We start from the raw sequence: 54204 nt of genomic DNA on the forward strand, positions 1-54204 counted from the left end.
AGAACCCCTCGACCTGGCCGCGCAGCGGCAAAAGCAGGCCGTGCAGGCCGGACGCCGCCAGCAGGAATGCGGTGCCGCGCAGCAGCGAGAGGATCGGTCGGTAGGTTGCGAACATGGGCTGATCCGGCTGGAGATTTCAGAGCGCAGCTCTGGCAGTCGCTTTCAGGCTTTTCCGGGGCAGGCAGCCGCGCCGTCAGGCTTATCCGCGGCGAAACAGTGCCTCGGCGGCGGATTTGGTGGCGCCCTTGGCTGCCCGTTCGGCTTCCAATCTGGCGATCTCCTCGCGCAGCAGGGCAATGCGCGCGGACAACTCGTCGACGGATAGCAACGAGAGATCCTGGCCGATCTCGTGCGGGCGCGGCTTCTTCCTGGGTTCGTCGTCGAAGATCGCCATCGTCGCTTCTCCCTCGCTTGGCCATTTGCCTGATTTGGCAATCAGCATACATAGGGCAAGGGCGCCGATGCAAACGACCGGTTAGCAACCGGCACAAGGAGACGGGACACCATGGCAAGCGGACAGAAGATTCCGGCAAAGATGACGGCCGTCGCGATCTCGCAGCCCGGCGGTCCCAGGGTGCTGAAGCCGGAGACGCGTGACGTGCCCGCGCCCGGCCCCGGCGAGATCCTCATTCGCGTGCGCGCCGCCGGCGTCAACCGGCCGGACGTGCAGCAACGCAAGGGCGCCTATCCGCCGCCGCCGGGCGCCTCGGACCTGCCGGGTCTCGAGGCGGCGGGCGAAGTCGCGGCGCTCGGCGACGAAATATCGCGCTGGCGCATCGGCGACCGGGTCTGCGCGCTGACACCGGGCGGCGGCTATGCCGAATATGTCAAGGTCCATGCCGGCAGCGTGCTGCCGATCCCGGCCGGCTTCACCTATTCCGAGGCCGCCGCCGTGCCGGAGAATTATTTCACCGTCTGGCACAATGTGTTCGAGCGCGGCGGGTTGAAGAAAGGCGAGACGCTGCTCGTCCATGGCGGCTCGTCCGGTATCGGCACCACCGCTATACAGCTGGCCTCGGCGTTCGGCGCCTATGTCGTCACCACTGCCGGCAACAAGGAAAAGTGCGACGCCTGCCTGAGGCTCGGCGCCGACCGGGCGATCAACTACCGCGAGCAGGATTTCGTCGCGGAGGTCAAGGACGCAACCGGCGGCAAAGGCGCCGACGTTATCCTCGACATGGTGGGCGGCGACTATGTCGCGCGCAATTATGAGGCAGCCGCCATCGAGGGCCGCATCGTCCAGATCGCCGTGCAGGCCGGGGCCGTCGCCAGCGCCGACTTCGCAAAGCTCATGGTCAAGCGCCTTGTCCATACCGGCTCGACACTTCGGCCCCGCACCGTCGAGTTCAAGGCGAGCATCGCGACCGCTCTCGAGGCCCAGGTCTGGCCGCTGCTCGGCACCCGCAAGGTCGCTCCGGTCATGGACATGATCTTCCCGCTGACGGAAGCCTGGCGGGCGCATGAGCGGATGGAGGAGGGCGAGCATATCGGCAAGATCGTGCTCGACGTCGGCTAGGCCGGAGTCGATATTCAGTGAGGCCGGCCTGACCTGAATCTCGATCCATCCTGCATCGCTTGCGACAGGTTCAACAATGCTTAATGCTGCATTGCACAAAATGCATTGCCGCCATGCAAAAGCGTCCGTTCAATTCGTAGGCAAGGGTGCCTATTTACGCGGCATCGAAACAATTGATCCACGAATGGAGGACTGAAATGAACCCGATCCGCGCTTTCCGCAACTGGCGCCTGTACAACGAGACCGTGCGTGAGCTGAACCGCCTCAACGCCCGTCAGCTTAACGACCTCGGCATCAACCGCGCCGACATCGAGAAGATCGCCCGCCAGGCTCTTTGATTTCAAGCGCGACCCGGCCGCAAGGCTGGACCGCGGCCTCGAAGCCAGAGCCGTCGCAGACGCTTGCTCGTCTCCGGTTCCGAACCCGCTGGACCCTGTCCAGCGGGTTTTGTCTTTTGGAGCCTACAGCGCGTCGCGATCTTTCAGGTTCGCTCCCTGCGCTTTTAGGCTTCTGATTTTACGCTTGCCGTTCTCCCGAAACCGCTGCGCACCCTCGGGGTCAAGCCCGTGGGCATGCTTTTGGGCGAGATGCATTGGGCCGCTCCTCCCAAAAACATTGCGAAATCGTGAGGGAGCGTTTATACAGGCCGCGAATTTCCCATTTTGGTGGCTGTAAAACCACCGCCCGCGCGGGAACGCGGGCGAACGAGAAGGATTTTTGATATGGCCAATACGCTGCTGATGCCCAAGGCGACCGCCGTCTGGCTGGTCGACAACACCGCGCTCTCCTTCGAGCAGATCGCGCAGTTCTGCGGGCTGCATCCGCTGGAGGTCAAGGCGATCGCGGACGGCGAGTCGGCGCAGGGCATCAAGGGCATGGACCCGATCATGACCGGCCAGCTCACCCGCGACGAGATCGCGCGTGGCGAGAAGGACCCGAACCACCGGCTGAAACTGTCCGATCCCAAGGTGCGGGTGCCGGAATCGAAGCGCAAGGGTCCGCGCTACACGCCGCTGTCGAAGCGTCAAGATCGGCCGAACGCCATCCTGTGGCTGGTGCGCAACCATCCTGAGCTCAAGGACGCGCAGATCGCGCGGCTGGTCGGCACCACCAAGTCGACGATCGAGCAGATCCGCGAGCGCCGGCACTGGAACTCGGCCAACCTGCAGCCGATGGATCCGGTGACGCTGGGCCTCACCTCGCAGATCGATCTCGACATGGAAGTCAACCGCGCCTCGCGCGGTCGCGAGCAGGCACAGCCGGTCGCCGGCGACACGCTGCTGCCGGCGGCGCTGACCGAAAGGCTGACGCCCGCTCCGGAGAAGCCGAAGGACGAGGATCAGGAACTGGACGCCAGCGCCGTCTTCGCCAAGCTTTCGGCGTTGAAGTCGAAGGACAAGAAAGAAGACGACGGCGAGGAGTAAGCTTCTCGAAGTGCAACAAAAAAGCCCGCTTCGAGCGGGCTTTTTTGTTGGACAGTCGCTTGGGAAGGATCATTTCCGCGCCGCGCGGTCGGGCGCCATGCCGTAGTCCTCGCTGCGCTCCACGGCGCGATAGAAGTCGGCGAGCTGCTTGCCGCGCTCCGGCTTGTAGATACGGCCGGCAATCACCACCGAGGCGATGCGGTCGATGCGGAAGGCGCGAAAATCGTCGCGCATCTCGCACCAGGCGACCAGGGTCCACACCTTGCCCCAGAACCACAGGCCGAGGGGCCGGATGTCGCGCGCCGTGCCTCGACCGGCTTCGTCCGAATAGTCGATGGTCAGCACCTGGCGCTTCTCGATGGCGCGCTCGATCAAGTCGATCGCTTCGCGCGCGGCATCGCTCACCACCCACATCGGGGTGTGAATCTCGGTGCGGGCGATGCGGTCCTTCTCGGTGTCGGGCAGCACGGCGCCGATCTTGACCAGCGCCTCGTCGGCTGCCCTTGCCATCGCCGCGCCGCCGAAGGCGCGCACCATGCGGGCGCCGGCTACCAGCGCCACGATCTCGTCACGCGTGAACATCAGCGGCGGAAGGTCGAAGCCCTCTCTCATCATGTAGCCGACACCCGCCTCGCCGTCGATCGGCACGCCGGTCGACTGCAAGTCGGCTATGTCGCGATAGATGGTCCGTTCGGAAACCTCAAGCCACGTGCCGAGCTTCTGCGCGGTGACCAACCGGCCACCGCGCAAATGCTGGACGATCTGAAAAAGCCTGTCAGCGCGGCGCATCGTTTGACCCCTTGGTTTTCGGTTCTATGCATGCCGCGGTCCCAAAACCGGTACCCGCAGGTTCCAGGCCGCCTCAATAACGCAAACCTCCTGACAACATACTGTCAGGAGGTTGCGATGAAACCAACCGGGAACAGCGGCGTCCGTCCTGAAATCCAGCGTCTCAATCAACATTACAGCTAGGCGCCGCATAGCCGCTGTCCAAGTCGTGCGCCCAGAATTTTCAGTTCTTGCGCACGCGGCCATCGTAGAGGTCCGGCCAACCGATGTCCTTGCGGATATCCGCCGGCAAAGTGTTCAGGAAACGCTGGGTGCGGATCTCGTTCCGCACGGTGCGGATCTTGCCGACATAGTTCTGCATGCTGCGCAGGATGGTAAAACCGTTCATGACCAGGCTCCTCTTTTCGATGAGAAGAGTATCTCACACTCCTGCTGACAGCAGTCTGTCAGGAGGTTGGCAGGTTGCCGGAGCCGGCGCCGGAAAGATCGGCGCAGCGTTGAGCAACCGGCTGTTTGTCAGGAGAATGCGGCTGGCCGAAGCGCCAAGAACGGCTTTGACAGCCGCCGGCGATGCTGGTCAAAGGCGGCATGACCAAACTCCTCGCCCTTGTCATCATCGGCATCATGCTGATCCAGATCATCAAGCCGCTCGGCTGGCCGGGGCTGAAGCGCCGCAGCGATTTCTGGAAGCTGGCGCTGCTTGCCATGGCCGCGATCTCGCTGGCGGCCGCGCTTGGGCACTGGGCCTGAGGTCTGTCGATATTGGTCGCGGACGGCTTGCGAATGATGGCCTCCTTCGCTTGCGGTGAATGAAGCCCGTCATTCGCAACAGTCAGGTCGGTCCTTGCCCTTGGCCTGGTATTCGTCGTGCAGGCGCACCCAGTCCATCAGGCCGTGATAGGGTCCGTTCTCGTTGCGGCCCTTCGGCGTCATGTCGAGGTAGTGATAGGCGCCGATCAGAGGGTCGCCGCCGCGGGCGCGCGACATGAAGGTGAGGAAGATGTCGCCGTTTTCGTCGCGATAGAAGACGCTGGTGCCGGGCAGGTCCTTCGATCGCAGCGGGCGCTTCTCGAAATTGTAGACGGTGTCGCCGGCCGCGATCTGCCTGTCGGTGAAGGAGACCTGCATGTCGAAGTTGAAGTCCGATGCGTAGGACGAGACCCAGTCGAATTTCCAGCCCATGCGCTGCTTGTAGGGCAGAATCTCGGCCAACGGCGCCCGCGAGACGACGACGAGCGACACGTCGTGGTGTTTGAGATGCCTGTTGGCCCCGTCGATATGATCGGCGAGGAACGAGCAGCCCTCGCAGCGATGGGCGGAGCCGGGCGTCATCATGAAATGGTAGACGATCAGCTGGCTCCTGCCGGCGAACAGTTCGGCGAGGCGCTTCGGGCCCTGCTCGCTTTCGAAGACATAGTCCTTGCGGAGTTTGAGCCAGGGCAGTTGCCGCCGCTCGGCGGCGACGCAGTCACGAAACCGCGTCAGCTCCTTCTCGCGCTCGAGGTGCCTTCTGTGCGCCTCGAACCAGTCGTCTCGCGAAATCACGGCATTGCGATGCATGACTATCTCCTGTCCTCTCCTGCCAAGGACGTTCGACATCCGCGCGATCCGACATGGCCGGCGCTGTTTCGATGCATCAGGTAGGAATTCGGCCGGCAAAAAACAAAACCCGGCCTAAGCGCGTCGCGCCGGAATGGCCTCGGGCAACGCGCTTTAGGTTACTTGTCTTGATGCATGTCGTTCTCCCAAAACTGCTGCGTACCTTCGGGTCAAGCCCGTGGGCATGCTTTTGGGCGACATGCAATGGGCCGGGCTTCAGCGCTTCGGGGAGCCAGGTATCAGGCGGCTTTCTCCAACGCCGGCCGCCATTTCCCGAGCGCGGCCAGATGGTTCATATGGGCGCGATGGATGAAGGCGGCCTGGCCGGCGGCGACGTTCGATGCCTTGCCGCTCCAGGCCTTCTGCGCGGCCGCCTGCAGGGCACGGCCATAGGAGAAGGAAAGCTTCCACGGATGCGGGCCGATGACGTTGATGGCGTTGAGGTTGGCCGTCGCTTCCTCGTCGTCCTGGCCGCCGGAAAGGAAGGCAATGCCTGGCACCGCCACGGGCACGGTTTCGCGGAACAGCTTTATCGTCTTCTCGGCAACCTGCTCGGGACTGTCCTTCTGGCCCGACTTCTTGCCGGAGATGACCATATTCGGCTTGAGGATGGTGCCTTCCAGCACCACGCGCGCGGCATACAGCTCGCCGTAGAGCTTCAGCAAAGTCGCCTTGCTCACCTCGTAGCAGGTGTCGATCGAGTGGGCGCCGTCCATCAGCACTTCCGGTTCGACGATCGGCACGATGCCGGCCTCCTGGCAGAGCGCCGCATAGCGGGCAAGTGCGTGCGCGTTGGAGCCGATCGAGGTGGCTGAAGGCACTTCCTTGGCGATATCGATGTCGATCACCGCGCGCCATTTGGCGAAACGGGCGCCGAGCTTGTAGTACTCCGCCAGTCGCTCGCGCAGGCCGTCGAGACCCTCGGTGATGGTGTCGCCGGGAAAGCCGGCGAGAGGCTTGGCGCCCAAATCGACCTTGATGCCCGGGATGGCGCCGGAGGCCTTGATGATGTCGACCAGCGGCGTGCCGTCGGCGGCCTTCTGGCGGATGGTCTCGTCATAGAGGATGACGCCGGAGATGTACTTGGTCATCGCCTCCTTGGCGCGGAACATCATCTCGCGATAGTCGCGCCGGCTGTCGGCGGTCGATTCGACGCCGATGACGTCGAAACGCTTCTTGATGGTGCCGGAGCTCTCATCGGCGGCCAAAAGGCCCTTGCCATCGGCCACGATCGCGGCGGCAATGTCTTCGAGACGTTCGCTCATGGTGCTCTCCTTGACGGTTATGTTCCGCGCCTAGCAGAACACTACCGCCAAAGGAATGACGCCGGAAAGCTCGAATCGATTGAAAGTCTTTGAGACGCGGACGGCTCGCCGACTGTTGATCGTGTGATGGCTCCGGCCGGATTTCTGCAACGCCAAGTCCGTCTGGCGGCAGACGCTCAGCGCTTCAGCACCTCGACGCCGGGCAGCGGCTTGCCTTCCATCCACTCCAGAAAGGCGCCGCCGGCGGTCGAGACATAGGTGAAGTCATCGGCGACGCCGGCATGATTGAGCGCGGCCACCGTATCGCCGCCACCAGCGACCGAAACCAGCTTGCCTTCCTTGGTGCGGGCTGCCGCGTGCTTTGCAGCCGCGACCGTGGCGTGGTCGAAGGGCTCGATCTCGAAGGCGCCGAGCGGACCGTTCCACACTAGCGTCGCGGCGCGGTCGATCCAGTCGGTGACGGTCTTCACCGTCTTCTCGCCGACATCGAGGATCATGCCGTCTGCCGGCACGGCCTCGATAGCGACGGTTTCGCTCGCAGCACCGGCCTTGAACTCCCTCGCGACGACGCCGTCGGCGGGCAGGATGATGGCGCAGCCGGCTTCGGCCGCCTCGATCATGATCTGCTTGGCGGTGGAGGCCAAGTCATGCTCGCAGAGCGACTTGCCGACATCGGTGCCGCGCGCGGCAAGGAAGGTGTTGGCCATGCCGCCGCCGATGACCAGCGCATCGACCTTCTTCACCAGGTTCATCAGAAGATCGATCTTGGTCGAGACCTTGGCGCCGCCGACGATGGCCACCACCGGCCGCACCGGATCGCCGAGGCCCTTTTCCAGCGCATCGAGCTCGGCCTGCATGGCGCGGCCGGCATAGGCCGGCAGCCGGTGCGCCAGGCCCTCGGTCGACGCGTGCGCGCGGTGCGCGGCGGAAAAGGCGTCGTTGACATAGATGTCGCCATTGGCGGCGAGCTTTTCGGTAAAGGCCGGCTCGTTCTTCTCCTCGGCCTTGTAGAAGCGGGTGTTCTCCAGAAGCAGGATGTCGCCGTCCTTCATGGCGGCAACGGCGCTTGCCGCCTTGTCGCCGATGCAATCGGCGGCAAAGCCCACCGGACGGCCGAGCACGTCAGCGGTGGCGCGGGCGATAGGCTCCAGCGAGAATTCGGCCGACGGGCCGTCTTTCGGACGGCCGAAATGCGCGAGCAGGATGACCTTGGCGCCCTTGCCGGAAAGCTCGGAAATCGTCGGCGCGATGCGCTCGATGCGCGTGGCATCTGTCACCTCGCCGTCGGCAACAGGCACGTTGAGGTCGACGCGCACCAGGACGCGCTTGCCGCTGACGGCATCGATATCGTCGAGTGTCTTGAAGCCGGCCATGGTCGTTCCCTTTTAGCGAAAAAACGCGGCGACCTTACCCGGCACCGGGGACGATGCAAGGGCTGCGTTGAAGCACGCGCGCAAAAATGATGTCTTTGTGTGACGTCATCCTTCGGTCGCGGCTTTTTGCGCCGCGGGCTCGGACGCCGCCGTTTCGCCTGGTTCGCTTTCGGCGGCTTGCGTTTGAGCGGGCTTGCGCCAGTTACGGAAGAAGGCAACGACGCGGTCGGCGATCTCGCCGGCGCTCAGGAAAACCGGCACACGCGCCACCGGCGCGGTTGGCTCGAAGGACAGACCAAGGCCAGTGATGCGGCCCTTCTCGTCGACGTCGCGCACGATCAGCTCGATCGGGCCGATCATCACCCGGTCGGCATATTCGGCGTGGCCGCCGAGCCGCTCGGTGACCAGCGCTCCGACCGTGAGCTTCTGTTCGACCTCGGTGAGGCCTGGCGCGTAGGCGGCTTCCAGCTCTCCCGCCGGGCGGGCCGGATCGACGGCGAAGGCGCCGAAGAAATCGGCATCCTCGGGGTCGACCACGGCGCGGCTGGCGAACAGCTTGTCGAGCAGGCGCGGATAGCGGTCCGGCACGAAGATGTAGACCTGGTCGCCAGCGGTCAGTCTGCCCATGTCCTGGAAACGCATCGAGCGGCCGTCGCGCAGCACCAGCGAGGGCCTCGCCCAGCGCGGAATGCGCTCGCCGCGCGCCACCGGACTGCCCGGTGCCACGCGATAGGCGAGCAGCTCGTGATGCGCCGAGCCCGGCAACTCGAGCTCGACCTTGTCGAGCGGCCCGAGCCGCGCAGGGACGATGAGGCCCAGGCGGCGTGCCAGCGGGCCGACGGTCCAGCCTTGCACCACCAGCGACACGAGCACGATGATGAAGGCGACGTTGAAGATCAGCCGGCCGTTGGCGAGGCCGCCGAGCAGCGGCGTGATGGCAAGCAGGATCGAGACGGCGCCGCGCAGGCCGACCCAGGAGACGAAGGCCACCTCGGGACGCGGCAGGCGGAACGGGATCAGGCAGAGCCAGACGGCTAAAGGCCGGGCCACGAAGATCAGGAACAGGCCGAGCATGACCGCCGGCGCCAGGATCGCCGGAAATTGCGAAGGCGTGGCAAACAGGCCGAGGATCAGGAACATGATGATTTGCGCCAGCCACGACATGCCGTCCTGGAAGCGCTTGAGGATGGTGACTGCGCGGATGTCTGAATTGCCGGCGACGAGGCCTGCGAGATAGACGGCCAGGAAACCCGAGCCGCCGACGGCGCCGGCGGCCGCGAACACCATCAGCGAAAGCGTCAGCACGAAGATCGGCAGCAGGCCGTGGTCGAGGTTCAGCCGCTCGACAAGGCGAACGATGCCAAGGCCGCCGAGCACGCCGATGACGGCGCCAAGTCCCATATTGATGAGGAAGCCGATCGCCAAATTGGTGGCGAGAACGTTCGCCTCCGGGTTGGCATGCGCGGCGATGATCCCGACCAAAGTGATGGTCAGGAAAATGGCGATCGGGTCGTTGGTGCCGGATTCGACCTCGAGCGTCGAACGAACGCGCTCGCGCAGATGGATCTCGCCGGCACGCAGCAGGAAGAACACCGCCGCCGCGTCGGTCGAGGCGACGGCGGCGCCGAGCAGCGAGGATTCAAGCCAGCTGAGGTTCAGCAGATAAAAGGCGGCGACGCTGAAAATGCCCGTGGTCAGAATGACGCCGACGGTGGCTAGCGACAGCGCCGGTCCGGCTGCCTGGCGCAAGGCGTTGAGCGGCGTGCCGAAACCGGAATCGAACAGAATGATCGCCAGCGCAAGTGAGCCGGCAAAATAAGCCAGCCGCGCATTGTCGAATTCGATGCCGAGGCCATCGACACCGGTGACGAGGCCGATGCAAAGGAAAAGGAGCAGCAGAGGTGCGCCGAAGCGGAAGGCGATCAGGCTCGAAAAGGCGGCGGCGACAACAAGCGCTGTGCCGACCAGCGTCACGAGATAGATCGCATGCTCCATCCGCCGTTGCCCCTCAAATCCGCGTCCCTCCCGCTTTACGGCAGAGTGGGGCGAAGACATGACCAGTGCAAGGCGGCAGCGTGGTTTTTTGCCCCATGCCGCTGATGTCGAACGAAAAACGCCCGGCCGAAGCCGGGCGTTTCACACGATCAAAGGAAGCCTGCGATCAGGCGATGGTCTTGCCGAAGGCGACGGCGGTGTCGCCCATGCGGTTGGAAAAGCCCCATTCGTTGTCGTACCAGGACAGCACCGAGACGAAGTTGCCGTCCATGACCTTGGTCTGGTCGAGCGCCGCGATCGAGGAGTGCGGATCATGGTTGAAGTCGATCGAGACATTCGGGTGATGGGTGACCGAAAGGATGCCTTTCAGCTTGCCCTTGGAGGCGGCGATGAGCGCCTCGTTGATCTCCTGCGGGGTGGTCGAGCGCTTGGCGATGAACTTGAAGTCGACGACCGAGACGTTCGGGGTCGGCACGCGGATCGAAATGCCGTCGAGCTTGCCCTTGAGGTCGGGCAGCACCAGGCCGATCGCCTTGGCGGCACCCGTCGAGGTCGGAATCTGCGACAGCGCCGCCGCGCGGGCGCGATAGAGGTCCTTGTGCATGGTGTCCAGCGTCGGCTGGTCGCCGGTATAGGAGTGGATCGTCGTCATCATGCCCTTCTCGATGCCGACGGTCTCGTGCAGCACGGCGGCCAGCGGCGCCAAGCAGTTGGTGGTGCAGGACGCGTTCGAGATGACGACGTGGTCCTTGGTCAGCTTGTCATGGTTGATGCCGTAGACAACCGTGAGATCGGCGCCGTCGGACGGGGCCGAGACGATGACGCGCTTGGCGCCGGCGGCCAGATGCGCGGCCGCCTTGTCGCGGGCAGTGAAGATGCCGGTGCATTCGAGCGCGATGTCGATGCCGAGCTCCTTCCAGGGCAGCTGGGTCGGATCCTTGATGGCGGTGACCTTGAACTTCTCCTTGCCGACGGAGATCTGGTCGCCGTCGACCGTCACTTCATGCGGGAAGCGGCCATGCACGCTGTCATAGCGGAGCAGATGCGCGTTGGTCTCGACCGGGCCGAGGTCGTTGACGGCGACCACGTCGATGTCCTTGCGGCCGGACTCGTGGATCGCGCGCAGGACGTTGCGGCCGATGCGGCCAAATCCGTTGATGGCAACTCTGACGGTCATTTTTCTCTCCCTAGGGCTGGAAGGCAGATGGAGTCCGCAGCTTCATAACGGCGGGCGGGCAAAGAATCCAGCCACAGAAGTTCAGGTTTAAATCGATTAGGCTGGTCCAGCCGGCGCAACCCGTTGAATGATTTCGCGGACTGGGGTCTTCCTGCTTCTATATGTCGCTCAAAACCGCTGTGCGCTTTTGAGCGACATGCGATGGCTCACTTGCCGTGCAGGCGCGTTTCCACAGCCTTTGCCGCGGCCTCGGCGGTGATGCCGAAATGCGGGTAGAGCTGTTCGATCGAGCCGGAGGCCCCGAAGCCGGTCATGCCGACGAAGATGCCGTCGGTGCCGATCAGGTGGTCCCAGCCTTGGCGGATACCGGCCTCGATGGCGACTTTCACCTTGGCATTGCCGATGGTCTTCTTGCGGTAGTCCTCGCTTTGCCGGTCGAACAGCTCGAAGCAGGGCACCGAGACGACGCGGGTCGGGTGACCATGTTTTTCGAGCAGCTCGCGGGCGCCGAGGGCAACCTCTACCTCCGAGCCCGTGGCGAAGATCGTCACCGCCGCTTCGCCGTTTGCCGCGGCGAGCTCATAGGCCCCGGAGGCGCAGAGGTTCTCTTCGCTGAATTCGGTGCGAACGGTCGGCAGGTTCTGACGGGTCAGCGCCAGCGTCGACGGCGTCTTTTCGGATTTCAGCGCCAATTGCCAGCATTCCGCCGTCTCGACAGCGTCCGCCGGGCGGAACACGTTGTGGTTCGGGATGGCGCGCAGCGCCGCCAGATGTTCGACCGGCTGGTGGGTGGGGCCATCCTCGCCGAGGCCGATCGAGTCATGCGTCATGACGAAGATCGAGCGGATGCCCATCAGCGAGGCAAGGCGCATCGAGGGGCGCGCATAGTCGGAGAAGCACAGGAAGGTGCCGCCATAGGCGATAAGCCCGCCATGCAGCGTCAAGCCATTGATCGCCGCCGCCATGCCGTGCTCGCGGATGCCGTAATGGATATAGCGCTGGCCGTAATCGTCCGACGTGATGTTCTTGGTCTGGCTGGTCTTGGTGTTGTTGGAGCCGGTGAGGTCGGCCGAGCCGCCGATGGTTTCGGGAACCGCGCCGTTGATCACTTCCAGCGCCATTTCCGAAGACTTGCGGGTGGCGACCTTCGGCTTGTCGGCCGAGAGCTTCCTCTTGTAGTCGGCGATGACGGAGTCGAAATTTCCCGGCAGCTTGCCGCCGAGGCGGCGCTCGAATTCGCCCTGCAGCTTGGCGTCGGCCTTGGCAAGGCGGCCGTCCCAATCAGCGCGCGCCTTAGCGCCGCTGGCGCCGACCGCGCGCCAGGCGTCGAGGATGTCGGCCGGTATCTCGAAGGGCGGCGACTCCCAATTGAAGAATTTGCGGGCGCCGGCGATTTCCTCGGCGCCGAGCGGCGAACCATGCGCCTTGTTGGTGCCGGCCTTGGTCGGGGCGCCGAAGCCGATGGTCGTCTTGCAGGCGATCATTGTCGGCTTGTCGGAATGGCGGGCGGCTTCGATGGCATAGGCGATCGCTTCCGGATCGGTGCCGTCGATGTGGCTGGCGTTCCAGCCGCTAGCCTGGAAGCGAGCGACCTGGTCGGTGTTGTCGGCGAGCGAGACCGGACCATCGATCGAGATGTTATTGTTATCCCAGAAGACGATGAGCTTGTTGAGCTTGAGGTGGCCGGCCAGCGCGATGGCTTCCTGGGAAACGCCTTCCATCAGGCACCCGTCGCCGGCCAGCACGTAGGTGTAGTGATTGACGAGGTCGTTGCCGAAGGCGGCGTTCATGATGCGCTCGCCAAGCGCGAAGCCGACCGAATTGGCGAGGCCCTGGCCGAGCGGACCGGTGGTGGTCTCGATGCCGGCGGCATGGCCGTATTCGGGATGACCCGCGGTCCTCGATCCGAGCTGCCGGAAATTCTTGATCTGGTCGATCGTCATGTCCTCGTAGCCGGTGAGGTAGAGGAGCGAGTAGAGCAGCATCGAGCCGTGGCCGGCCGACAGGATGAAGCGGTCGCGGTCGGCCCAATGCGGGGCCTTGGCGTCGAATTTCAGGAAGCGGGTGAACAGCACCGTGGCGATGTCGGCGCAACCCATCGGCAGGCCGGGGTGGCCGGAATTCGCCTTCTCGACGGCGTCCATGGAAAGGAAACGGATCGCATTGGCCATCCGATCATGTTGTTCACGCGAGGTCATGCTTCCTCCGGAAATAGGGGTTGGAGCCTTGGGAGAGCCCTTGGAAAGGATGCCGCGACACATAGCAGGCGCGGCCTTTTAGTCAACAAATCGGTCGAGTTTTGCCGGGGCTTGTGATGGGCCGCGCACGCTACATTAGCGTTAGCGGGGGACAGTCGCGAGAGCTTTATTGACGCGCGCTTCACCCGGCGCCTAATCTTTCCGAGATAACGCGTTCTGAACGCGAGCGATTCGGTGACGGGCAGGGCATAGGACGAAGCCATGACCGGGGAAGCGACCCTCAAAGAAGTCATCGCTAGGCTCGGCAAGGCCATGGAAGGGCTGGAAAACGCCGTGGCGGCGCGGCTCGAGCATGAGCGCGACTATACGGAAGCCGAGGCCGAGGTGCAGCGCATGAACGCCGACCGCTCGCGGCTGGCGCAGGAGCTCGACAATTCCGAGGCCCGCGCCGAACGGCTGGAAGACGCCAACAAGGAAGTGTCGCGCCGGCTGGTGACCGCCATGGAAACCATCCGCGCCGTGTTGGACAGGTAGGGCTCGACGGGTACGCCAATGGCACAGGTCACGGTTTCCATCGACGGCAAGCAGTATCGGATGGCTTGCGACGAGGGCCAGGAAGAGCATCTGATCGACCTCGCCGAGCGCTTCGACCGTTATGTCATGCATCTGAAGGATTCCTTCGGCGAGATCGGCGACCAGCGGCTGACCGTCATGGCCGGCATCATGGTCATGGACGAGCTCTCGGAACTCTCCAAGCGCGTCAAGGGCATGGAAAGCGAGGTGCTGACGCTGCGCAAGACGCGCGACGAGGCGCTGACCAAGGCCGACAAGAGCGACAGCGTGCTGACCACCGCGCTCGCGGCACTGGCGCAGCGCATGGAAGATCTGGCGACGACGCTGGCGGTGAAGAAGGCTTAAAGCGCGTCGCTGAAAAGGATTCAGGCGACGCGTTTTAAGTCTTTGTTTTGATGCATGTCGTTCTCCCAAAACCGCTGCGCACTTTTGGGCGACATGCATTAAGCCTCCCACAGGGACCCGATATCCGCCGCGGAAATTCCTGCTGTCTTTTCCAGGAAAAGACGAAATTTTTCCGCTCTCTCGATCACGCTTGCAGACACAAGCCTTTTGAACCGGACCGTGCGGCGGTATAGAAGGCTGAGCCACGCCGATGGGGTTGGCCCATGGCGGCGACACGTCACAGGGCAGAGGGAGCACGTCATGAGCCTTCGTATCAACGATATCGCGCCGGACTTCACGGCCGAGACCACGCAAGGGACGATCAATTTCCATCAGTGGATTGGTGACGGCTGGGCGGTGCTTTTCAGCCATCCGAAAGACTTCACGCCTGTCTGCACGACCGAGCTCGGCACGATGGCAGGGCTGGAAGGCGACTTCAAAGAGCGCAACGTCAAGATCATCGGCATTTCGGTCGATCCGGTATCGAGCCATGAGAAGTGGCATGCCGACATCAAGACCGCCACCGGCCAGACGGTGAACTATCCGCTGATCGGCGACAAGGACCTCAAGGTTGCCAAGCTTTACGAGATGCTGCCGGCCGGCGCCGGCGAGACCTCGGAAGGGCGCACACCGGCCGACAACGCCACCGTGCGTTCGGTCTACGTCATCGGCCCGGACAAGAAGATCAAGCTGGTGCTGACCTATCCGATGACCACGGGGCGTAACTTCGACGAGATCCTGCGTGTCATCGACTCCATCCAGTTGACGGCCAAGCACCAGGTGGCGACGCCGGCGAATTGGAAGCAGGGCGAGGATGTCATCATCACCGCCGCCGTCTCCAACGAGGACGCGATCAAGCGCTTCGGCGCCTACGAGACGGTGCTGCCGTATCTGAGGAAGACCAAGCAGCCTACTGCGTGAGACTTCCTTCTCCCCGTATAGTGACGGGGAGAAAGGGGGCGCGCCGCGGCTTTCGCCAATTGTAGGCGTTGCAGTGCATATAGAAACGGCGGCGCTAGATGCTGGCGCCCCGTTTTGTTTCGCGAAATGCCTTGAGGTTTACGCCGCCGGCTGCGCTTCGATGGTGCGCAGCGCCTGGCTCTGGCGCTTGGCGGCGGCCTTGACCGCGTCCTGCACCTTCTCGAAGGCGCGCACCTCGATCTGGCGCACGCGCTCGCGGCTGATGTCGAACTCCGCCGACAGCTCTTCCAGCGTCAGCGGCTCTTCGGCCAGACGGCGCGCCTCGAAGATGCGCCGCTCGCGATCGTTGAGCACCGACAGGGCGCCCGACAGCATGGCGCGCCGGCTTTCCAGCTCGTCCTGCTCGATCAGCATCTCTTCCTGGCTTTCGTGGTCGTCGACCAGCCAGTCCTGCCATTCGCCGGATTCACCCTCGCTCGCCCGGATCGGAGCGTTGAGCGAGGCGTCACCCGACAGGCGGCGGTTCATCGACACTACCTCAGCCTCGGAAACGTTGAGGCGGGTGGCGATCTCGGCGATCTGGTCGGGCTTCAAATCACCGTCGTCGAGCGCCTGGATTCTGCCCTTCACCTTGCGCAGGTTGAAGAACAGGCGCTTCTGATTGGCGGTGGTGCCCATTTTGACCAGGCTCCACGAACGCAGGATGTATTCCTGGATCGAGGCCTTGATCCACCACATGGCGTAGGTGGCGAGGCGGAAGCCGCGCTCCGGTTCGAATTTCTTCACGGCCTGCATGAGGCCGACATTGCCTTCCGAGATCACCTCGCCGATCGGCAGGCCGTAGCCGCGATAGCCCATGGCGATCTTGGCGACGAGCCGCAAATGGCTGGTGACGAGCTTATGCGCGGCGGAAGTGTCCTGATGCTCGACATAACGCTTGGCGAGCATGTACTCTTCCTGCGGCTGAAGCATCGGAAAGCGACGGATTTCTTCCAGGTAACGGGCGAGACCGCCTTCACCGGAAACGATACTGGGTAGTGACTGGGCCATGATTGCGCCCCCTCTCTATTGGAGTGATGCCCCCTTGACGCGGCGGGCATGTGACGCGAATGCCAATCGGCTCATCCGCGGCAACTGGTGTATATAGGAACAAAACCAGAAAGGACAGGCATTTGTTCAACACGAAACAGTGTGTCACGCTTAAGTGAACAACGCCAGTCAGGTTTTTGATGGCTGGTTTGAAGCGTCTTAATGGCGGTTCAGAACTTGCGAAAGCCCCACGAGTTCCTCCATGTCCCTCGGCATCGGCGCCTCGAACCTCATCGTTAGATGGGTGGTCGGGTGTCGGAATTCAAGGAGCCAGGCGTGCAGCGCCTGCCGGGAAAATGCCTTGACCTCGCTTTTCAGCGGTTCCGGCAGCCGGTTGGCCTTGGTGCGGAAGGCCTGGCCGTAGTCGGGATCGCCGATCACGGGGTGGCCGATATGCGCCATGTGGACCCGGATCTGGTGCGTGCGGCCGGTTTCGAGCCGGCATTCGACCAGGCTTGCGGTGGTGAATTCCTTCTGCCCCTCGCCGAAACGCTCGACGACGGTGAAATGGGTGACGGCATGCCGGGCATCGTCTCGGCCTTGGGGGACCACCGCGCGGCGGACGCGATCGGCGGCGCGGCCGAGCGGCGCGTCGACGGTGCCGGTCGGCCGCTGCGGAATGCCCCAGACCAGCGCCAGATAGGCGCGTTCGAGATCGCCGGTGCGACCGTGGTCGGCAAAGGCTTCCGACAGCGCCCTGTGGGCGCGGTCGGTCTTGGCCACCACCATGACGCCGCTGGTCTCCTTGTCGAGCCGATGGACGATGCCCGGCCGTTTGACGCCGCCGATGCCGGAGAGACTGTCGCCGCAGTGATGGATCAGCGCGTTGACCAACGTGCCGGTCCAGTTGCCGGCGCCGGGATGAACGACCAGTCCGGCAGGCTTGTTGACGACGATCAGCTCGTCGTCCTCGTAAAGGATGTCGAGAGGAATGTCCTCGCCTTGCGGCTCGGCCGGCTCCGGCTCCGGCATGGTGATTAAGACGCGCTCGCCCGTCGCCATCTTGCGCCTGACCTCCCCGACCGGCTTGCCGGCGATCGAGACCGCGCCCTGCCGGATCAGGGCTTGCACGCGGCTGCGCGAGATTTCCGGACCGAGCCGGGCGGCAAGCCATTGGTCGAGGCGCTGGCCAGCGGCATCGGCGCCGGCATCCAGCTCCACCGCTGCGTCCAACTCATCGCCCGGCAATTCATCCGGTGTCAAAATCGGGGCCCTATCAAAATCGGGGTCTCTTCGTTATGAGCGCTCATCGAAACCCGTTGCGGATTGTTTAGCCATGGCCCGGCCGATCGCCGATGAAGATGAGGAAAAGCCGCTCGACCCTGCGGCGGAAAAGGTGCGGAGGAAGCTTATCCGCTTCATGGTCGTCAATCTCGGCCTTCTGTTCCTCGCCCTTATGGTGGTGATCGGGGCCCTTGTCTACAAAGCCCGCAATGCGCCGATTGTTGGATCGACGCCTGCCGGCGATGTCCAGGCTCCGGCCGGCGCGCCGCTCAGCGGCGACATCGTGCTGCCGGTCGGCGCCAAGGTGGTCAGCCAGGCGCTGTCCGGCAATCGCCTGTCGATCGATGCCGAGCTTGCCGACGGCAGCCGCTCCATCTTCGTCTACGACATAGCCGAGCGCCGCATGATCGGCCAGTTCCCAATCCGTAACAAATGAGCCCGCAACAATGAGCGGCTTTGCCGATAACCGCAGCGTCGCGACGGTGGCGCTCGTCGTCGAAAATTACGACGAGGCGATCGCCTGGTATGTCGAGCGGCTCGGCTTCGTGCTGACGGACGACGTCGACCTCGGCGGCGGCAAGCGCTGGGTGACGGTCGCGCCGGCAAACGGGCAGGGTGCGCGGCTGCTCCTGGCGGAGGCTTCCGGCGAGGCGCAGGCGATCCGTATCGGCGACCAGACCGGTGGCCGGGTGTTTCTCTTCCTGGAAACGGACAACTTCGCGCGCGACCATCAGGCGATGCTTGCCAAGGGCGTCGAGTTCCGCGAGGCGCCGCGCCATGAGGCCTATGGGACGGTGGCGGTGTTTGCCGATCTCTACGGCAATCTCTGGGACCTGATCGAGCCAAAACGGCCCGGTTGACCACGGTCCTCTGGCAAAGTCTGCGAACAGTCCGAAACCCCAGTTGCTTTTTCGCGGCCTTCATCCTATGTAGCCGGTTCTTGAGCGCGCCCATCGTCTAGCGGTCAGGACACCGCCCTCTCACGGCGGTAACAGGGGTTCGATTCCCCTTGGGCGTACCATCTCTCAGACAGGACTTCGCCAGGCTGCCGGCGCTGAAACCTGCGTCCAGGTCTAAATGCCGGCTTGGGTCTTTTCACGGGATGCCTGCTCCAACAACCGCGACAGGTGCTGGAGGTGCATCGATTGGGCATCTTCGAGCAGCTGCAGAAAGTTGGACGCCTTGCCGCGCGGCAACCGGCGGCGCTTCAGCGCAGCGATACGCGCGCGCTGGCGTTTGATGTGCTGCTCGGCTTGCAGAACGTGCCGTTCCGCCATCTGGATATCGTCGGCCAGGGCCATGAGCCGTAAACGGGCGGACCGCCACAGCGGTTCCGCGAGGGGAGCCGTCGGCCAAAAAAGCGGTTGCTTTGACGGAAGTCGGTCCGGGCTTGAGCTGCCGACGAGGCATCGTTTCGGCGAACTCGGCGAAGGCATCGACAATTCCGGCGCCGCTCTTGGCGCTCAGGAACCTGACGCTCGACCGCGCGAGCTGGCCGATCCGTTCGGGGCTTGCGGGCCATGCGACGAGACGGGCTCTACGGCTCAATCATTCGATCTATTCCGGCAAGCCGAAAAGTGTTTGCGCGCCTGCTATTCCTCTGAGCGGATGACTGCCCATGGCGATCATCGGCTCGGTCGTTTCCGTCTCGAACGCCGTCGACGCAAGCACCGTCCGCCCTAACGGCTTGCACAGCCCTTCGATGCGGCTGACAAGGTTTACAGCCTTGCCGATCGCGGTGAAGTCCAACCTGCCGGCAGTGCCGATGTTCCCCCAAAGCATCTCGCCGACATGCAGGCCAATGCCGTATGCGAACTCAGGGCTGCCGTTGCGGCGCCGAGTTTGGTTGAGATGATCTATCCCGGCGCGCGTGGCCTTCACGGCGCGTACCGCCGCGTCACATGCGGCCCTCGCATCGCGCTCGCCAATCGGGAAAATCGCGAGGACGCCATCACCGATAAACTTGAGAACCTCGCCGCCAAATGCATGCACTGCGCCGGCGACGCAATCGAACCAGGCATCAAGTATCGATACGATCTCGCCTGCATCGTGAACTTCGGATAGATCGGTGAAACCTCGAAGGTCCGCGCACAGAAGCGCAGCCCGTATCGTCTCTCCCTTTACTCGACGAGAACGACCGTTGAGCACATGCGCTGCGCTGCGCTTTCCCAAATATGCTTCGAGCAATGCTCGTTTCGCAGACCGTTCCGCGAGTGCGGTCATCGGAGCCGCAGCAAACCGGGAGATTTGCCGCAGCAGCTCCGACTGCGCTTCATCCGGAGTATGATCGAACGCCCATACCAAAGTCGGGGCGACACCGACCGCTCCCTCGCCGAACACGATCGCTTGCGTCGTGCCAAGCCACTCGCGCAGCACGAGCCGGGGATCGGCATTCTGGCGGTCGGCGCCTATCCCCAAAGCCTCGACCACTTCACCGCCAGGCGCTCGCCAGAGCCAGATGCGGCGTGAAATGATCGGGTCGGGAGCATCCTGCGCCAGCGCGCCGGCAATGATCGGCAAGCCGTCTTCGATCAAATGCGTCGAGAGCTGCAATAGAAGTCGCCCACCATCGCCAATATGCGCGGCATCGTCCAGAAGGAATGAAAGCGAGCTTGCGAGAAGCATCGGTAGAGGGTCACTCGGTACCGGCTCATGCTTACGCCTCGAACATTTTCTTGCAACTCCCCACATTCGCTTCAATCATGCACGGCATTTCGATGCGGATGTGACCTGGGCGGATGTGACCTGGAGCGAGCGATGGCGGAATCGGTTTACACAGAGATTGAGGTCGCGGCGCCACAAGCGACCGTGTTCGCGCTTTTGACCGATCCGGAACAGATCGTGCGATGGATCGGGACCGAAGCGAATTTGGATGCAACGCCGGGCGGTCTGTTCCTCGTCAATGTCGGTGGTCGCCATATGGCGCGCGGTGAGTTCACCGAGGTGATCCCGGTCCACCGTCTTGCCTACAGTTTTGGCTGGGATGACAACGCGACCGTGCCGCCCGGCTCCAGTCATGTCGAGATCGACCTGATCGCGAGGGATGCGGGGACATTGATCCGTTTAACGCACAGCGGACTGCCGAACGCCGAGGAGCGTGACAGCCATCGAAAGGGATGGGAGCACTACCTCTCCAGGCTGAAGATCACTGCCGATGGGGGACATGCCGGTCCCGACGTGCCGATGAAGACTATGTGATTTTCATCAAGGGTCGCGGATGCCCGTCATCCGAAGCAGGCGCGGCAAGCGTCAACGAGGCCCTTTGAAACTGTCGTCGCCAAACCGGCCGCTTGGGAACTCAGCGACCCGCGTGCTGCCGCACCTTAAAGCGCGTCGCGATCCTTCGGATTCGCTCCGTACGCTTTAGGCTTTTGATTTTGCGCATGTCCTTGTCCCGAAACCGGTTCCCACTTTCGGGAGACATGCTTTAAGATTGGCCAAGCCGATACGCATGGCGTCCGCAGCTTGCCGGATGAGTGGCGCAACGCCGCGGATTGAATTAGCATTCGTTCATCAAGCTCCAGCCGCGATCCATCGCGATGCAGAAGCGGATGCAGGGGGCGCGAAGCCGGGGCGGCGACCTAATGCCGCGCGCCGATGCAAGCGCAGCCGGGCATCTGGAACGCGTCCGGCGGCAAGGCGCGGCGGGGCCGGGAGGAACCAATGCAAAAACTGCAATCGCAAGGCGTCCATCACATCACGCTGGTCGGCGCCGATCGTCGAACCTCGATCGATTTCTGGGAAGGCGTGCTCGGCATGCCCTTCATCTTCGAACAGCCCAATCTCGACAAGGCGAGCGAAAGCCATCTCTATTTCGATCCGGGCGATGGCCGGCTGATCACCGTCTTCACCGACGAGAGCCGCAGCCCGGTGAAGCGGCGCACGCCGACCGATATCGGCTGCGTTCACCACATCGCCTTCTCGGTGTCGCGGGTGACCTTCCTGCAAGCGGTCGCCCGGCTCGACGAGCGCGGCATCAAGCACAGCGGCGTCAAGGATCGCGGCTTCATGGATTCGATCTATTTCGAGGATCCGCTCGGCCTGCTGATCGAGCTTGCCTCCTACCGCTTCGAGCCGCCAGCCGGTTTCAGCCATGCCGACGTGCTGATGGCGGCGCACAAGATCCGCGTCGCGCGCGGCGACTACAATATCGCCGAGGTGCACCTTGCCGACGCCATCCAGGCGCTGATCGAGCGGTCGCGCGAGACATTGTCCGAGGACCGGGCGGCGAAGAATCCATACTGAACAGGTCAGAGGGAGGACCAAGATGGCAAAGGCATCCACAAAGGGAACGAAGAAGGCCGCGGTGAAGGCAAAGGCAACAACCGCCGCCAAGGTGTCGAACAAGGCAGCCAAGCCCTCGGCGAAGGCGACGGCCAGGGCCGCGCCCAAAGCGACGGCCAGGGCCGCGCCCAAAGCGACGGCCAGGGCCGCGCCCAAAGCGACAGCCAAGGCAGCGCCCAAAGCCAAGGCGAAGCCGGCCAAGAAACCCGCGGTGAAGCTCAGCATGCTGCGGCCGAGCGTCAACAACATGACGGTCCGGGTTTTCGCGCGCGCTGCCGGGCTCGATCATGCCGAGACCGACGCTTGGGGCCAGACACGCGCGCCCGAATTCCTGGCGCGCAATCCGGCGCACCTGACGCCGATGATCGAGGACAAGGGGCTGCCGCGCGGCGTGCTTTGGGAAAGCTGCGCCATCATGCAGTATCTCGCCAACAAGCACGGGCTGGAGAAATTCTATCCGAAAGCGCCGGCCAAGCGCGCGATGATCGACAGCGCAATGTTCTATCTGGTCGGTACGCTCTATCCCTATGTGGCTAGAGCCACCTATCCGGCGCTCGGCTTTCCGCAGTATGCCGGCGAGGTCGGCCATAGCGACGCCCATCCCGACAAGAAATCGGAGGCGCAGAAGGCGGCCGCCGCAGCGATCGCCGAGCCGCTGGAGGTGTTTCACAGCTTCTTCAGGGACGGCAAGCCGTTCATCGGCGGCAACAATCCGTCGATCGCCGACATCCGCCTGGCGGCGACGCTCGAGTTCCTGGCCGTCATCGACTACGCGCTACCCAAATGGGCGAAGGACTATATGGCCGCGATCGAGAAGAAGCTCGGCAAGGCCTATGCGGAGCCGGCTGGCGACGTGCGCGGCTATATTGCCCATGTGAAATCAAAGGCCGTGGCGTAGGTTACAGGCGAGATTAGGAATTCGTTAACCAAAGCCCTGTCTAGTGTCCCAGTTCTCGCCGCGACCACGGATGTACTGGCGCGATGGCGAGGCGAAGGAAAGGTCGGCTCAATGCCGGCCTTTTGCCTTTTCCGGCGGCCGGTCGGCATCGCGCCAACACGAATCCACTGGCGCCGGTCGATTGAAATCCTATTGTCATCCGGCCCGTTGATCGTACCATGCGTCAGGCGAGCGGGCTAAAATGGCGAGGACGCGCGATGAGGAACACAGCAAGATTTGCGGCCATCATTGGGACGATGGTAGCGATGTCTTTTTCGGCCGATGCCGCGTCGCTCAACACCATGAACGAGGTCGGCGACGCCCTGCAGGCCTGCTGGACACCGCCCGCAGATTCCGGAAATGCCACGGTCACCCTGAGCTTCAGCTTCAAGCGCGACGGCACGCTGATCGGCCCGCCGAAGCCGACGGCCATCAAGGTCAACGGTGATGACAAGGCGCGTCAGGCTTATGTCGACGCGGCGACCGCCGCCTTGCGCAATTGCCTGCCGCTCAGCTTCTCGCCCGCGCTCGCGAAAGGGATTCCGGGAAAAGTCTTTACGATGCAGTTCAATTCGCCGAAGAATAACGCCAAAGCGGTTCAGCAATAGAATTGCCGGAGCTGCCCAAATTACCTTGCTTAGTTCCTAAAGCGCGTCGCAATGAACCGAATTCAGGTGACGCGCTTTAAGTCTTCGTTTTGGTGCATGTCGTTCTCCCAAAACCGGCGCGCACTTTTGGGCGACATGCATTAACCGAAAACCGCTATGCTCTATGGGATCGCTCCACGCGCGAGCCGCATCACATTGCGGCCGGCCGGCGGCGGGCGTTCGCGTGCTTTTCCAGTTCGGGCATTTCGAAGACATAGTCGCTCCACGCCGATTCCGGAATTTGCCCGGCCAGATAGCATTCCAGCAGCAGATTTTGCTCAGGCGTCAGATGCCTCGGCGCCCGCTCATGATCCAGTCCGAGCGAATGGATCAGGTTCCTGGTCAGGCCAGAGACGGTGAAGTGAACAGACATCTTCAGTCTCCCTTGCGTTGCGCCGATAACGTCAAATGCTAGCCGAAAGTTTCATCAGCAGTCTGTGATCGCGGTCGCATTCGAGCCGGCCGAAGGCGCGGGACCGCTCAAACTGAGATGGAAAGCGATGTTTCTATTGTACGGCAGGCGGGGCTGCGCACCAGTCGGACAAGGGATCTACATCAGGCCCTAAAGTCGGCTTCAAAAGAGCGAAAGTGGGATCTAGTCGCAGACGACACGATAGCGCTTGCCGGGCCCGCTGACATTCCTGCATGCGAGCGCCTTCTCCGGCTGGGAGGGCGCATCGGGCGAGTCCGGCTGAAAGGACGGCCTTGTCGAAGCCGGCCTGAGATGCCTTCGGCTGGACGGGCTGGCCGGCGCGCTCGGCGGCAGAGGAAATACGTCGGACGCAATCTGCCGCGTGGCGGTTGTTCCTGGCGGGGCCTTGTCCCAAATGCGCCTGACGTCCATCCGGCTTGGAATGATAACCGTGCCGTCGTCGCTGCGCGTGCAACCGCTTGCCGCCAGCAGCGCCGGGCAGAGAACAAAAGTCAGCATTCGACCAAGCATCAGCAATACCCCCACCGATTTTATAGCCCGGCAGCGGTGGGTCCGCCAATGGACGGATTACCGCATCAGGCATGGGACCAGCGTCCTACCGAGGTGCGTCGCCCTGAAACGGAGTGAGGCGACGCGCTTTGGTTTTGTTTCGCGCATGTCGCTCGAAGCCGCCGCATGGTTTTGGGCGACACGCGCTAACGGCACCGGGCGTGTTCGGTCGCGAATCGGTAAGGTTAGCGGATCGTTAATGCTTGTCGGGCACATTCCGCCGACGAACTGGCGAGGTTCGGCCTTGGGGGTAGGAATGGCGGATTCGGACGGGACGGTCGGGGCGGGCGACGCGCGTGATTTTCAAAGGACGATTGCGGTCGGAAACGAGATATTCGCCGCAACGCAGCACGCGGCAGGGGCTTCGGAAGCGCTTACCAATCTTCGCCTGATGGTCGATTCGATGCCGATCGGCGTCATCGTCCTCAATGCCGATCTCAGGGCGGAGATCATCAACCGCGCCTTCTATGATTTCTGGCAGATCGATCCGCTTCGCGCCGCGGTCGGCTGCGGCTTCCGCGAGCTGATGGAAGCGAGCCGCGACGCCGACCCCTACGGGGCCGACCAAGCCACCTGGCAGCGCCACATCGCCGAGCGCGAGGCGGAAATCCGGGCGGGCGTTGCCGGCTCCAGGCAGCTGCCGCGCAATGACGGCCGCACGCTGGTCGCTTCCTTGGCTCCGCTTGCCGGCGGCAAGCGATTGATCTCCTATGTCGACATCGCCGACATGAAGCATCGCGAGACCGAGGCCGAGGATGCGCGCAAGAACCTCGCAACCGTGCTGGAGTCGCTGCCGGCCGGCGTCATCATCTATGACCGCGACGACCGGTTCGTCTTCGCCAATCGCAAGCTGCAGGATACGCTACCGGCTCTGAAGCCGGCCTGGCAGCCAGGCCGCACCTTTCGCGAGGCATTGGCGCTCGGCCATTCCGTGGGCTATTTCCGGTCGAGCGGCGACAGTGAGATCGACAGCCTCTACGGCGTCGATACCGAACGCTGGCTCGACGCGATGCTCAGGCGCTACCGTTTGCCCAATTCGTCCTACGAGCGCCTCAATCCCGACGGGCGCTGGTACCAGGTATACGACATGCGCACCGACGACGGCACGTTCATCGGCGTGCGCGTCGACATCACCGGCATCAAGACCCGCGAGAAGGCGCTGCGCGACTCGATGCAGCAGATCGATCTCTACCGGCATGTGATGGACGAACTGCCGGTGGCCGCCTTCATCAAGGCCGAGGATCTCTCGATCGAGTTCGTCAACAAGGCCTGGTGCGCGCTGACCGGCATTCCCAAGGAAGACGTCATCGGCAAGACGGACCGCCAGCTTTTCGGCGCCGAGGACGCTGAAAGCTATAGCCACGACGACACCGAGGTCGTCGCCACCGGCAAGGGGCGCGAGGTGGAGGAACCCGTCACTCATCGCGACGGCACGGTGCGGCAGCTGATGACGCGCAAGAGCCGCCTCGTCGCCATCGACGGGTCGGTGCATCTGGTCGGCTCCAGCACCGACATCACCGACGTCAAGGCGCGCGAGCGAGCGCTCAAGGAAAGCATGCGCGAGAACGAGGTGTTCCGCAGCCTCATCGACAACGTGCCCGTGTCGATCTACGCCAAGCGCTCGGATCTGAGGCAATTCTACGTCAACAAGGGCTGGTGCGACCTCACCGGCTTCAGCAAGGAAGAGGCGATCGGCAAGACCGATGTCGAGATATTCGGCGCCGACGGCGAGGCCTTCGTGGCGGGCGACCTCGCGGTGCTGCGTACCGGAGAGACGCAGGAGATCGAGGAGAAGGTGACGCTGCCCGACGGCAGCGTGCGCCACCAGTTCGCGCGCAAGGGCGCGATGATCGCGTCCGACGGCTCGCTCTATCTGATCGGGTCGACCACGGACATAACGGAACTGAAACAGCGCGAGGCGGAGCTCAGAGAGGCACGCCAGCGTGCCGTGCTCGCCGATCGTGCCAAGTCGGAGTTCCTGGCCAATATGAGCCACGAAATCCGCACGCCGATGAACGGCGTGCTCGGCATGGCCGAACTGCTCGCCAAATCGGACCTCGATTCGAAGCAAAAGACGTTCACCGACATCATCGTCAAATCCGGCAACGCCCTGCTCACCATCATCAACGACATCCTCGACTTCTCCAAGATCGACGCCGGCCAGCTCGTGCTGGACCCGGCGCCCTTCAATCTCGCCGAGGCGATCGAGGATGTGGCGACGCTGGTTTCGACGCGCGCCAAGGAGAAGGATCTCGAGCTCATCGTCCGCGTCCAGCCTGGGCTCGACGGGCAGTTCGTCGGCGATGTCGGCCGCCTCAGGCAGATCGTCACCAACCTGCTCGGCAACGCGGTGAAATTCACCGACGAGGGCCACGTGCTGGTCGACGTCACCGGCGAGCGGGTTCCGGCCGGCACCAGGCTCACCATCTCGATCACCGATACGGGCATCGGCATTCCCGAGGACAAGCTGAAGCTGGTGTTCGAGAAATTCAGCCAGGTCGACACCTCCTCGACAAGACGGCACGAGGGCACCGGCCTCGGCCTTGCCATCACCTCGCGGCTGGTCGAGCTGATGGGCGGCGAGATCGGCGTCGACAGCGCCGAGGGCAAGGGCTCGACCTTCTGGTTCACCGTGACGCTGCCGCGGGCCGCGCAAAGCGGGCAGCGGATCATGCCGGTCGACGTGACCGGCGCGCGCGTGCTGATCGTCGACGACAATGCCGTCAACCGGTCGATCCTCAGCGAGCAGATGGCCTCGTGGACCTTCGATTCCTGCGCGGCGGAAAGCGGCGCCGAGGGACTGAAGGTGCTGATTGCCGCCGCCGCCTACGGCGTGGCCGTCGATTGCGTCGTGCTCGACTACCAGATGCCGGGCATGACCGGCGCCGAAATGGCGCGCATCGTGCGCAACACCGCCGGCCTCGCCCACACACCGATCATCATGCTGACCTCGGTCGACCAGTCGCTCGCCAGCGCCGCCTACCGCGATCTCGGCATCGATGCGCAGCTCATCAAGCCGGCGCGCTCCTCCATCCTCTTGGAGACGCTGGTCGCCACCATCCAGCGCCATCGCCACAGCACGACGGCCATCCACGCGCCTTTGGCCGGCGGCGTCGGATCGGCACCCGGCGCGCCGCCGGCGTCGACGGCACAAGCGACGGCGTCGGATCGCGTGCTGCTGCAGCCACCACCGGCGCGGGCCCGTCCGCGCCCGGCCGGCGTGGAGAGCGGGCTCGACATACTCGTCGCCGAGGACAACGAGGTGAACCAGCTGGTGTTCACGCAGATCCTTGGCGAAACCGGTTATCATTTCGAGATCGTCGCCAACGGCCGCAAGGCGCTCGACGCTTTCGGCAAGCTCAACCCGCGCATGGTCCTCATGGATGTGTCGATGCCGGAGATGAGCGGTCTGGAGGCGACCGCGGCCATCCGCAAGCTTGAAGGGGAGACGGGCACACATGTGCCGATCGTCGGCGTCACCGCGCACGCGCTGAAAGGGGACCGCGAACGCTGCCTGGAAGCCGGCATGGATGATTACCTGCCGAAGCCGATAAGCCCGAAGGCGCTGCTCGAGAAGCTCGAAAGATGGCTCGGTCCCGGCGCCGAGGTCCGCCGCAGCGCCGGCTAGATCGGTTCATCGTTTCACGGAACCGCCGAACCGCTCTAACTCTTTGTTTTTACGCAATTCCGGGCGAAAAACCGCTCATACTTTTCCTGGAACTGCTCTAAAAGCAAATCCAGGAAAAATGCGCGGCGGCTGGACTTTTTCTACCCGGTCGACCGCCGGCGCGCTTCCGTCAGCGGGCCGTCTGATCGCTTGACGCGGACGTATGGTGTGATCGCACCATACCAAAGCGGAGGCCAAGCCAAGACAATAGCCCTTGTCGATTCCGCCCCTCGGTTACGGGCGGGAGCAGCGACCGCCGGCAAGGAACAGCGTCGACTCTACCCCAACGGACCTGTTTTCGGCGATGGCTATGCCATGATCCGCTCTGGCATTCGGCAACGCGCTCTCGTCCGGATTTTATTTCCCGGCGGCCGATATTTAGGCCGCCGGGATAATTTTTGTTTCAAAGGTCAGACAAGTTACTGATTCCGGCGGCAAACTCCGACTGGTCCGCGAAGCGAGCCGGAACTCCTCTTAAATTCGTCCAATCAGTCGTTACGCGGCTGACACGAAACTGTCATCCAACTGTAATAATCGAGGGCTATTGCGCTCACCGGGCGCCGTCAGAAGGCGGTGCCAAGAGACCATATTCCGAACAGGAGCAGGCCACATGAGACATTTCATCCGCTCGGCGGCCGTTGCGATTGCAATGGCTACGGCGTCCACGCTCACCTTGTCCGCCGCTTGGGCTGCGGACATCTCGGGTGCCGGCGCCACCTTCCCCTATCCGATCTATGCCAAGTGGGCCGACGCCTACAAAAAGGAAACCGGCATCGGCCTCAACTATCAGTCGATCGGTTCCGGCGGCGGCATCAAGCAGATCAAAGCCAAGACCGTGACCTTCGGCGCTTCCGATGCGCCGCTCGGCGGCGACGATCTCAAGTCGACCGGCCTTGCACAGTTCCCGATGGTGATGGGCGGCATCGTTCCAGTCGTCAACCTCGAAGGCGTCAAGCCGGGCGAGTTGGTTCTGGATGGCCCGACGCTGGCCGACATCTTCATGGGCAAGATCACCAACTGGAACGACGCGGCGATCAAGAAGCTCAACCCCAAGATCAAGCTGCCCGACCAGGCGATTGCGGTCGTCCACCGTTCCGACGGCTCGGGCACCACGTTCAACTTCACATACTATCTCGGCGACGTGAGCGCCGACTGGAAGGCAAAGGTCGGTGTCGACAAGGCAGTTGAGTGGCCGGTGGGCATCGGCGCCAAGGGCAATGAAGGCGTTGCCAACAACGTCTCGCAGACCGGCGGTGCCATCGGCTATGTCGAATACGCCTATGCCAAGCAGAACAAGCTCACCTATGCCGACATGGTCAACAAGGACGGCAAGAAGGTCGCGCCGACCGGGAAGGCGTTCTCGGCCGCCGCGGCCAACGCCGACTGGAGCTCGCAGCCGGGCTATGGCGTCATCCTCGCCAACCAGCCGGGCGCGGAGTCATGGCCGATGACAGCAGCGACCTGGATCCTGGTCTACCAGAAGCCCGACGACGCGGCGGCCACGACCGAAGCGCTCAAGTTCTTCGCCTGGTCTTATGCCAAGGGCGACAAGATGGCCGCCGAGCTCGACTACGTTCCGATGCCCGACAAGGTCGTGAAGAGCGTCGAGGAAATGTGGGGCAAGGACATCGTCGACAGCAACGGCAAGCCGCTCTACTCGGGGATGTAATTACCGGAATCGAGGAGGGCGCTTCCGGCGCCCTCCTGTCTACCTTTTGAAATGCGAGGGGCTCGATGAGTGCCGTTTCCGAAGCCGTGACATCGTCTGCCATGCGGACCAGAGAAGCGACGGTGCGGCGCTTTGCGCTGACCGACACGATCTTCCGGACGGCCACGCGTCTTGCCGCGATCCTCGTCCTGGTTATCCTCGGCGGCGTCGCGATTTCATTGTTTGCCGGCTCATGGGAAGCGCTGTCGAAGTTCGGCGTATCCTTTCTGACTACGGAGGCGTGGAACCCGGTCACCGAAAATTTCGGCGCCCTTGCGCCAATCTACGGCACCATCGTCACGTCGGCGATCGCCATCATCATTGCCGTACCGATCGGCATCGGCATCGCCGTCTTCCTGACCGAGCTTTGCCCGCGCCCGCTCAGGCGTCCGATCGGAATCGCAGTCGAGCTGCTCGCCGGCATTCCCTCGATCATCTACGGCATCTGGGGCCTGTTCGTGTTCGCGCCGTTCCTGCAGACGACGGTGCAGCCCTTCATCATCGACATTTTTCACGGCATACCGGGGCTCTCCAGCCTGTTTGCCGGCCCGCCCTACGGCATCGGCCTTTTGACGTCGTCGCTCATCCTTGCCATCATGGTGCTGCCGTTCATCACCTCGATCACCAAGGACGTGTTCGACACGGTGCCTGCGGTGCTCAAGGAATCGGCTTACGGCATCGGCTGCACGACCTGGGAAGTGACGCGGCGCGTGGTCATCCCCTACACGCGCGTCGGCATCATGGGCGGCGTCATGCTCGGCCTCGGCCGCGCACTCGGCGAGACGATGGCCGTCACCTTCGTCATCGGCAACGCGCATCGCATCAGCGCCTCGCTGTTTGCGCCAGGCACGACGATCTCGGCGACCATCGCCAACGAATTCACCGAGGCGGACGGCGAGCTTTATACGTCCTCGCTGGTGGCGCTCGGCCTGATCCTGTTCATCATCACCTTCATCATCCTCGCCATCGCGCGCTACATGCTGTTGCGCATCGATAGCCGCACGGGAGCATGACCGATGTCGGTAGCCATGTCGCTTCACCAGAGACGCAAGCGCAAGAACGGCGTGATGATGGCGCTGTGCGTCATCGCCGCGGGCATCGGCCTTGCCTGGCTGGCGCTGATCCTCGGTGCGCTGATCTACAAAGGCCTGTCCGGCGTTTCGCTGGTGGTCTTTACCGAGATGACGCCACCGCCCGGCGATGCCGGCGGCCTGCTCAACGCCATCTACGGCAGCATCATCATGACCATCATCGGCATCGTCGTCGGCACGCCGATCGGTGTGCTCGCCGGGACCTATATGGCGGAGTACGGGCGCTTCTCGCGGCTCACCACGGTGGTGCGTTTCATCAACGACATTCTGCTGTCGGCGCCGTCCATCATCGTCGGCCTGTTCGTCTATGAGCTGATGGTGCGGCCGATGGGCCATTTCTCGGCGATCGCCGGCGCGGTCGCGCTGTCCATCCTTGTGATCCCCGTCGTGGTGCGCACCACCGAGGACATGCTCAACCTGGTGCCCAACGCCTTGCGCGAAGCCGGCACCGCCATCGGCGCGCCGCGCTGGGTGGTGATCCGTTCGGTCGCCTATCGCGCGGCGCTTTCCGGCATCGTCACCGGCATATTGCTGGCGATCGCCCGCATTTCCGGCGAGACGGCGCCCCTGCTCTTCACCGCGCTTAACAACCAGTTCTGGTCGAGCAATCTCAACGCTCCGATGGCCAGTCTTCCGGTGACCATCTTCCAGTTCGCCCTAAGTCCCTATGAGGAATGGCAGCAGCTGGCCTGGACGGGCGCGCTCATAATCACCCTGACGGTTCTCGGGCTGAGCATCTTCGCCCGCAGCCTTACCGGACGCAGAGAGGACAGATGAAACCTATGTTGTCCACCGACCTTAACGTAGCCGACACGGCCGTCGAGAAGGCCAAGATCGAGGTCAAGAACCTCAACTTCTACTATGGCCAGTCGAAGGCGCTGAAGGACATCAACCTGTCGCTGCCCGAGCGCAGCGTCACCGCCTTCATCGGGCCGTCGGGCTGCGGGAAGTCGACGCTGCTGCGCGTGCTGAACCGCATCTACGAGCTTTACCCGAAGCAGAGCGCGGAAGGCCAGGTGCTGCTCGACGGCAAGAACATTCTCGACCGCTCGCAGGACCTCAACCTGCTCAGGACCAAGATCGGCATGGTGTTCCAGAAGCCGACGCCGTTCCCGATGTCGATCTACGAGAACATTGCCTTCGGCGTCAGGCTGTACGAGAAGATCAGCAAGGCCGAAATGGACAACCGCGTCGAATCGGCGCTGAAGCGCGCGGCGCTCTGGAGCGAGGTCAAGGACAAGCTCAACGCCAGCGGCCAGAGCCTTTCCGGTGGTCAGCAGCAGCGGCTTTGCATCGCCCGCACCGTGGCGGTGAAGCCGGAGGTCATCCTGCTCGACGAGCCGGCCTCGGCGCTCGACCCGCTGTCGACCGCCAAGATCGAAGAGCTGATCGACGAGCTGCAGGCCGACTACACGATCGTGATCGTCACCCACAACATGCAGCAGGCGGCGCGCGTGTCGCGGCAGACGGCGTTCATGTATCTCGGCGAGCTGGTCGAGTTCGACCGGACGGAGAAGATCTTCACCTCGCCTCGCGAGAAGCGCACGCAGGACTATATCACCGGCCGCTTCGGCTGAGTTCATACGAGGACATAATCATGGCCCATACGGTCGCTTCCTTCGACGAGGATCTGAGGCAGATCAGCCAGCTTATCCGTGATATGGGCGATCTCGCCGGCTCGATGGTCGGCGCGTCGACCAAGGCCCTGCTCAATTCCGACAACGCGCTGGCGCAGCGCGTGGTTTCCGACGACGCCATCATGGACGCACGGCAGCGCGAGCTCGACGATCGCGCTATCACGTTGATCGCCAAGCGCCAGCCGATGGCCGACGACCTGCGCAGTGTGGTCGGCGCCATCCGCATGGCCGGCGACCTCGAGCGCATCGGCGACCTCGCCAAGAACATCGCCAAGCGCGTCGGCTCCGTCGGCGTCAGCGCCGCGCCGCGCGACCTGTCGCACTCCATCGACTCGATGGCGCAGCTGGTGCTGATCCAGGTCCAGGGCGTGATCGAGGAGTACACGGCGGGCGACGCCACGGCGCTCGCCAAGCTCCGGAACGACGACGAGCGCATCGACGTCAAATACACCTCCGTCTTCCGCGAGCTTCTGACCTACATGATGGAGGATCCGCGCAACATCACGGCCTGCACGCATCTCCTGTTCTGCGCCAAGAATCTGGAGCGCATCGGCGACCACGTCACCAACATCGCCGAGAACGCCTATTATGTGCTGACCGGCACCCAATTGCCCGCGAACCGTCCGAAGCAGGACGAGACGGCGATGTCGGCGCCGGCGGCCTGACAGCGAAGGTACCTGCTAAATGATCGCGCCACGTATCATGGTGGTGGAGGACGAGGAGCCGCTGGGGGTGTTGCTCCGCTACAACCTCGAATCCGAAGGCTATCAGGTCGAGGTGGTCACCCGCGGCGACGAAGCCGAAATCCGCCTGCAGGAGAACGTGCCCGATCTCCTGGTGCTCGACTGGATGGTGCCGGCGGTTTCCGGCATCGAGCTTTGCCGGCGCCTCAGGATGCGGCCCGAGACCGAACGGCTGCCGATCATCATGCTGACGGCGCGCGGCGAGGAAAGCGACAGGGTGCGCGGCCTCTCGACGGGCGCCGACGACTATCTGGTCAAGCCGTTCTCGACGCCTGAATTCATGGCCAGGGTCAAGGCGCTGTTGCGCCGCGCCAAGCCGGAGGTGCTTTCGAGCGTGCTCAAGGTCGGCGACATCGTGCTCGACCGTGAATCGCACCGCGTCTACCGCAAGAAGAGCGAGATCAGGCTTGGCCCGACCGAGTTCCGGCTGCTCGAGTTCATGATGCGGCACCCCGGCCGGGTGTTCTCGCGCAGCCAGTTGCTCGACAACGTCTGGGGCGAGACGATCTATATCGACGAGCGCACGGTCGACGTGCATGTCGGGCGCCTGCGCAAGGCCGTCAACAACGGCCGCATGCCCGATGTCATCCGCACCATACGCGGGGCGGGGTACGCGATCCGCGAGGATTAGTCTTCCTGTGGAGGCGGTAACAGGTTGAATCCGATCGTATGCGCCGGCGATTGGCTCAGACGCTTCTGACTTCGTCATCCACGGGCGGAGCAAGGAGCGAAGCGACGCAGCGCAGACCCGAGGATCCATTCCGTGACGTCGACGCGCCACTACGGTGCAGAATTCCGTTCCGCTGCGCCCTGCGTCCGAGGTAACGGCACGGATTCCAAGGTCTTCGCGACGGAGCTTCGCTCCTGCTTCGCCCTGGTATGACGAAGCTTCGGGACCTTCGCAAATCTCCGACGTCTAGCAGGACACGATCACTTCAAAGCTGTTCAGGCGACGTGCTTGCCCGCTCTTGTCTGCACGCCCGGCGCGAAAATCTCCTGGTCGACGAAGGTCAGCGCGCGCATGGCGCAGCCCTCGCGGATCAGCGGCAATTCGTTCGGCTCGGTGTCGAAGGAGATCGATTCCGAGTGCTGGCCACCGGCGGTTTGGGCGATGGCCTCGCGCAGCGACGGCTCGATCAGGTCGAAAGCGGCGGCGCTGACGCCGACCATGGCGACCGGCGCCGGGTCGATCAGCGCGAACAAGCTGCCCAGGCCGAAGCCCAGCGCCTCGCCCGCCCGGCGGTATGCCTCGCGCTCCGGGCCGTCCTTCTCGCGCGCCTTGGCGGCAAGCGCCCGCATGTCGGCGTCGCCGACATCGACCGGCTCGGCGTCCTCGCTCATCTTCATGGCGCTGCGCCAGATGGCGTAGTTGCCGGCATAGGCCTCGACGCAGCCGCGGCGTCCGCAACGGCAGAGCGCGCCGCCCGGACGATGGATCATATGGCCGAACTCGCCTCCGGAAGAATGCGTGCCGGTGAACAGCTCGCCCTTCAGCACCAGGCCCATGCCGATGCCGTGCGAGAGCAGGATGGCTATGAAGTTGTCGCGATAGCGGTTGGGGTCTCGCCATTGCAGCGCCACCGCCATCATGTTGCAGTCGTTTTCCATGGTGGCCGGGATGCCGAATTCCTTTTCCAGGATGTTGGCGAAAGGAATGTCGGTCAAAGGCGTGATCGGCGACCACAGCATTGCCCGCGCATGGGAATCGGTGATGCCTTGGATACCCATGGCGATGCGGGCAACGCTGCCGACATCGAGGTCGGGATCTTTCAGCCGGCGCCGGACGATCGCCACACATTCGCCGATCAGCTCGTCGCGCGGCATGGTCAGCGTATCGAGGCGCCGTTGCTCCTCGGCGATGACCTGCCCGGCATAGTCGATGACGGCGACGGAAAGGAAATTCAGCGACAGCACCACCGTCACCACCGCGGCCGCCTCGGGATTGAGGGCGAGGCCGACCTGCGGCCGGCCGCGCTTAAGCGATGCCGCCTCGCTCGGCTTGCTCTCGGCCAGGATGCCTTCCTGGATCAGGTCCGAGGAAATTGCCGAAATGGTCGAGTGGCTAAGCCCCGTGGTCGCGGCGATCTCCGTGCGCGACGGCTGGCCGGCGCGGCGCACGGCCGAGAGCACCATGGCGCGGTTGCGCCGGCGCAGGTCGTCATGGCGGATCCCGACCGACATTTTTCTCCTCCCGGTCAGCGCGGCCTCTTGATAATGCATGGGCCGTCGGCGACGCGCCAGATCGGTTCAGTCGCGGATGCACCACCGAACCGCTCTGGATTTTTTGTTTCATTCAGTTCCAACGGGGCAACGCTTCCGCGCTTCTGTGCAACTGTTTTGGAATAGTGGCAGAAGCGGACGGGGCTGTCATTATTTATTGCGGGCCTCGAAAAAAAGTTCGCGGCACCTCAAAAACCATCAGAATCGCAGTTGACAGCGCTTCGGCGTTGGATCAGTATTTTTTCGAGGCTCGAAAAAAAGCCTCTGTGCCGGCCTTCGGGCCAGTCTGGGTAGCGCCGCGATGGCGCAGGGAGGAAATCATGAAGAGATTCGCAACCGCCATGCTGGCGGGTGTCGCCATGTCGTTGACGCTGGCGTCGGTCGCAGAGGCGAAGGACAAGGTGATCGGCGTTTCGTGGTCGAATTTTCAGGAAGAGCGCTGGAAGACCGACGAAGCGGCAATGAAGAAAGCCATCGAGGCCGCCGGCGACAAATACATTTCGGCCGACGCGCAGTCCAATCCGGGCAAGCAGCTGACCGACGTCGAAAGCCTGATCTCGCAGGGCGCAAACGCGTTGATCATCCTGGCGCAGGATGCCTCGGCGATCGGCCCGGCGGTGCAGAAGGCGCTCGACGAAGGCATTCCGGTGGTCGGCTACGACCGCCTGATCGAGAACAAGGACGTGTTCTACCTGACCTTCGACAACAAGGAAGTCGGCCGCATGCAGGCCCGCGAGGTGTTCAAGGCCAAGCCTGAAGGCAACTACGTCTTCATCAAGGGCTCGGGTGCCGATCCGAATGCGGATTTCCTGTTCGCGGGCTCGATGGAAGTGCTGAAGGAAGCCATCGACAGCGGCAAGATCAAGAATGTCGGCGAAGCCTATACGGACGGCTGGCTGCCTGCCAACGCACAGAAGAACATGGAGCAGTTTCTGACCGCCAACGACAACAAGGTCGATGCGGTCGTGGCGGCCAATGACGGCACTGCCGGGGGCGTCGTCGCGGCGCTGACGGCTCAGGGTCTGGCCGGCACCGTTCCGGTCTCGGGCCAGGACGGCGACCACGCGGCGCTCAACCGCATCGCGCTCGGCACGCAGACCGTGTCGGTGTGGAAAGACGCGCGCGAGCTCGGCAAGAACGCCGCCGAGATCGCCTCGCAGCTCGCCGACGGCAAGAAGATGGGCGACATCGCCGGCGCCAAGGACTTCACCACGCCTGGCGGCAACACCGTCAAGTCGCTGTTCCTGACCCCGATTGCCATCACCAAGGACAATCTCAACATCGTCATCGACGCGGGCTGGATCAAGAAGGACGAAGTCTGCGCCGGCGTCGCGGCTGGCGCGGTCGCAGTCTGCAATTGAACCGGGCCTAAGACGGTCCAAAGCAAACGCCGCGGCCGGAAAGCCGCGGCGTTTGCCAAAGAGCTTCTCGCTCGAATAGAGCCGGGAAAGCGAATGGAGCAGTTCAGCGTCCAGTAAGATCGCCAAGCCGCTCCCAACGGTTCGTTTCCACGCAATTCCGAACGGAAAGCGGTACACACTTTCGCTCGAATTGCTCTAGCATCGTGGTCCGGCATCCGCGCCAGACGGCAGCCGGTGGGAGGATATCATGACCGATACGACCTCTGATACGCCGGCCAACCCGGCCGCGGATCGCGCACGTGCTTCCGAACTCAGCGCGATCGGCCGTTTCCTCAAGGCGACCGAACTCGACACCCGTATGCTCGGCATGGTCGGCGCGCTTCTGATCATCTGGATCGGCCTGCACGTCATTTCGAGCCTGCGGCTCGGCGTCAATCCGCTCGATTTCGACAGCCGCACGTTCCTTACGCCGCGCAATCTGTGGAACCTGTCGGTGCAGACCTCGGCCGTGGCCATCATGGCCTCCGGCATGGTGCTGGTCATCGTCATGCGCAACATCGACCTCTCCGTCGGCTCGGCCGAGGGGCTGATCGGCATGGTCATGGGCTTTGCCCAGGTGCATTTCCTGGTGCGGATGGTTGGGCTCGAGCTCGGCAATCCGTGGATCTGGGTGCTGGCGCTGGCCATCGGCCTGGCGCTCGGTCTGCTGATCGGGGCGTTCCAGGGCTTCGTCATCGCCTATCTCGAGGTGCCGGCCTTCATCGTGACACTGGGCGGGCTGCTGGTGTGGCGCGGCGCCGCCTGGTGGGTCACCAGCGGCCAGACGGTCGCGCCGCTCGACGCCACCTACCAGCTGATGGGTGGCGGGCCGGCCGGCTCGATCGGCGCCAGATGGAGCTGGGTGGTGGGCGTCGTCGCCTGCCTGGCGGTGGTGTTTGCGCTGTTCCACGGCCGGGTGCAGCGCAAGCGCTTCCGTTTCCCGCTCCGGCCGATCTGGGCCGAGACGCTGCTCGGCGCGGTCGCCTGCGCGATCATCATGGGCGCGGTGTGGCTGGCCAATTCCTATCCCTGGCCGGTCGGCATCGTGAACCGACACGCCGCCGCCAACAACATCACCGTTCCCGAGGGCGGGTTGTTCATTGCCCATGGTATCGCCATTCCGGTGCTGATGGCGGTCGCGGTCGGCCTGATCATGACCTTTATCACCAAGCGCACCCGCTTCGGCCGTTATGTCTTCGCCATCGGCGGCAATCCGGAAGCGGCGAACCTTGCCGGCATCAACACCCGCTGGATCACCATGAAGGTGTTCATGATCATGGGCGTGCTGGCAACGATCGCGGCGGCGATCTCGTCGGCCAGGCAGAATTCGTCGACCAATGCGCTGGGCACCCTGGACGAGCTCCTGGTCATCGCCGCGGCTGTGATCGGCGGCACCTCGCTCGCCGGCGGCTCGGGAACCGTGCTCGGCGCCATGCTGGGCGCGCTTTTGATGCAGTCGCTGCAGTCCGGCATGGTGCTGCTCGGCGTCGACTCGCCGCTGCAAAGCATCGTCGTTGGCGCCGTGCTGGTTGTCGCGGTTTGGCTCGACACCATCTACCGCAAGCGCGTCTGAGCATGATCCCGCAAAGTGGAAACCGGTTTGCGGAAATTATCATGCTCAAAGGTTACAACTAGGGAGGAGACCATGCCAGACAAGAATGCTTCCGCCGGCGTCCCGCTGGTCGACATGCGCAACATTTCGATCGCCTTCGGCGGTATCCGCGCCGTCGACGACGCCTCCATCGATCTCTTCCCCGGCGAAGTGGTGGCGCTGCTTGGCCACAACGGCGCGGGCAAGTCGACGCTGATCAAGATCCTGTCCGGCGCCTACAAGCGCGATGCCGGGCAAATCTTCGTCAACGGCGAAGACGCATCGATCTCCAATCCGCGCGATGCAAAGAAATACGGTATCGAGACGATCTACCAGACGCTGGCTCTTGCCGACAATGTCGACGCCGCCGCCAATCTTTTCCTCGGCCGCGAACTGATGACCGCCTGGGGCACGCTCGACGACGTCGCCATGGAGGCCGAGGCGCGCAAGGTGATGGGACGGCTCAATCCGCGTTTCCAGCGCTTCAAGGAGCCTGTGATCAAGCTGTCTGGCGGACAGAGGCAGTCGGTGGCGATCGCCCGCGCAATCCTGTTCAACGCCCGCATCCTGATCATGGACGAGCCGACAGCCGCGCTTGGTCCCCAGGAGACGGCCCAGGTCGGCGAACTGGTGCGGCAGCTCAAGGCAGACGGCATCGGCATCTTCCTGATCAGCCACGACATCCATGACGTGTTCGAGCTGGCAGACAGGGTCTGCGTGATGAAGAACGGCCAGGTCGTCGGCACGGCGCGCACCGGCGACGTGACCCAGGACGAGGTGCTCGGCATGATCATTTTGGGCAAGTGCCCGCCGGGCGCCATTCCGGGTCCCGGAGCGCTGAAAATCGCAGCATGATGCAACAAGTTAGTCGGCTAATTTACGATTGGTTGATGTGCCAGCGACCGTGATGGATTGGCCTCGCCATTGTGTTGGCGTGGAGACTTGCCCATAAAGGTGATCAATGATCACGGGCCGCACCCTGCGTTGAAAAAACTCTTTCCGATCGTCGCTTTCATCGCCGTCGCGCTGATCAGCCTGACAATGGCGGGGTTCGCCTACTTCGCGACCCAGGAGGCGGCGCGCATCAAGTTCGAGGGAACGGCGGACGACGCGCTCAACCGCATCGAGAGCCGCATCGACCTGCATCTGTCGCTGCTGCGCTCGACGCAGGCGCTGTTCGACGCCCGCAACGGCGACATCACGCGCGGCGAGTTCAACGCCTTCTTCACCGCGCTCGACATCGACGACAATTTCGCCGGCCTGCGCGGCATCGGCTTCCTCAAGCTGGCCAAGACCGGCGACGAGGCCGCGGTCGAGCGCGACATCCTGCGCGATCACGGTTCGGCCCATCCGGTCTATCCGGCCACCAGCGAGCAGCAATGGCGAACGCCGATCGTGCTTTTCGAGCCGCTCGATACGTCCAGTCAGTCGATCATCGGCTTCGACATGTTCAGCGAGCCGGTGCGGCGGATGGCGATCGAGAAGGCCATGGCCGACGACCAGCAGCATGCCAGCGGGCTCGTTCAACTTGGCCAGGGACAAGGGCAGGAGCAGACCTTCCCTGGATTCTTGGTCTTCGTGCGGCTGAACGTGGAAACGGCGCCGGACGTCATCAATGCCAGCCGTTCCTCGACCGCGGGCTTTCTCTACGCCGCCTTCCGGGCGCGCGACTTGTTCCAGGTGGCGCTCAGCAAGGCGCCGCTGCTGCCGGTCAATGTCGAGATCTATGACGGAAAGCCGAATGCCGACAATCTCTTGTTCCGTTCGGAAGCGCCGCCGGCCGAGTCCCTGGGCGCGAAGCTTGTGGCGCGGCGGAATATCGTCGTCGCCGGCCGACCCTGGACCGTCCTGTTTAGGCCGACGAGCGCTTTCTCGCTGCCTTCCTCGCGCGCCATTCCGGTGATGCTCGGGCTGTTCGGCCTGCTGCTTGCCGGGGCGATCGCCCTGGTGGCCCGCTATCAGGAGCGTGCCTATGAGGCGAAGTCGCTGTTGCATGAGGCGACGGAGAAGAGCCTGCTGGAGAAGGACCTGATCCTGCAGGAGATGAAGCATCGCATCAAGAATTCGATCACTAGGGTTTTGGCGATCGCGCGGCAGACGGCCTCCCAGGCCACCGACGTGAAGGAATTCTCGGCATCGTTCTCGGCGCGTCTGCAGGCGATGGCCGCTTCGCAGGACATGCTGACACGCTCGCGCTGGCAGAAGGCGGATCTTGGCGACCTCCTGCGCATCGAGCTCGGGCAGGTGTTCGGCAAGGAGCTCCCGGCAGGCGTCTTGTCGGGGCCGGAGGTGCTGCTTGACGAGACGACCACGCAGGCGCTCGGTTTGACCTTCCACGAGCTTGCCACCAATGCGCTGAAATATGGCGAGGCAGGCAGCTCGGTTGGCGCCTTGAAAGTCGAGTGGTCGGTCGAAGGGCGCAGCCGGGAACGGACGCTGGTGCTCAACTGGCAGGAGGCAGGACAGAAACGGCTGGAAGAGCCGGCAAAGACCGGTTTCGGCACCAAGCTGATCGATCTCAACGTCACGCGCGAACTGCGCGGCACGATCAAGCGCGATTTTAAGGCCGACGGGCTGAAGGTGGAAATAAGGATTCCGCTGACGGGTTGAACCGCGCGCTATGCCAGCGCGCGGCCATGTCCCCAGGCAAAGAAATGGAGGCCGGCAGACCGGCCTCCAATCAAAATTTTAGTTGCAGCGGGCGGTGTAGATCCGGCCGCGATGATCGCGATACTGACAATAACCGTTGCGCAGGTTGCGGACCAGGAGGCCCGATCCGGCGCCGACAGCCGCGCCGATCAGCGCGCCCTTGCCGCCGCCTACCAAGCCGCCGACACCGGCGCCGATCAGGCCGCCGCCGACCACATCCTGCTCGGTTGTGGTGCAGCCGCTGACGGCGACCACGGCAACCATGGCAATGATCATCTTCCGCATAAAATTGCTCCTCACTTCTGTCCACACTTTCGGCAGTGCCAGCCGCCATTTAGCACGAAAAAACGGGCTTTGCCTGCACGATCTTACTGTTGATTAAGATAGTCTTTTTCAGGGCGCGCGCCGTTCGACGCGACAAGCGTGCCGGAGACTTCCAGCGACGCCTCGAGCGAGCCGTCGGGGCGCACGGTCCAGACGATCTGGTCGTAATCGTCCTCCAGCGCCGGATCGACGATGAGGCACTCGCCGACGACGTGTCGTGCCTGACCCCGGACGTCGGTCAGCGCGAAGGGCCGTTCGGCGGTGCAAGCCTCAAAGGTCTCGAAGACGCTGGCCGGGACAGGCAGCTCGCGGCATTCGGTCATGGTGTCCGAGCAGCCGATGACGAGGAGCAAAGCGGCGATGTGTTCCACGGGTGAACCCCCTCCGCGGCAAAGAACGATTCTCGCCGCTCAAAGGTTCCTGCCGCCGCGATGCCGCGAGCTCTTGCCGACTAAAGCGCGACCGGGAAACTGTCGGATCAGGTCAGCTGCCACGCTGCCGCCAGCACCAGGGCAGCAAGGAGCGCGATGGCGCCGAGACGAAGCGAAAGGTGGGAGGAACGGGGCAAGGGCGGCGTCTCGGCGTCCTGGAAGCCGCTCATCGAGACGCGCGCGGCCTGCTCCAACCTGTTCATGTCGGAAACCATCATTCAGTCCTCCCCAAATCGCGTGCCAATTCGTGTGACTCGGCGCGGCTGGGGCTTTCGGCGCGGTTTTAGCCAGGAACACAGAATCGGGCTTTATGGTGAACAGCCGGTTAAGCCGGCGAATGTTCGTGTGTGGCGGTCAATCCGTCTCGAAATTGCCGTGCGGGATCGTCAGGCGGTATTCGAGCCGACCCTCATCGATCTCGAGGATGGCGGAGCCGCCGAGCGACGTCGGCACGACCCGTTCCAGAGCGACGCTGCCAAAGCGCTTTTCGTTGCGCCTGCCGGCGCCGATCCTTTCCGTCCACATCAGCAAAAGGTCGGCCGAAGTCCCGCTGCCGGGTGCGAGTTTGGCGCTTACCTCGACACGGCCGTCAGGCTGCGACAGAGCGCCATAGCTTACCGAATTCACGGCCAACTCATGCATGGCCAGCCCGATATGCAACGCGGCGTTTGGGTTGAGGTAAGGGTTTTCGCCATCGAAACGCAGACTGCGGCCCGGGTCGGCGCTGTAGCGGCCGACCTGGCCGGATACGAGCTCTCGAAGCGCCGCGCCGCGCCAGTTGGAGGATGTCACCAGATCCTGGGACGAGGCGAGCGACTGAATGCGGCCGCGAAAACGGGTCAGGAAGTCGCCAAGCGTCTCGGAGTAGCGTCCGGTCTGGGTGGCTATGCTCTGGATGATGGCCAGAAGGTTCTTCGAGCGATGGCTGACCTCACGCAGCAGCGTCTTCAGCGTCTGCTCGCGACGTTTCTGCTCCGTGGTCTCGACCATGGTGGTGACGATGCCCTGGACCTCCCCGGTATCGCTATGATCGGCATCGACCCAGATTTGGAACCAGCGCACACCGTCACCGCCGCGAATGCCGAGTTCGAGGCGATCAGCATTGCCGGTTTCAACCACCCTGTGTTTGGCCGCACTTAGGCGCTCGGCCTGAGCAGGGGAGAGCAAATCCTTGCCGTCGGCCGTCTCGGCTGCCCAGGGCGCGCGCATGTTGCGCGCCCAGACGGTCTTCATTTCCCGATCCTGATAAAGCACCGAAATTCCGGCATTGTGAAGCGCGTGCAGCAACGCGCGCCCCAACTGCATCCCGCTTTCCGCCGGATGCATCGCGATCACCTCGTCGCTGCGCTTGCCCGGATCGTCCTTTTCTGAGGCCTTGGAACGCATCCGATAATACTTTCCGCATCCAGGCTGAACGGCTTTACGACAGACTGCTGCTTCGGCCTTGACATACCGAGGCTGCGCGCAGCCTCAAAAACGGTCCGCCGGACGACGTCCTTTGGGGACACCGCCCGGCGGTGGCTGGAAACCGTTTGAGGGGTGCGGCTTCCAGTGTCCGGTGCTCCCCGCGTCAGGCTCTTCTGAAGAGGCCGGCGATGAGCGAAATCACCAGGAAGGCCAGGAAGATGAAGAACAATATCTGCGCGATGCCAGCCGATGTGCCGGCAATGCCGCCGAATCCAAGAGCGCCGGCGATGATCGCGACCACAAGAAAAACGAGCGCCCAGTAAAGCATGATACGTCTCCTTCTAACGTCCTGAAAAAACGTGGCTGAATGCCGTTTGTTCCACCATTTGCGGAAAAAGACGACCCCCGGAAACGCTTTCGCGGATCAGATCCCGCACTGCATCGTGCGAGGCGCGGGAGCCTCGCATGGAACCTCGATGACCGGACATCGGTGCGGTCAGGCTGCAGCTTTCGCCTGGCGGTCGAAGAACAGCGCCTGGCTGATCAGAGCCTTGACCATATCGGGGTTGAACGGCTTGGTCACCAGAAACGCCGGCTCGGGGCGCTCGCCGGTCAACAGGCGTTCGGGGAAGGCGGTGATGAAGATCACCGGCACCGGCGTCGAGGACAGGATTTCATTCACGGCCTCGATGCCCGAGCTGCCGTCGGCGAGCTGGATGTCCGCCAGGACCATTTTGGGGCGCGTCCTGCCGAACATGGCGACCGCTTCCGCATGCGTGCGCGCGGTGCCGACAACGCGATGCCCAAGGCTTTCGACCATCTCCTCGATGTCCATGGCAATCAGCGGCTCGTCCTCAATGATCAGCACATCGGTCGCGACCTGGCGGGAAATCTCAGCGCTTGCCTGGGCAAGCAATTCGGAAAATTCCTGCTCGTCGGCGTCGAGAATCTCCGCTGCTTCGTCCTCGCTGAAACCTTCCACGGCGACAAGCAGGAACGCCTGCCGCGGCCGCGGCGCGATCGCATTCAAATTGGCGGCGGCCCGCTGCTCCCAGGCGGTCTGCGCATGCTCTTGCGGCACGCGGATGGCGATCGAGGTGAAAAGCCTGGCAAAAACCTTGTACAATGCGATGCGATCGCTCGATGCATTGGGGAAGACTTCGGTGTCGGCGATGATAGCTTCCAGCATGGCGGCGACCAACGCGTCACCGCTTTCCTGCGATCCCGACACGGCGCGCGAGAAACGGCGAAGGAACGGCAGGTGAGGAGCGATGGTTGCGGATAGACTCATATTTGACGTCTCCCTCAGATGACGTTGCTCTTTTCCATCAGGCCAGATGCTCGCAAACCCCGGCAAACCAACGTCGGTTTTCTGAAAAAGTTCCGCCGGCTGTGGAACTAAATTAGAAAATGGGCGTTTGGCGGTTTCGGGATGGGCAACCAGACAAGGGTGCCGCTTGCGTTGTGGTCTGCAGTTCCAGAGCGGTTCGAGTGCTGGGAATTAGGGCAAATATGAAAGAAATGTCAAAGAATTCGACGACTGGCGCCGCGAGGCACCGGAATGGGGACGGCAATCCGCTCGGACCAAACTCCGAAATCGCCCGCAAACTCAAACAATACTACGACGAGCTGGTCTCCGATCAGGTGCCAGATCGATTCGCTCAGTTGCTTAGCCAACTGGAAGAGGCCGAGCCCGCCGAGAAAAAGGACTGAGGCATGGCGGCGGTCTCCCAGAGCTTCAAGACCGAGCTGCTCGGCGCAATACCGAGCCTGCGCGCCTTTGCGGTGTCGCTGACGCAGAATGCCGACAAGGCGGATGACCTCGTCCAGGAGACCTTGGTCAAGGCGTGGGACAAGCACGAGAGCTTCCAGCCGGGCACCAACCTCAAGGCCTGGCTGTTCACCATCCTGCGCAACGAATTCTATTCGCAGATGCGCAAGCGTGGCCGCGAGGTGCAGGACAGTGACGGCATCATGACCGCCAGGCTTGCCGTTCACCCGGCCCAGCATGGCCAGCTCGACCTGAAGGATTTCCGCGGCGCGCTGGAGCAGTTGCCGGAGGATCAGCGCGAAGCCATCATCCTGATCGGGGCGTCCGGCTTCTCTTACGAGGAGGCGGCCGAGATCTGCGGCTGCGCGGTCGGCACCATCAAGAGCCGGGTGAGCAGGGCGCGCGCCCGGCTGCAAGATATCCTCAAGATTTCCGGCGAGGACGAATACGGTCCCGATGCGATCTCGGCTCAAGTGACTGGTTCGAACGCGGCCTGACACCGACATCCGGCATCCTGGGCCGCGACGTCATCAAGCCGCCTTCGCGCGGCCGCAGGCGAGCGCCACGGCTTCGATCAGATCGTCTCCCGAATAAGGTTTGGTGACCAGCCGGATTTCCGGGAAAGAGCCCCCAATCTCTTCCGGGTCGGCGTAACCGGAGGCAAAGATGAACGGAACGCCTGCGCCCCGCAGCCGGCCGGCGAAGTCGAGCGTCGAGACGCCGCCAAGCATCAGATCGACAATGGCGGCGTCGAACGACGACAGCCCATCCCGCAGGTCGGTTTCGGCCAGATCGCGGACAATCGTGACGTCGGCGGCACCCTGGTCGCGGCACAGCTGCTCGACGTCCATCGCGATCAGGAATTCGTCTTCCAGGACCAGGATACGCAATCCGTCTAACAAAGGGGGCACGTGTCGGCAACTCCTACAGTCGCCCCAGTCATGCGCGGTATTCGGCTCTCTGTCATTTAAAAAGATATGACCGGCGATGCATCCCGTGATCGGGTGGAACCTCGATCCGTGTGGAGCGTTTCCAACAACCCCACCGGGGCAGGGATTTCGAAGAGGGGTCGAAATGTCCGGCCAGAGTACACGTTCCGCCGCCCGCCAATATCCCTGCGAGAAGTGCCCGCTGCGGCCGCTACCGGCCTTCGCGCGTTCGAAAGCCGTGAAGACCTTAAGGGAGGGATGGACGGGGAAGAGGGGACGTCTGATCCGAGAGAATTTGACAGCCGTCAATGTACCCGCCCTTCAGTCTTGCTAAGGGGCGATCCAGCTTCGGAACTCTTGACGTAGATCGAGCGTTTAAAGGTAGAAAACACAAGGAGTTACGCGATGGCGACCGCCACAGGCAAAACCGCAACAGATGCCCCCTCCACCTCCGATCTGGAAGCCGATATCCGGCAGCTGAAGGCCGATATAGAGGAGCTCACAAGGCAATTGGCCAAGACGAGGGACGACGGTTACGGCGCGGCGCGGCGCGCGGCGGCCGAAGGCGTCGAACAGCTGCGGACACAGGGTGAGGCCGCGTTCGAAAGCGTGCGCGGCAGTGCCCAGGATATCGAAGCGCAGCTCATAGCCAGCGTTCGCGAAAAGCCGGTAACGTCGCTGGCGATTGCCGCCGGCGTCGGCTTCCTGTTTGCGCTGCTGTCCCGCCGCTAGCCCGCAGATGGAGACGCTGGTCTCGCTGATTTCGACCCTTGCCTCCGGCGAGGCGCTGGCTGCTTTGCGACGGGCGCGCATGACGGCAGTCCTTTATGGACTTGCCGGCGTTTTCGCCTTGTGCGGCATCGGTTTCCTCATTGGGGCCGCCTATATCTGGCTGGCGGAGCGCTACGGGTCGTTGGCGACTTCCCTCGGCTTCGGCGTGGGGTTCCTGGTGCTTGCCGGGCTCATTCTCGTGATCCACAAACTGACCGCCGGTACGCAGGCGCGACGCCGGGCGCGAAGACGAAAGGCCGACATGACCGCGGTTGGCGTCACCGCAGCGCTCGCGCTGCTTCCGGCGCTTGCGAAAAGCAAGGGGGGCATGGGCGCGCTTCTCGCGCCCGCCGTCGCGCTCGTCGCTTATGCAATCTACCGCGAGAATGCGAAGCCCGGGCCTCAAGACAAGGATCCCGGCGCAAAGCCGTAGGCAAACCGATCCGCATCCTCAATGAAAGTGGCTGATGTCGACCGTCGATTTTGCTGTCTTGCTACCCATCAATCTCCTATGTCCCACGTCCAGGGGGCCCGATCGTCACCCAACCTCGCCGTCGGATTCGGAACCTTCGCGGAAAGGGCCCGTTACCCGACCGTGCCGGAGCGCACCGCCGCCACGCAACATGGAGGCCGATATGCCCAAGACCGTTCCTGAAGACAAAGCCCGCCAGGGGCATTGGGGCTGGCATGCGCTGAGAATCCTTATCGCCGGGCTGTTGCTTGCCTTCATTGCGTGGGGTGCGGTCGAGGTCTACGGCGAGCTAATCAAGAGCCAGACGACTGGACAGAGCGTGCCTCAGGCGCCGGCGACCGGGCAGAAGCCCGCGCAGGGCGGCTGACGGCTTAGGCTGCTTTTGCCTGCGCATTTCTTGCCGGAACCAGCACGTTCAACGCGCCGGGATGAATCTCGATAACCGTCTCGCGTTCCAGCCCGAACAACTCACCATCCATGACCGCACTGAACTTCTTCGTCGGCGAGCGGATCTTGAGGGTCGCCTTGTCGGCTTGGTGGATTTCGACATGTTGGCTGTCGCGCCACTTGCCGCGCAGCATAGCGAGGAGCAGCCTCACCAGATCGCGCCGCCTGCGTGCGACGCTGACATAGATGCCGAGCAGGCCGCCCGCCGGATTGTCCGCGTAAGGCAGATGGCCCTCGCCGAACAGATTGTTGCTGATGCTGATGCCGGTCGCGCGGGTGATGATCTCGGTCTTGCCGATGGTCAAGGTCACCTTGAGAGTGCGCGGGTTCTTGATCGTTGCCCATGCCGCACGAACGGAAGCCGTCATCTTTCCCAGCCGCGAGCCGAAATCCATTTTCTCGCGGAGCTGAACCATCCTGGCATGCATGCCGATCGAAAACTGATGCACGAAGGGCCGGCCGTTGGCGCTCGCCATGTCGACGGCCGTCACCTCGCCTTCGGCGAAGGATTTCAGCGCCCCGTCCAGCGTCTGCGGGATGCCGAGACCGCGCGCGAAGAGGTTCATCGTGCCGCCCGGCAATATGGCCAAGGCTTTCTTCTTGTTCATGAGAAGGGACGCTGCCGTCGAAACAGTACCATCGCCGCCGCCAGCGATCACGACGTCGACATTCCGCTTCGCCACGACTCTTTCCAAGGCTGCGGCGACTTCGCGGCGTGCAACGATGTCGATCTGAACCGAATGGCCTGCCGCTTCGAGTGTTTGGCGCAGACGTTCGGCAAAAGCTGAAACATCGGTGGTACGCAATGTGCCGCCGTCCTGATTCAGCACCGCAGCAAACCGCATGCCCCGCTCCGCCTTCCTTTCCTCGCAATTTTCTTGGCCGGCAATTCCTTGGCCGAAATGGCCCACAGCCGCTGGCTGAACGAAACGATGGCCCCAAAGGTTCCTTGGCCAGTCAGGATTGATGCCGGGCGCGCTCCGCTTTTGGGAACAAGGCACCGGTCACGACGTTGTGAAAGCGTCGGACAATTCCGCGCCCGGTCCGGTTCACCAAGGCCGGCCGCTGCGTTACCGAAATCAGGCAGGAGGAAAGACGATCATGACCCGCACTCTTTTCGCGACGACCGCGCTTGCGACGCTGCTTGCAACCGGCGCTTTCGCACAAACGGCGACGCCGACGCCGGCACAGCCGCCCGCCGCCGAGAACCCCGTGATGCGCGCGGAGGGTTCCCTCATGACCAACATCATCGGCGAGTCCGTCTATAACGGCACTGGCAAAGACGCCCAGAACATCGGCAAGGTCGACGACATCGTCTTCGACGCAAGCGGCAAAGCCAAGTCCGCGATCATCGGCGTCGGCGGCTTCCTTGGCGTTGGGACCAAGGATGTCGCCTTCGACTACAGCAAGATGGAATGGGCCGAGAAGGACGGCGACCGCTGGCTGGTGGCCAAGACGAGCAAGGAGGAGCTGAATGCCCAGCCGGCATTCGACCGCAAGCCCTACGATCCGGCACCGGCGCAGTCTACTGACGCCACGCAACCCTCACCCACCGGCACCGGCGGAGCCCAGAAGCCGGCGGACCTCAATGCCAAGCCGGCGGAACCGGTGAAGAAGGCTGAAGGCAATCTCGCCACCAACATCATGGGCGAGTCGGTTTACAACGGCACGGCCGATGATGCCCAGAAGATCGGCGACGTGAAGGACATCGTGCTTGCCAAGGACGGCAAGGCCGAGTCGCTTGTCATCGGCGTCGGCGGCTTCCTCGGCATAGGCACGAAGAACGTCACCTTTGACTTCGCCAAGGCAAAATGGGCGGAGAAGAATGGAGACCGCTGGCTGGTTGCCGAGACGACGAAGGAGCAGCTTCAGGCGCAGCCGGATTTCAACCGCAAGGCCTATGATCCTGCGTCGGCCTCGACCAGCACCGCGGCCTCGAGCGAGACGCCGCCTACCACCACGCCTACAGTGGCCTCGTCGGACACCACGGCCGACAAGGGGAGCAAGCCTACCCAGCCGGCACAGACAGCCGAGAACAAGCCCGCGGCGCCGGCTCCGGCCACGGCCGAAAACAAACCGGCGAACACGTCCGCCACCGACGAGACCAAGACGGCCTCGATCGACAAGTCGACGTTGACCGAAATGCCGATGGGCAATATCCGCGGCGACGAGCTGAAGGGCGCGACCGTCTATGGCGCCAACGACGCCAAGATCGGCGAGATCGGCGATGTCGTGCTGACGCCGGACAAAAAGCCGGATGCGGTGATCGTCGACGTCGGCGGCTTCCTCGGCATCGGCGCCAAGGAAGTGGCGGTCGGCATGGACAAGCTCAAATTCATGACCGACAAGAGCGGCAAGAAATATCTCTACACCAACTTTACCAAGGAACAGCTGCAGGCGCAGGTGGCCTATGACAAGAGCACCTATGCCACCAAGCGCGACCAGCAGCGGATGATTCTGAAGTAAGGGAATAAGGCAGTAGGCAGTAGGCAGTAGGCAGTAGGCAGTAGGCAGTAGGCAGTAGGCAAATATGTTCGAGGCCGGTTCTTGTGCCCTATTGCCTATTCCCTACTGCCTTGGCTACGTGGCCAACCACGCCATCGCCCGTCAGCTCCGCCAGCGCCAGCGACTGGTCGAGATGCCTGGCGCGCCAGGCGAGCATCTTCTCGGCGAATTCCAGGCGCACCGGCAGATAGGCAGCGTCGTTCGCGACATTGCTCAGCTCGCCCGGATCCTTCGCGAGGTCGAATAGCAGCGGCGGCAGACCGCCGCCGAAATGGACATATTTGAAGTCCTCGGTGCGCAGGACGGCCAGGTTGCAATCGCGCGGACCGATGCCGAAGTGCCGCTCGGTCTCGCCGTCGGCGATTGAGCGGAAATCGAACTCCCAGTGCACCGCCTCGCGCCATTCCGTAGGCTCCTTGCCATCGAGCCACGGCGCCAGCGACCTGCCGTCGAGATGTGGCTCGGGTGCGGCACCGATCAGGTCGAGCAAGGTCGGAAAGATGTCGACCGCCTCGGTGAAACGGTCGACCGTCATGCCGGCGGCTGCTTCGCGACTCGGATCGCGGATGATCAGCGGAATGTGGTAGCTGCCATCGAAGAAACCGCCTTTGCCCAGCATGAAGTGATCGCCCATCATCTCGGCATGGTCGGAGGTGAGCACGATCACGGTATCGTTCCAGGCGCCGGCCGCCTTTACCGCTTGCCAGACGCGGCCGAGCTGTATGTCGACCTCGGAGATCATGCCGTAATAGATGGCACGGATGCGGCGGAAATTTTCCTCGCTCCAGTCCGTCACCTTGCCATCGGCGCCGGGTATGAATTTCGTCCGCTTCTGCTGGTCGAGATCGCAAGCGAGATAGGGGTGGCTTTCCGCCTCGGCCTGCCAGCTTGCGGCGCGCCGGAAAGCCGGGCCATCGGCCGGGTCATACATGGTGTTGTAGGGCTCCGGCACGACGAAGGGCGGGTGCGGACTGATGAAGGAGATGTGCGCGAACCACGGCGCAGCCTCGTCCTGCTCGCCGAGCCAGCGGATGAATTCGCCGGCCAGGAAGGCAGCCGGGGTCTGGTCCTTCGAATAGACCGGCGGCGCGTTGCTCACATCGCGCCGGGGCTTGTCGTGCTCCCCAGCCGGACGGAGGATGTCAGGGCTGCCGGCGCTGGTATCGATCCCCTGCATCCTCAGCCAGGACAGCCATTGTTTCTGGTGCTCGGGCAGGAACTGCCGCACGGTGAAGCCCGGCAGCACGCCTTCGTAGCTCTTCAGCCGTGGATCGGCTGCCGAGAGCTGCCGCGGATCCGGCGCGACATCGGTGTAGCCGAACAAGGTCGGGTCGTAGCCGACCGCCCGTGCTGAGAGCGCGATGTTGCCGTGACGCGCATCGAGCGGCGTGCCGTTGCGGCAGACGCGGTTGTTCATCTGGTAGAGGCCGGTGTAGAGGCAGGCACGGCCCGGAGAGCAGGGTGCGGCGCCGCCATAGTGGCGCCGGAACAGCACGCCCTCGGCGGCAAGTGCATCAACGTTCGGCGTCCTGACCACCGTATGGCCTGCGGCCGAAAGGCAATCGCCACGCCATTGGTCGCAGGTGATGAGGAGAACGTTCGGGCGGCGGGTTCGGTTGTCCAAAATCTTCCTCCTCAAGAAGGCGTGCCGCTCATGGAGCCGAAATTCGCCGGCGTTGCAAGGCAAGCCGGTTTGTCAATCGGTGAACATAAACCTTAGGTCGTTCACTTTTATGACACAGTCCATCCTGTGTTTGCCCGCTTTGCCGCCGACGGGCCTATCCTCATATTGGCGTGGACAGCGGCGAGGGCCGCAGCAAGGACAGGGAAGGAGCAACACCATGCTCAATCAGATCAAGGGCCTGCATCACGTCACCTCGATGGCGAGCGATGCTCGTCGCAACAATGAGTTCTTCACCAGGAAGCTCGGCCTGCGCCGAGTGAAGAAGACCGTCAACTTCGACGCGCCTGACGTCTATCACCTCTACTACGCCGACGAGTTCGGCACGCCCGGCTCGGTGATGACCTATTTCCCGTTCCCCGATATCGGCAAGGGCCGGCATGGGGTGGGCGAGGTCGGCACCACGGTCTTCTCGGTGCCGGAAGGCACGCTCGGCTATTGGGACAAGCGTTTCGCCGACGAGGGCGTGGGCGGCGTCGCCCGCTCGACGAGCTTCGGCGAGAAGCGGCTCACCTTCACCGGTCCCGACGGCGACAGTTTTGCGCTGGTGGAGGACAAGGCAGACAGCCGCGCGCCCTGGGTCAAGGGCGGCGTTCCCGGCGATGAAGCGATCCGCGGCTTCCACTCGGTCGCGCTGAGACTCAAGGATGGCGGCGCCACCGAGGAGCTGCTGAAGTTCATGGGCTATGAGGAAGTCGACAAGTCCGGCAACGTCCGTCGGCTCGCGATCAAGAACGGCAATGGCGCCGACGTCGTCGACATCGAGTCGCTGCCGGGCGCAGGCTTCGCCAATCTCGGTGCCGGCTCGGTGCACCACGTCGCCTTCGCGGTCGAGGATCGCGCCAGGCAGCTCGAGGTGCGCAAGGCGCTGGTCGACACGGGCTACGGCGTGACGCCGGTCATCGATCGCGATTACTTCTGGGCGATCTATTTCCGCACACCGGGCGGCGTGCTGTTCGAGGTGTCCACCAACGAGCCGGGCTTCGACCGCGACGAGGACACCGCGCATCTGGGCGAGGCGCTGAAGCTGCCGACGCAGCATCAGCATCTGAGGCCCTATCTCGAACAGCACCTGCAGAAACTGGAAGACTGACGCCATGAGCAAAGACGCTTACATCCATAAAGTGCTGCCCGGTTCGCCGGGCAGTCCGTTGCTCTTCGTCTTCCACGGGACCGGAGCCGACGAGAATCAGCTTCTGTCGTTCGGTCAGGAGCTTGCGCCTTCGGCGACGATCGTGTCGCCGCGCGGCGACGTCTCCGAGCATGGCGCCGCCCGCTTCTTCCGCCGCACCGGCGAGGGCGTCTACGACATGGACGACCTCGCGCGGGCGACGGCCAAGATGGCGGGCTTCGTCAAGGCGCATGTCGATGCGGCAAAGCCCTCGGCGGTGTTCGGGCTCGGCTATTCCAACGGCGCCAACATCCTGGCCTCGGTGATGTTCGCGGAGCCTGCTCTGTTCGATGCCGCGGCCCTCATGCATCCGCTGATCCCGTTCGAGCCGCAGGTGCAGGGCAGTCTTGCCGGCCGCCATATCCTGATCACGGCCGGCAGGCGCGATCCGATCTGTCCGCCCAACCTGACGTCGCGGCTGGAAGCCTATTTGCGCGCCGACGGGGCCGATGTCACAGTGGAGTGGCACGACGGCGGGCACGAGGTGCGGCCGAATGAAATCGAAGCGGCGCGGCTGCTGTTCACTCGCTCGCCGACCGCCGAAGGAGGCAAGAACAATGGCTGACCAGCTGCCCGAGATCGAACTGGAAGACCACGGCTCCAAGGGGCGCTATGTGCTGCGCGGGCCGGGCGGCGCCGAGGCCGAGATGACCTTCACCAAGATCGGCGAGCATCAGCTCATCATCGATCACACCGAGGTGCCGGACGTCTTCCGCGGCCAGGGCGCCGGGCTTCGCCTCGTCACCCGCGCGGTCGAGGATGCGCGTGCGGCCGGCAAGAAGATCATCCCGCTCTGCCCCTTCGCCAACGCCCAGTTCCGCCGCCACCCAGAATGGGCGGATGTGCTGAAGCAGTGAGATCTTTCCTTCTCCCCTTGTGGGAGAAGGTGGCCGCGAAGCGGCCGGATGAGGGGTGTTCCAGGGAAAGCCGACGTCTCACTTCGCTGGAGCACCCCTCAACCGTCTCGGCGCTGCGCGCCGATCCCCTTATCCCACAAGGGGAGAAGGAAAAGAGCCACCCAGCCACAACCGCGAACACGTCACTGGCATTTGCGCAGTTCGGCCATCTTGCCTAAGTAGACAGTTCGCTCGGACGGGATTTCGTCCCGCCTCGCCCCGTCACCGAAATGAATGGCTCCCCTGATGACCGAGACCGACCTCATCCCCGTTTTCGACGGCCACAACGACACGCTGCTTCGACTCTATCAGTCGA

At 63.4% G+C, this 54204-nt stretch carries 60 protein-coding genes and 1 tRNA gene (2 of these 61 cut by a window edge); 36 read left to right on the forward strand and 25 right to left on the reverse strand.

What is annotated here, in order from left to right; translation table 11 throughout:
- Both P9236_RS20500 and P9236_RS20505 read right to left on the reverse strand, forming a co-directional pair.
- A protein-coding gene (locus P9236_RS20500; RefSeq protein WP_278076309.1) for an MFS transporter crosses the window boundary here: on the reverse strand, positions 1–115 show its 5' portion. The gene continues 1133 nt to the left of window position 1, outside the view; 115 of the gene's 1248 nt are visible here — the first part of the coding sequence; its start codon is at positions 113–115; the stop codon falls past the left edge of the window.
- An 84-nt stretch (positions 116–199) separates the two neighbouring features.
- Complete coding sequence (locus P9236_RS20505) at positions 200–394, reverse strand: DUF1192 domain-containing protein (RefSeq protein WP_278076310.1); 195 nt, start codon at positions 392–394, stop codon at positions 200–202.
- 111 nt (positions 395–505) lie between these two features.
- Here P9236_RS20505 and P9236_RS20510 point away from each other — a divergent pair, with 111 nt between their 5' ends.
- A complete protein-coding gene (locus P9236_RS20510; RefSeq protein WP_278076311.1) occupies positions 506–1516 on the forward strand; it encodes an NAD(P)H-quinone oxidoreductase in 1011 nt (336 codons plus the stop codon).
- Positions 1517–1713: 197 nt separating this feature from the next.
- Entirely contained in the window at positions 1714–1854 is a 141-nt protein-coding gene (locus P9236_RS20515) for a DUF1127 domain-containing protein (RefSeq protein WP_082044546.1), read from the forward strand.
- 123 nt (positions 1855–1977) lie between these two features.
- On the opposite strand, the gene P9236_RS20520 is transcribed toward P9236_RS20515, so the two are convergent.
- A complete protein-coding gene (locus tag P9236_RS20520; protein WP_278076312.1) occupies positions 1978–2109 on the reverse strand; it encodes a hypothetical protein in 132 nt (43 codons plus the stop codon).
- Positions 2110–2238: 129 nt separating this feature from the next.
- Here P9236_RS20520 and P9236_RS20525 point away from each other — a divergent pair, with 129 nt between their 5' ends.
- Positions 2239–2940 carry a DUF1013 domain-containing protein gene (locus P9236_RS20525; RefSeq protein WP_278076313.1) on the forward strand — a complete coding sequence of 234 codons (702 nt, stop codon included), beginning with the start codon at positions 2239–2241 and terminating at the stop codon, positions 2938–2940.
- A gap of 69 nt (positions 2941–3009) precedes the next feature.
- Here P9236_RS20525 and P9236_RS20530 read toward each other — a convergent pair whose 3' ends face one another.
- Together P9236_RS20530 and P9236_RS20535 are read right to left on the reverse strand one after the other, a co-directional pair.
- The gene (locus tag P9236_RS20530) at positions 3010–3729 is read right to left on the reverse strand and encodes a YafY family protein (RefSeq protein ID WP_278076314.1); all 720 of its coding nucleotides are present in this window, start codon (positions 3727–3729) and stop codon (positions 3010–3012) included.
- 223 nt (positions 3730–3952) lie between these two features.
- Entirely contained in the window at positions 3953–4117 is a 165-nt protein-coding gene (locus P9236_RS20535) for a hypothetical protein (RefSeq protein ID WP_278076315.1), read from the reverse strand.
- Positions 4118–4317: 200 nt separating this feature from the next.
- On the opposite strand from P9236_RS20535, the gene P9236_RS20540 reads away from it, so the two are divergent.
- The gene (locus P9236_RS20540) at positions 4318–4479 is read left to right on the forward strand and encodes a hypothetical protein (RefSeq protein WP_278076316.1); all 162 of its coding nucleotides are present in this window, start codon (positions 4318–4320) and stop codon (positions 4477–4479) included.
- Positions 4480–4548: 69 nt separating this feature from the next.
- Here P9236_RS20540 and P9236_RS20545 read toward each other — a convergent pair whose 3' ends face one another.
- The 6 genes from P9236_RS20545 to tkt form a co-directional block, all read right to left on the reverse strand.
- A complete protein-coding gene (locus tag P9236_RS20545; protein ID WP_278076317.1) occupies positions 4549–5289 on the reverse strand; it encodes a thioredoxin family protein in 741 nt (246 codons plus the stop codon).
- Positions 5290–5567: 278 nt separating this feature from the next.
- Positions 5568–6593: a class I fructose-bisphosphate aldolase gene (locus tag P9236_RS20550; RefSeq protein WP_278076318.1), complete on the reverse strand. Its 1026-nt coding sequence runs from the start codon at positions 6591–6593 to the stop codon at positions 5568–5570.
- Between the two features lie 176 nt (positions 6594–6769).
- On the reverse strand, positions 6770–7966 hold the full coding sequence (locus tag P9236_RS20555; RefSeq protein ID WP_278076320.1) for a phosphoglycerate kinase: 1197 nt from the start codon (positions 7964–7966) through the stop codon (positions 6770–6772).
- A gap of 105 nt (positions 7967–8071) precedes the next feature.
- Positions 8072–9961 (reverse strand): potassium/proton antiporter, encoded by a 1890-nt coding sequence (locus P9236_RS20560; RefSeq protein ID WP_278076322.1) that lies wholly within the window; start codon positions 9959–9961, stop codon positions 8072–8074.
- 166 nt (positions 9962–10127) lie between these two features.
- Positions 10128–11138 carry a type I glyceraldehyde-3-phosphate dehydrogenase gene (gene gap, locus P9236_RS20565; protein WP_278076323.1) on the reverse strand — a complete coding sequence of 337 codons (1011 nt, stop codon included), beginning with the start codon at positions 11136–11138 and terminating at the stop codon, positions 10128–10130.
- Between the two features lie 206 nt (positions 11139–11344).
- The gene (gene tkt, locus P9236_RS20570; RefSeq protein WP_278076325.1) at positions 11345–13336 is read right to left on the reverse strand and encodes a transketolase; all 1992 of its coding nucleotides are present in this window, start codon (positions 13334–13336) and stop codon (positions 11345–11347) included.
- 261 nt (positions 13337–13597) lie between these two features.
- Between tkt and P9236_RS20575 the strand changes: the two genes are divergently transcribed.
- The 3 genes from P9236_RS20575 (at position 13598) to P9236_RS20585 (ending at position 15214) form a co-directional block, all read left to right on the forward strand.
- Positions 13598–13870, forward strand: a complete 273-nt coding sequence (locus P9236_RS20575; protein ID WP_278076326.1) for a DUF4164 domain-containing protein — start codon at positions 13598–13600, stop codon at positions 13868–13870.
- Positions 13871–13888: 18 nt separating this feature from the next.
- A complete protein-coding gene (locus P9236_RS20580) occupies positions 13889–14254 on the forward strand; it encodes a cell division protein ZapA (RefSeq protein ID WP_278076327.1) in 366 nt (121 codons plus the stop codon).
- 300 nt (positions 14255–14554) lie between these two features.
- A complete protein-coding gene (locus P9236_RS20585) occupies positions 14555–15214 on the forward strand; it encodes a peroxiredoxin (RefSeq protein ID WP_278076328.1) in 660 nt (219 codons plus the stop codon).
- Between the two features lie 138 nt (positions 15215–15352).
- On the opposite strand, the gene rpoH is transcribed toward P9236_RS20585, so the two are convergent.
- Together rpoH and P9236_RS20595 are read right to left on the reverse strand one after the other, a co-directional pair.
- Positions 15353–16264 (reverse strand): RNA polymerase sigma factor RpoH, encoded by a 912-nt coding sequence (gene rpoH / locus P9236_RS20590; protein ID WP_278076329.1) that lies wholly within the window; start codon positions 16262–16264, stop codon positions 15353–15355.
- A 198-nt stretch (positions 16265–16462) separates the two neighbouring features.
- Positions 16463–17476, reverse strand: a complete 1014-nt coding sequence (locus P9236_RS20595; RefSeq protein WP_278076330.1) for an RluA family pseudouridine synthase — start codon at positions 17474–17476, stop codon at positions 16463–16465.
- Between the two features lie 103 nt (positions 17477–17579).
- Between P9236_RS20595 and P9236_RS20600 the strand changes: the two genes are divergently transcribed.
- The 4 genes from P9236_RS20600 to P9236_RS20615 all read left to right on the forward strand — a co-directional run bounded on the left by P9236_RS20600 (position 17580) and on the right by P9236_RS20615 (position 18837).
- Complete coding sequence (locus tag P9236_RS20600; RefSeq protein ID WP_278076331.1) at positions 17580–17963, forward strand: fimbrial protein; 384 nt, start codon at positions 17580–17582, stop codon at positions 17961–17963.
- A 10-nt stretch (positions 17964–17973) separates the two neighbouring features.
- Positions 17974–18387, forward strand: a complete 414-nt coding sequence (locus tag P9236_RS20605) for a VOC family protein (protein WP_278076332.1) — start codon at positions 17974–17976, stop codon at positions 18385–18387.
- A gap of 86 nt (positions 18388–18473) precedes the next feature.
- A tRNA-Glu gene (locus tag P9236_RS20610) sits at positions 18474–18548 on the forward strand.
- A 124-nt stretch (positions 18549–18672) separates the two neighbouring features.
- The gene (locus P9236_RS20615) at positions 18673–18837 is read left to right on the forward strand and encodes a hypothetical protein (RefSeq protein WP_278076333.1); all 165 of its coding nucleotides are present in this window, start codon (positions 18673–18675) and stop codon (positions 18835–18837) included.
- Positions 18838–19084: 247 nt separating this feature from the next.
- On the opposite strand, the gene P9236_RS20620 is transcribed toward P9236_RS20615, so the two are convergent.
- Entirely contained in the window at positions 19085–20152 is a 1068-nt protein-coding gene (locus P9236_RS20620) for an adenylate/guanylate cyclase domain-containing protein (protein WP_278076335.1), read from the reverse strand.
- A gap of 132 nt (positions 20153–20284) precedes the next feature.
- On the opposite strand from P9236_RS20620, the gene P9236_RS20625 reads away from it, so the two are divergent.
- The 4 genes from P9236_RS20625 to P9236_RS20640 all read left to right on the forward strand — a co-directional run bounded on the left by P9236_RS20625 (position 20285) and on the right by P9236_RS20640 (position 23356).
- A complete protein-coding gene (locus P9236_RS20625) occupies positions 20285–20725 on the forward strand; it encodes an SRPBCC domain-containing protein (RefSeq protein WP_278076337.1) in 441 nt (146 codons plus the stop codon).
- Between the two features lie 465 nt (positions 20726–21190).
- Positions 21191–21772 (forward strand): VOC family protein, encoded by a 582-nt coding sequence (locus tag P9236_RS20630; protein WP_278076338.1) that lies wholly within the window; start codon positions 21191–21193, stop codon positions 21770–21772.
- Between the two features lie 22 nt (positions 21773–21794).
- A complete protein-coding gene (locus tag P9236_RS20635) occupies positions 21795–22709 on the forward strand; it encodes a glutathione S-transferase family protein (protein ID WP_278076340.1) in 915 nt (304 codons plus the stop codon).
- A 305-nt stretch (positions 22710–23014) separates the two neighbouring features.
- Entirely contained in the window at positions 23015–23356 is a 342-nt protein-coding gene (locus P9236_RS20640; protein WP_278076341.1) for a hypothetical protein, read from the forward strand.
- 190 nt (positions 23357–23546) lie between these two features.
- On the opposite strand, the gene P9236_RS20645 is transcribed toward P9236_RS20640, so the two are convergent.
- Entirely contained in the window at positions 23547–23768 is a 222-nt protein-coding gene (locus tag P9236_RS20645) for a hypothetical protein (protein ID WP_278076343.1), read from the reverse strand.
- Positions 23769–24633: 865 nt separating this feature from the next.
- On the opposite strand from P9236_RS20645, the gene P9236_RS20650 reads away from it, so the two are divergent.
- The 7 genes from P9236_RS20650 (at position 24634) to phoB (ending at position 33854) form a co-directional block, all read left to right on the forward strand.
- Positions 24634–28005: a response regulator gene (locus tag P9236_RS20650; protein ID WP_278076344.1), complete on the forward strand. Its 3372-nt coding sequence runs from the start codon at positions 24634–24636 to the stop codon at positions 28003–28005.
- A 649-nt stretch (positions 28006–28654) separates the two neighbouring features.
- Positions 28655–29713: a phosphate ABC transporter substrate-binding protein PstS gene (gene pstS, locus P9236_RS20655; RefSeq protein ID WP_278076345.1), complete on the forward strand. Its 1059-nt coding sequence runs from the start codon at positions 28655–28657 to the stop codon at positions 29711–29713.
- Between the two features lie 65 nt (positions 29714–29778).
- The gene (gene pstC / locus P9236_RS20660) at positions 29779–30765 is read left to right on the forward strand and encodes a phosphate ABC transporter permease subunit PstC (protein ID WP_278076346.1); all 987 of its coding nucleotides are present in this window, start codon (positions 29779–29781) and stop codon (positions 30763–30765) included.
- Between the two features lie 3 nt (positions 30766–30768).
- Positions 30769–31620 (forward strand): phosphate ABC transporter permease PstA, encoded by an 852-nt coding sequence (pstA, locus tag P9236_RS20665; RefSeq protein ID WP_278076348.1) that lies wholly within the window; start codon positions 30769–30771, stop codon positions 31618–31620.
- Entirely contained in the window at positions 31617–32420 is an 804-nt protein-coding gene (gene pstB / locus P9236_RS20670) for a phosphate ABC transporter ATP-binding protein PstB (RefSeq protein WP_278076349.1), read from the forward strand. The genes pstA and pstB overlap by 4 nt, the downstream gene beginning before the upstream one ends.
- A 17-nt stretch (positions 32421–32437) precedes the next feature.
- Positions 32438–33145 (forward strand): phosphate signaling complex protein PhoU, encoded by a 708-nt coding sequence (phoU, locus tag P9236_RS20675; RefSeq protein WP_128088863.1) that lies wholly within the window; start codon positions 32438–32440, stop codon positions 33143–33145.
- Between the two features lie 19 nt (positions 33146–33164).
- A complete protein-coding gene (gene phoB / locus P9236_RS20680; RefSeq protein ID WP_010911896.1) occupies positions 33165–33854 on the forward strand; it encodes a phosphate regulon transcriptional regulator PhoB in 690 nt (229 codons plus the stop codon).
- A 314-nt stretch (positions 33855–34168) separates the two neighbouring features.
- Here phoB and P9236_RS20685 read toward each other — a convergent pair whose 3' ends face one another.
- Positions 34169–35404, reverse strand: coding sequence for an ROK family transcriptional regulator (locus P9236_RS20685; RefSeq protein ID WP_278076351.1), 1236 nt, complete (start codon positions 35402–35404; stop codon positions 34169–34171).
- A gap of 359 nt (positions 35405–35763) precedes the next feature.
- Between P9236_RS20685 and xylF the strand changes: the two genes are divergently transcribed.
- From xylF to P9236_RS20705, 4 genes are all read left to right on the forward strand, one after another.
- Positions 35764–36804: a D-xylose ABC transporter substrate-binding protein gene (xylF, locus tag P9236_RS20690; protein ID WP_278076353.1), complete on the forward strand. Its 1041-nt coding sequence runs from the start codon at positions 35764–35766 to the stop codon at positions 36802–36804.
- A 247-nt stretch (positions 36805–37051) separates the two neighbouring features.
- Positions 37052–38416, forward strand: coding sequence for a sugar ABC transporter permease (locus P9236_RS20695; RefSeq protein ID WP_278076355.1), 1365 nt, complete (start codon positions 37052–37054; stop codon positions 38414–38416).
- A 72-nt stretch (positions 38417–38488) separates the two neighbouring features.
- Positions 38489–39289, forward strand: a complete 801-nt coding sequence (locus P9236_RS20700) for an ATP-binding cassette domain-containing protein (protein WP_278076357.1) — start codon at positions 38489–38491, stop codon at positions 39287–39289.
- 129 nt (positions 39290–39418) lie between these two features.
- Positions 39419–41044: a CHASE domain-containing protein gene (locus P9236_RS20705; RefSeq protein WP_278076399.1), complete on the forward strand. Its 1626-nt coding sequence runs from the start codon at positions 39419–39421 to the stop codon at positions 41042–41044.
- 78 nt (positions 41045–41122) lie between these two features.
- On the opposite strand, the gene P9236_RS20710 is transcribed toward P9236_RS20705, so the two are convergent.
- From P9236_RS20710 to P9236_RS20735, 6 genes are all read right to left on the reverse strand, one after another.
- The gene (locus P9236_RS20710) at positions 41123–41368 is read right to left on the reverse strand and encodes a YMGG-like glycine zipper-containing protein (protein ID WP_027166589.1); all 246 of its coding nucleotides are present in this window, start codon (positions 41366–41368) and stop codon (positions 41123–41125) included.
- A gap of 83 nt (positions 41369–41451) precedes the next feature.
- Positions 41452–41778 (reverse strand): hypothetical protein, encoded by a 327-nt coding sequence (locus P9236_RS20715; protein ID WP_278076359.1) that lies wholly within the window; start codon positions 41776–41778, stop codon positions 41452–41454.
- A 107-nt stretch (positions 41779–41885) separates the two neighbouring features.
- On the reverse strand, positions 41886–42056 hold the full coding sequence (locus P9236_RS20720) for a hypothetical protein (protein ID WP_278076361.1): 171 nt from the start codon (positions 42054–42056) through the stop codon (positions 41886–41888).
- A gap of 136 nt (positions 42057–42192) precedes the next feature.
- Positions 42193–43224, reverse strand: a complete 1032-nt coding sequence (locus P9236_RS20725; RefSeq protein WP_278076363.1) for a sensor histidine kinase — start codon at positions 43222–43224, stop codon at positions 42193–42195.
- Positions 43225–43408: 184 nt separating this feature from the next.
- Positions 43409–43573 (reverse strand): DUF1328 domain-containing protein, encoded by a 165-nt coding sequence (locus tag P9236_RS20730; RefSeq protein WP_018429836.1) that lies wholly within the window; start codon positions 43571–43573, stop codon positions 43409–43411.
- A gap of 168 nt (positions 43574–43741) precedes the next feature.
- Positions 43742–44536: a response regulator gene (locus tag P9236_RS20735; RefSeq protein WP_278076369.1), complete on the reverse strand. Its 795-nt coding sequence runs from the start codon at positions 44534–44536 to the stop codon at positions 43742–43744.
- A 221-nt stretch (positions 44537–44757) separates the two neighbouring features.
- Between P9236_RS20735 and P9236_RS20740 the strand changes: the two genes are divergently transcribed.
- The gene (locus P9236_RS20740) at positions 44758–44958 is read left to right on the forward strand and encodes a NepR family anti-sigma factor (protein WP_278076370.1); all 201 of its coding nucleotides are present in this window, start codon (positions 44758–44760) and stop codon (positions 44956–44958) included.
- 3 nt (positions 44959–44961) lie between these two features.
- A complete protein-coding gene (locus P9236_RS20745; protein WP_040973662.1) occupies positions 44962–45513 on the forward strand; it encodes an RNA polymerase sigma factor in 552 nt (183 codons plus the stop codon).
- Between the two features lie 33 nt (positions 45514–45546).
- Here P9236_RS20745 and P9236_RS20750 read toward each other — a convergent pair whose 3' ends face one another.
- The gene (locus P9236_RS20750; RefSeq protein ID WP_278076373.1) at positions 45547–45927 is read right to left on the reverse strand and encodes a response regulator; all 381 of its coding nucleotides are present in this window, start codon (positions 45925–45927) and stop codon (positions 45547–45549) included.
- A 423-nt stretch (positions 45928–46350) separates the two neighbouring features.
- Between P9236_RS20750 and P9236_RS20755 the strand changes: the two genes are divergently transcribed.
- From P9236_RS20755 to P9236_RS20765, 3 genes are all read left to right on the forward strand, one after another.
- On the forward strand, positions 46351–46677 hold the full coding sequence (locus tag P9236_RS20755; protein ID WP_278076375.1) for a hypothetical protein: 327 nt from the start codon (positions 46351–46353) through the stop codon (positions 46675–46677).
- A gap of 7 nt (positions 46678–46684) precedes the next feature.
- Positions 46685–47149, forward strand: a complete 465-nt coding sequence (locus P9236_RS20760) for a phage holin family protein (RefSeq protein WP_278076377.1) — start codon at positions 46685–46687, stop codon at positions 47147–47149.
- Between the two features lie 202 nt (positions 47150–47351).
- Positions 47352–47555, forward strand: a complete 204-nt coding sequence (locus P9236_RS20765) for a hypothetical protein (RefSeq protein ID WP_278076379.1) — start codon at positions 47352–47354, stop codon at positions 47553–47555.
- Between the two features lie 4 nt (positions 47556–47559).
- On the opposite strand, the gene P9236_RS20770 is transcribed toward P9236_RS20765, so the two are convergent.
- A complete protein-coding gene (locus tag P9236_RS20770) occupies positions 47560–48480 on the reverse strand; it encodes a diacylglycerol kinase family protein (protein ID WP_278076381.1) in 921 nt (306 codons plus the stop codon).
- 256 nt (positions 48481–48736) lie between these two features.
- On the opposite strand from P9236_RS20770, the gene P9236_RS20775 reads away from it, so the two are divergent.
- Positions 48737–50101 (forward strand): PRC-barrel domain-containing protein, encoded by a 1365-nt coding sequence (locus P9236_RS20775; RefSeq protein ID WP_278076383.1) that lies wholly within the window; start codon positions 48737–48739, stop codon positions 50099–50101.
- Positions 50102–50189: 88 nt separating this feature from the next.
- On the opposite strand, the gene P9236_RS20780 is transcribed toward P9236_RS20775, so the two are convergent.
- A complete protein-coding gene (locus P9236_RS20780) occupies positions 50190–51764 on the reverse strand; it encodes an alkaline phosphatase family protein (RefSeq protein WP_278076385.1) in 1575 nt (524 codons plus the stop codon).
- Positions 51765–51981: 217 nt separating this feature from the next.
- Between P9236_RS20780 and P9236_RS20785 the strand changes: the two genes are divergently transcribed.
- From P9236_RS20785 to P9236_RS20800, 4 genes are all read left to right on the forward strand, one after another.
- Positions 51982–52914 carry a VOC family protein gene (locus tag P9236_RS20785; protein ID WP_278076387.1) on the forward strand — a complete coding sequence of 311 codons (933 nt, stop codon included), beginning with the start codon at positions 51982–51984 and terminating at the stop codon, positions 52912–52914.
- Positions 52915–52918: 4 nt separating this feature from the next.
- On the forward strand, positions 52919–53557 hold the full coding sequence (locus tag P9236_RS20790) for an alpha/beta hydrolase (RefSeq protein ID WP_278076389.1): 639 nt from the start codon (positions 52919–52921) through the stop codon (positions 53555–53557).
- Positions 53550–53849, forward strand: coding sequence for a GNAT family N-acetyltransferase (locus P9236_RS20795; RefSeq protein ID WP_040998912.1), 300 nt, complete (start codon positions 53550–53552; stop codon positions 53847–53849). Before P9236_RS20790 ends, P9236_RS20795 begins: the two co-directional genes overlap by 8 nt.
- Positions 53850–54134: 285 nt before the next feature.
- Positions 54135–54204 carry the 5' end (the start) of a dipeptidase gene (locus tag P9236_RS20800; RefSeq protein ID WP_278076391.1) on the forward strand. 989 nt of this gene lie beyond the right edge of the window, so the window shows 70 of its 1059 coding nt (coding positions 1–70); it begins with the start codon at positions 54135–54137; the stop codon falls past the right edge of the window.

The organism is Mesorhizobium sp. WSM4884, assembly GCF_029625675.1.
Taxonomy (GTDB): Bacteria; Pseudomonadota; Alphaproteobacteria; order Rhizobiales; family Rhizobiaceae; genus Mesorhizobium.

Coding starts and splice junctions, on each gene's coding strand:
- P9236_RS20505 (WP_278076310.1), bottom strand. CDS start 394: ATGGCGATCTTCGACGACGAACCCAGGAAGAAGCCGCGCCCGCACGAG.
- P9236_RS20710 (WP_027166589.1), bottom strand. CDS start 41,368: ATGCGGAAGATGATCATTGCCATGGTTGCCGTGGTCGCCGTCAGCGGC.
- P9236_RS20585 (WP_278076328.1), top strand. CDS start 14,555: ATGAGCCTTCGTATCAACGATATCGCGCCGGACTTCACGGCCGAGACC.
- P9236_RS20695 (WP_278076355.1), top strand. CDS start 37,052: ATGACCGATACGACCTCTGATACGCCGGCCAACCCGGCCGCGGATCGC.
- P9236_RS20790 (WP_278076389.1), top strand. CDS start 52,919: ATGAGCAAAGACGCTTACATCCATAAAGTGCTGCCCGGTTCGCCGGGC.
- P9236_RS20720 (WP_278076361.1), bottom strand. CDS start 42,056: ATGATGGTTTCCGACATGAACAGGTTGGAGCAGGCCGCGCGCGTCTCG.
- P9236_RS20575 (WP_278076326.1), top strand. CDS start 13,598: ATGACCGGGGAAGCGACCCTCAAAGAAGTCATCGCTAGGCTCGGCAAG.
- P9236_RS20785 (WP_278076387.1), top strand. CDS start 51,982: ATGCTCAATCAGATCAAGGGCCTGCATCACGTCACCTCGATGGCGAGC.
- tkt (WP_278076325.1), bottom strand. CDS start 13,336: ATGACCTCGCGTGAACAACATGATCGGATGGCCAATGCGATCCGTTTC.
- P9236_RS20760 (WP_278076377.1), top strand. CDS start 46,685: ATGGAGACGCTGGTCTCGCTGATTTCGACCCTTGCCTCCGGCGAGGCG.
- P9236_RS20765 (WP_278076379.1), top strand. CDS start 47,352: ATGCCCAAGACCGTTCCTGAAGACAAAGCCCGCCAGGGGCATTGGGGC.
- P9236_RS20540 (WP_278076316.1), top strand. CDS start 4,318: ATGACCAAACTCCTCGCCCTTGTCATCATCGGCATCATGCTGATCCAG.
- P9236_RS20685 (WP_278076351.1), bottom strand. CDS start 35,404: ATGTCGGTCGGGATCCGCCATGACGACCTGCGCCGGCGCAACCGCGCC.
- P9236_RS20525 (WP_278076313.1), top strand. CDS start 2,239: ATGGCCAATACGCTGCTGATGCCCAAGGCGACCGCCGTCTGGCTGGTC.
- gap (WP_278076323.1), bottom strand. CDS start 11,138: ATGACCGTCAGAGTTGCCATCAACGGATTTGGCCGCATCGGCCGCAAC.
- P9236_RS20745 (WP_040973662.1), top strand. CDS start 44,962: ATGGCGGCGGTCTCCCAGAGCTTCAAGACCGAGCTGCTCGGCGCAATA.
- P9236_RS20600 (WP_278076331.1), top strand. CDS start 17,580: ATGGCCCGGCCGATCGCCGATGAAGATGAGGAAAAGCCGCTCGACCCT.
- xylF (WP_278076353.1), top strand. CDS start 35,764: ATGAAGAGATTCGCAACCGCCATGCTGGCGGGTGTCGCCATGTCGTTG.
- phoB (WP_010911896.1), top strand. CDS start 33,165: ATGATCGCGCCACGTATCATGGTGGTGGAGGACGAGGAGCCGCTGGGG.
- pstA (WP_278076348.1), top strand. CDS start 30,769: ATGTCGGTAGCCATGTCGCTTCACCAGAGACGCAAGCGCAAGAACGGC.
- P9236_RS20730 (WP_018429836.1), bottom strand. CDS start 43,573: ATGCTTTACTGGGCGCTCGTTTTTCTTGTGGTCGCGATCATCGCCGGC.
- P9236_RS20795 (WP_040998912.1), top strand. CDS start 53,550: ATGGCTGACCAGCTGCCCGAGATCGAACTGGAAGACCACGGCTCCAAG.
- pstS (WP_278076345.1), top strand. CDS start 28,655: ATGAGACATTTCATCCGCTCGGCGGCCGTTGCGATTGCAATGGCTACG.
- P9236_RS20530 (WP_278076314.1), bottom strand. CDS start 3,729: ATGCGCCGCGCTGACAGGCTTTTTCAGATCGTCCAGCATTTGCGCGGT.
- P9236_RS20640 (WP_278076341.1), top strand. CDS start 23,015: ATGTCTTTTTCGGCCGATGCCGCGTCGCTCAACACCATGAACGAGGTC.
- P9236_RS20735 (WP_278076369.1), bottom strand. CDS start 44,536: ATGAGTCTATCCGCAACCATCGCTCCTCACCTGCCGTTCCTTCGCCGT.
- P9236_RS20560 (WP_278076322.1), bottom strand. CDS start 9,961: ATGGAGCATGCGATCTATCTCGTGACGCTGGTCGGCACAGCGCTTGTT.
- P9236_RS20550 (WP_278076318.1), bottom strand. CDS start 6,593: ATGAGCGAACGTCTCGAAGACATTGCCGCCGCGATCGTGGCCGATGGC.
- P9236_RS20740 (WP_278076370.1), top strand. CDS start 44,758: ATGAAAGAAATGTCAAAGAATTCGACGACTGGCGCCGCGAGGCACCGG.
- P9236_RS20700 (WP_278076357.1), top strand. CDS start 38,489: ATGCCAGACAAGAATGCTTCCGCCGGCGTCCCGCTGGTCGACATGCGC.
- P9236_RS20545 (WP_278076317.1), bottom strand. CDS start 5,289: ATGCATCGCAATGCCGTGATTTCGCGAGACGACTGGTTCGAGGCGCAC.
- pstB (WP_278076349.1), top strand. CDS start 31,617: ATGAAACCTATGTTGTCCACCGACCTTAACGTAGCCGACACGGCCGTC.
- rpoH (WP_278076329.1), bottom strand. CDS start 16,264: ATGGCCCAGTCACTACCCAGTATCGTTTCCGGTGAAGGCGGTCTCGCC.
- P9236_RS20605 (WP_278076332.1), top strand. CDS start 17,974: ATGAGCGGCTTTGCCGATAACCGCAGCGTCGCGACGGTGGCGCTCGTC.
- P9236_RS20625 (WP_278076337.1), top strand. CDS start 20,285: ATGGCGGAATCGGTTTACACAGAGATTGAGGTCGCGGCGCCACAAGCG.
- P9236_RS20650 (WP_278076344.1), top strand. CDS start 24,634: ATGGCGGATTCGGACGGGACGGTCGGGGCGGGCGACGCGCGTGATTTT.
- P9236_RS20755 (WP_278076375.1), top strand. CDS start 46,351: ATGGCGACCGCCACAGGCAAAACCGCAACAGATGCCCCCTCCACCTCC.
- P9236_RS20515 (WP_082044546.1), top strand. CDS start 1,714: ATGAACCCGATCCGCGCTTTCCGCAACTGGCGCCTGTACAACGAGACC.
- P9236_RS20645 (WP_278076343.1), bottom strand. CDS start 23,768: ATGTCTGTTCACTTCACCGTCTCTGGCCTGACCAGGAACCTGATCCAT.
- P9236_RS20580 (WP_278076327.1), top strand. CDS start 13,889: ATGGCACAGGTCACGGTTTCCATCGACGGCAAGCAGTATCGGATGGCT.
- P9236_RS20775 (WP_278076383.1), top strand. CDS start 48,737: ATGACCCGCACTCTTTTCGCGACGACCGCGCTTGCGACGCTGCTTGCA.
- P9236_RS20510 (WP_278076311.1), top strand. CDS start 506: ATGGCAAGCGGACAGAAGATTCCGGCAAAGATGACGGCCGTCGCGATC.
- P9236_RS20555 (WP_278076320.1), bottom strand. CDS start 7,966: ATGGCCGGCTTCAAGACACTCGACGATATCGATGCCGTCAGCGGCAAG.
- pstC (WP_278076346.1), top strand. CDS start 29,779: ATGAGTGCCGTTTCCGAAGCCGTGACATCGTCTGCCATGCGGACCAGA.
- P9236_RS20770 (WP_278076381.1), bottom strand. CDS start 48,480: ATGCGGTTTGCTGCGGTGCTGAATCAGGACGGCGGCACATTGCGTACC.
- P9236_RS20635 (WP_278076340.1), top strand. CDS start 21,795: ATGGCAAAGGCATCCACAAAGGGAACGAAGAAGGCCGCGGTGAAGGCA.
- P9236_RS20535 (WP_278076315.1), bottom strand. CDS start 4,117: ATGAACGGTTTTACCATCCTGCGCAGCATGCAGAACTATGTCGGCAAG.
- P9236_RS20520 (WP_278076312.1), bottom strand. CDS start 2,109: ATGCATCTCGCCCAAAAGCATGCCCACGGGCTTGACCCCGAGGGTGCG.
- P9236_RS20620 (WP_278076335.1), bottom strand. CDS start 20,152: ATGCTTCTCGCAAGCTCGCTTTCATTCCTTCTGGACGATGCCGCGCAT.
- P9236_RS20725 (WP_278076363.1), bottom strand. CDS start 43,224: ATGCGTTCCAAGGCCTCAGAAAAGGACGATCCGGGCAAGCGCAGCGAC.
- P9236_RS20630 (WP_278076338.1), top strand. CDS start 21,191: ATGCAAAAACTGCAATCGCAAGGCGTCCATCACATCACGCTGGTCGGC.